General features: G+C 61.6%; 53 protein-coding genes and 2 pseudogenes (1 of these 55 only partly in view). 31 read left to right on the forward strand and 24 right to left on the reverse strand.

Features of this window, described 5'->3' with window-relative positions:
- Positions 1-197: 197 nt before the first annotated feature.
- From G9X64_RS30365 to G9X64_RS30375, 3 genes are all read left to right on the forward strand, one after another.
- Positions 198-608 carry a hypothetical protein gene (locus tag G9X64_RS30365; RefSeq protein ID WP_168307840.1) on the forward strand — a complete coding sequence of 137 codons (411 nt, stop codon included), beginning with the start codon at positions 198-200 and terminating at the stop codon, positions 606-608.
- Positions 609-864: 256 nt separating this feature from the next.
- The gene (locus G9X64_RS30370; RefSeq protein ID WP_171378038.1) at positions 865-2,355 is read left to right on the forward strand and encodes an MDR family MFS transporter; all 1,491 of its coding nucleotides are present in this window, start codon (positions 865-867) and stop codon (positions 2,353-2,355) included.
- A 22-nt stretch (positions 2,356-2,377) separates the two neighbouring features.
- A complete protein-coding gene (locus G9X64_RS30375; RefSeq protein ID WP_168307842.1) occupies positions 2,378-2,920 on the forward strand; it encodes an AAA family ATPase in 543 nt (180 codons plus the stop codon).
- On the opposite strand, the gene G9X64_RS30380 is transcribed toward G9X64_RS30375, so the two are convergent.
- Positions 2,917-3,138, reverse strand: coding sequence for a hypothetical protein (locus G9X64_RS30380; protein WP_240604132.1), 222 nt, complete (start codon positions 3,136-3,138; stop codon positions 2,917-2,919). The two genes, G9X64_RS30375 and G9X64_RS30380, sit on opposite strands and share 4 nt — an antisense overlap.
- 124 nt (positions 3,139-3,262) lie before the next feature.
- The gene (locus G9X64_RS30385) at positions 3,263-3,640 is read right to left on the reverse strand and encodes a nuclear transport factor 2 family protein (protein WP_168307844.1); all 378 of its coding nucleotides are present in this window, start codon (positions 3,638-3,640) and stop codon (positions 3,263-3,265) included.
- A 129-nt stretch (positions 3,641-3,769) separates the two neighbouring features.
- Between G9X64_RS30385 and G9X64_RS30390 the strand changes: the two genes are divergently transcribed.
- Complete coding sequence (locus tag G9X64_RS30390; RefSeq protein ID WP_168307845.1) at positions 3,770-4,228, forward strand: MarR family winged helix-turn-helix transcriptional regulator; 459 nt, start codon at positions 3,770-3,772, stop codon at positions 4,226-4,228.
- Positions 4,229-4,254: 26 nt separating this feature from the next.
- On the opposite strand, the gene G9X64_RS30395 is transcribed toward G9X64_RS30390, so the two are convergent.
- Entirely contained in the window at positions 4,255-6,252 is a 1,998-nt protein-coding gene (locus G9X64_RS30395; protein WP_171378039.1) for an ABC transporter ATP-binding protein/permease, read from the reverse strand.
- Between the two features lie 361 nt (positions 6,253-6,613).
- On the opposite strand from G9X64_RS30395, the gene G9X64_RS30400 reads away from it, so the two are divergent.
- Positions 6,614-7,090: a nucleoside deaminase gene (locus G9X64_RS30400; protein WP_168307847.1), complete on the forward strand. Its 477-nt coding sequence runs from the start codon at positions 6,614-6,616 to the stop codon at positions 7,088-7,090.
- Between the two features lie 61 nt (positions 7,091-7,151).
- On the opposite strand, the gene G9X64_RS30405 is transcribed toward G9X64_RS30400, so the two are convergent.
- Positions 7,152-8,051 carry a GntR family transcriptional regulator gene (locus G9X64_RS30405; RefSeq protein ID WP_168307848.1) on the reverse strand — a complete coding sequence of 300 codons (900 nt, stop codon included), beginning with the start codon at positions 8,049-8,051 and terminating at the stop codon, positions 7,152-7,154.
- 226 nt (positions 8,052-8,277) lie between these two features.
- On the opposite strand from G9X64_RS30405, the gene G9X64_RS30410 reads away from it, so the two are divergent.
- From G9X64_RS30410 to G9X64_RS30440, 7 genes are all read left to right on the forward strand, one after another.
- Positions 8,278-9,780: a UxaA family hydrolase gene (locus G9X64_RS30410; protein WP_168307849.1), complete on the forward strand. Its 1,503-nt coding sequence runs from the start codon at positions 8,278-8,280 to the stop codon at positions 9,778-9,780.
- Positions 9,781-9,828: 48 nt separating this feature from the next.
- A complete protein-coding gene (locus G9X64_RS30415; protein ID WP_168307850.1) occupies positions 9,829-10,848 on the forward strand; it encodes an aldo/keto reductase in 1,020 nt (339 codons plus the stop codon).
- 9 nt (positions 10,849-10,857) lie between these two features.
- Positions 10,858-11,304, forward strand: a complete 447-nt coding sequence (locus G9X64_RS30420; protein WP_168307851.1) for an RbsD/FucU family protein — start codon at positions 10,858-10,860, stop codon at positions 11,302-11,304.
- Positions 11,305-11,512: 208 nt separating this feature from the next.
- Positions 11,513-12,502: an ABC transporter substrate-binding protein gene (locus tag G9X64_RS30425; RefSeq protein ID WP_168307852.1), complete on the forward strand. Its 990-nt coding sequence runs from the start codon at positions 11,513-11,515 to the stop codon at positions 12,500-12,502.
- A gap of 104 nt (positions 12,503-12,606) precedes the next feature.
- The gene (locus G9X64_RS30430) at positions 12,607-14,160 is read left to right on the forward strand and encodes a sugar ABC transporter ATP-binding protein (RefSeq protein WP_168307853.1); all 1,554 of its coding nucleotides are present in this window, start codon (positions 12,607-12,609) and stop codon (positions 14,158-14,160) included.
- A gap of 121 nt (positions 14,161-14,281) precedes the next feature.
- The gene (locus tag G9X64_RS30435; protein ID WP_003545129.1) at positions 14,282-15,256 is read left to right on the forward strand and encodes an ABC transporter permease; all 975 of its coding nucleotides are present in this window, start codon (positions 14,282-14,284) and stop codon (positions 15,254-15,256) included.
- A gap of 63 nt (positions 15,257-15,319) precedes the next feature.
- Positions 15,320-16,339 (forward strand): zinc-binding alcohol dehydrogenase family protein, encoded by a 1,020-nt coding sequence (locus G9X64_RS30440; RefSeq protein WP_168307854.1) that lies wholly within the window; start codon positions 15,320-15,322, stop codon positions 16,337-16,339.
- Here the strand turns inward: G9X64_RS30440 and G9X64_RS30445 are convergent.
- Together G9X64_RS30445 and G9X64_RS30450 are read right to left on the reverse strand one after the other, a co-directional pair.
- A complete protein-coding gene (locus G9X64_RS30445; protein WP_171378040.1) occupies positions 16,336-17,061 on the reverse strand; it encodes a copper homeostasis protein CutC in 726 nt (241 codons plus the stop codon). The two genes, G9X64_RS30440 and G9X64_RS30445, sit on opposite strands and share 4 nt — an antisense overlap.
- Positions 17,058-18,305, reverse strand: coding sequence for a LysR family transcriptional regulator (locus G9X64_RS30450; protein ID WP_171378041.1), 1,248 nt, complete (start codon positions 18,303-18,305; stop codon positions 17,058-17,060). The genes G9X64_RS30445 and G9X64_RS30450 overlap by 4 nt, the downstream gene beginning before the upstream one ends.
- Before the next feature lie 521 nt (positions 18,306-18,826).
- Here G9X64_RS30450 and osmF point away from each other — a divergent pair.
- The 6 genes from osmF to G9X64_RS30480 all read left to right on the forward strand — a co-directional run bounded on the left by osmF (position 18,827) and on the right by G9X64_RS30480 (position 25,654).
- Positions 18,827-19,735: a glycine betaine ABC transporter substrate-binding protein OsmF gene (gene osmF / locus G9X64_RS30455; protein ID WP_168307857.1), complete on the forward strand. Its 909-nt coding sequence runs from the start codon at positions 18,827-18,829 to the stop codon at positions 19,733-19,735.
- Between the two features lie 85 nt (positions 19,736-19,820).
- Entirely contained in the window at positions 19,821-20,987 is a 1,167-nt protein-coding gene (locus G9X64_RS30460; RefSeq protein ID WP_171378042.1) for an ABC transporter permease, read from the forward strand.
- Entirely contained in the window at positions 20,984-21,928 is a 945-nt protein-coding gene (locus G9X64_RS30465) for an ABC transporter ATP-binding protein (protein WP_171378043.1), read from the forward strand. The genes G9X64_RS30460 and G9X64_RS30465 overlap by 4 nt, the downstream gene beginning before the upstream one ends.
- Positions 21,925-22,674 (forward strand): ABC transporter permease, encoded by a 750-nt coding sequence (locus tag G9X64_RS30470; RefSeq protein WP_171378044.1) that lies wholly within the window; start codon positions 21,925-21,927, stop codon positions 22,672-22,674. Before G9X64_RS30465 ends, G9X64_RS30470 begins: the two co-directional genes overlap by 4 nt.
- A gap of 49 nt (positions 22,675-22,723) precedes the next feature.
- Positions 22,724-23,119, forward strand: coding sequence for a VOC family protein (locus tag G9X64_RS30475; protein ID WP_168307861.1), 396 nt, complete (start codon positions 22,724-22,726; stop codon positions 23,117-23,119).
- A gap of 81 nt (positions 23,120-23,200) precedes the next feature.
- Positions 23,201-25,654, forward strand: coding sequence for a glycoside hydrolase family 2 protein (locus G9X64_RS30480; protein ID WP_171378045.1), 2,454 nt, complete (start codon positions 23,201-23,203; stop codon positions 25,652-25,654).
- Between the two features lie 50 nt (positions 25,655-25,704).
- Here the strand turns inward: G9X64_RS30480 and G9X64_RS30485 are convergent, their stop codons facing one another.
- Positions 25,705-26,097, reverse strand: a complete 393-nt coding sequence (locus G9X64_RS30485; protein ID WP_003545104.1) for a PRC-barrel domain-containing protein — start codon at positions 26,095-26,097, stop codon at positions 25,705-25,707.
- A 247-nt stretch (positions 26,098-26,344) separates the two neighbouring features.
- On the opposite strand from G9X64_RS30485, the gene G9X64_RS30490 reads away from it, so the two are divergent.
- The 3 genes from G9X64_RS30490 (at position 26,345) to otsA (ending at position 31,730) form a co-directional block, all read left to right on the forward strand.
- A complete protein-coding gene (locus G9X64_RS30490) occupies positions 26,345-28,045 on the forward strand; it encodes a long-chain fatty acid--CoA ligase (RefSeq protein WP_168307863.1) in 1,701 nt (566 codons plus the stop codon).
- A 137-nt stretch (positions 28,046-28,182) separates the two neighbouring features.
- The gene (pgi, locus tag G9X64_RS30495) at positions 28,183-29,808 is read left to right on the forward strand and encodes a glucose-6-phosphate isomerase (protein WP_168307864.1); all 1,626 of its coding nucleotides are present in this window, start codon (positions 28,183-28,185) and stop codon (positions 29,806-29,808) included.
- A 506-nt stretch (positions 29,809-30,314) separates the two neighbouring features.
- Positions 30,315-31,730: an alpha,alpha-trehalose-phosphate synthase (UDP-forming) gene (otsA, locus tag G9X64_RS30500; protein ID WP_168307865.1), complete on the forward strand. Its 1,416-nt coding sequence runs from the start codon at positions 30,315-30,317 to the stop codon at positions 31,728-31,730.
- Between the two features lie 104 nt (positions 31,731-31,834).
- Here the strand turns inward: otsA and G9X64_RS30505 are convergent, their stop codons facing one another.
- The 3 genes from G9X64_RS30505 to G9X64_RS30515 form a co-directional block, all read right to left on the reverse strand.
- The gene (locus G9X64_RS30505) at positions 31,835-32,761 is read right to left on the reverse strand and encodes a carbohydrate kinase family protein (RefSeq protein ID WP_168307866.1); all 927 of its coding nucleotides are present in this window, start codon (positions 32,759-32,761) and stop codon (positions 31,835-31,837) included.
- 62 nt (positions 32,762-32,823) lie between these two features.
- Complete coding sequence (locus G9X64_RS30510) at positions 32,824-33,513, reverse strand: orotate phosphoribosyltransferase (RefSeq protein ID WP_168307867.1); 690 nt, start codon at positions 33,511-33,513, stop codon at positions 32,824-32,826.
- A 71-nt stretch (positions 33,514-33,584) separates the two neighbouring features.
- Complete coding sequence (locus tag G9X64_RS30515) at positions 33,585-34,241, reverse strand: TetR/AcrR family transcriptional regulator (RefSeq protein ID WP_168307868.1); 657 nt, start codon at positions 34,239-34,241, stop codon at positions 33,585-33,587.
- Positions 34,242-34,342: 101 nt separating this feature from the next.
- Between G9X64_RS30515 and G9X64_RS30520 the strand changes: the two are divergent.
- From G9X64_RS30520 to G9X64_RS30530, 3 genes and pseudogenes are all read left to right on the forward strand, one after another.
- Positions 34,343-35,135: pseudogene (locus G9X64_RS30520) on the forward strand (NmrA family NAD(P)-binding protein).
- 2 nt (positions 35,136-35,137) lie between these two features.
- Positions 35,138-35,620 carry an anthrone oxygenase family protein gene (locus tag G9X64_RS30525; RefSeq protein ID WP_246271082.1) on the forward strand — a complete coding sequence of 161 codons (483 nt, stop codon included), beginning with the start codon at positions 35,138-35,140 and terminating at the stop codon, positions 35,618-35,620.
- A gap of 537 nt (positions 35,621-36,157) precedes the next feature.
- Positions 36,158-36,715 (forward strand): hypothetical protein, encoded by a 558-nt coding sequence (locus G9X64_RS30530; protein WP_168308103.1) that lies wholly within the window; start codon positions 36,158-36,160, stop codon positions 36,713-36,715.
- A 35-nt stretch (positions 36,716-36,750) separates the two neighbouring features.
- Here G9X64_RS30530 and G9X64_RS30535 read toward each other — a convergent pair.
- The 8 genes and pseudogenes from G9X64_RS30535 to G9X64_RS30570 form a co-directional block, all read right to left on the reverse strand.
- A pseudogene (locus G9X64_RS30535) lies at positions 36,751-36,906 on the reverse strand (diguanylate cyclase domain-containing protein); the annotation flags it as partial.
- 29 nt (positions 36,907-36,935) lie between these two features.
- Positions 36,936-37,472 carry a glyoxalase superfamily protein gene (locus G9X64_RS30540; protein ID WP_168307871.1) on the reverse strand — a complete coding sequence of 179 codons (537 nt, stop codon included), beginning with the start codon at positions 37,470-37,472 and terminating at the stop codon, positions 36,936-36,938.
- Between the two features lie 204 nt (positions 37,473-37,676).
- Positions 37,677-38,855 carry a GGDEF domain-containing protein gene (locus G9X64_RS30545; RefSeq protein WP_168307872.1) on the reverse strand — a complete coding sequence of 393 codons (1,179 nt, stop codon included), beginning with the start codon at positions 38,853-38,855 and terminating at the stop codon, positions 37,677-37,679.
- 180 nt (positions 38,856-39,035) lie between these two features.
- On the reverse strand, positions 39,036-40,082 hold the full coding sequence (gene pyrC, locus G9X64_RS30550) for a dihydroorotase (protein WP_168307873.1): 1,047 nt from the start codon (positions 40,080-40,082) through the stop codon (positions 39,036-39,038).
- A gap of 175 nt (positions 40,083-40,257) precedes the next feature.
- The gene (locus tag G9X64_RS30555; protein ID WP_168307874.1) at positions 40,258-40,890 is read right to left on the reverse strand and encodes a nucleoside triphosphate hydrolase; all 633 of its coding nucleotides are present in this window, start codon (positions 40,888-40,890) and stop codon (positions 40,258-40,260) included.
- Positions 40,887-41,669: an ATP-binding cassette domain-containing protein gene (locus tag G9X64_RS30560; RefSeq protein WP_131619478.1), complete on the reverse strand. Its 783-nt coding sequence runs from the start codon at positions 41,667-41,669 to the stop codon at positions 40,887-40,889. The genes G9X64_RS30555 and G9X64_RS30560 overlap by 4 nt, the downstream gene beginning before the upstream one ends.
- 2 nt (positions 41,670-41,671) lie before the next feature.
- Positions 41,672-42,736 (reverse strand): ABC transporter permease, encoded by a 1,065-nt coding sequence (locus G9X64_RS30565; protein WP_168307875.1) that lies wholly within the window; start codon positions 42,734-42,736, stop codon positions 41,672-41,674.
- 155 nt (positions 42,737-42,891) lie between these two features.
- Positions 42,892-43,911: a sugar ABC transporter substrate-binding protein gene (locus tag G9X64_RS30570; RefSeq protein ID WP_168307876.1), complete on the reverse strand. Its 1,020-nt coding sequence runs from the start codon at positions 43,909-43,911 to the stop codon at positions 42,892-42,894.
- A gap of 225 nt (positions 43,912-44,136) precedes the next feature.
- On the opposite strand from G9X64_RS30570, the gene G9X64_RS30575 reads away from it, so the two are divergent.
- Positions 44,137-45,384 (forward strand): ROK family transcriptional regulator, encoded by a 1,248-nt coding sequence (locus G9X64_RS30575; protein WP_168307877.1) that lies wholly within the window; start codon positions 44,137-44,139, stop codon positions 45,382-45,384.
- Entirely contained in the window at positions 45,368-45,844 is a 477-nt protein-coding gene (locus G9X64_RS30580; RefSeq protein WP_168307878.1) for an RbsD/FucU family protein, read from the forward strand. The genes G9X64_RS30575 and G9X64_RS30580 overlap by 17 nt, the downstream gene beginning before the upstream one ends.
- Positions 45,845-45,848: 4 nt before the next feature.
- Here the strand turns inward: G9X64_RS30580 and G9X64_RS30585 are convergent, their stop codons facing one another.
- Together G9X64_RS30585 and G9X64_RS30590 are read right to left on the reverse strand one after the other, a co-directional pair.
- Positions 45,849-46,331: a RidA family protein gene (locus tag G9X64_RS30585; protein WP_168307879.1), complete on the reverse strand. Its 483-nt coding sequence runs from the start codon at positions 46,329-46,331 to the stop codon at positions 45,849-45,851.
- Positions 46,332-46,351: 20 nt separating this feature from the next.
- Complete coding sequence (locus tag G9X64_RS30590) at positions 46,352-46,786, reverse strand: cupin domain-containing protein (RefSeq protein ID WP_168307880.1); 435 nt, start codon at positions 46,784-46,786, stop codon at positions 46,352-46,354.
- A 118-nt stretch (positions 46,787-46,904) separates the two neighbouring features.
- Here G9X64_RS30590 and G9X64_RS30595 point away from each other — a divergent pair, with 118 nt between their 5' ends.
- The 3 genes from G9X64_RS30595 (at position 46,905) to G9X64_RS30605 (ending at position 51,289) form a co-directional block, all read left to right on the forward strand.
- Entirely contained in the window at positions 46,905-48,437 is a 1,533-nt protein-coding gene (locus tag G9X64_RS30595; protein WP_168307881.1) for a winged helix-turn-helix domain-containing protein, read from the forward strand.
- 95 nt (positions 48,438-48,532) lie between these two features.
- Positions 48,533-49,195: a hypothetical protein gene (locus tag G9X64_RS30600; RefSeq protein ID WP_168307882.1), complete on the forward strand. Its 663-nt coding sequence runs from the start codon at positions 48,533-48,535 to the stop codon at positions 49,193-49,195.
- Positions 49,196-49,744: 549 nt separating this feature from the next.
- Entirely contained in the window at positions 49,745-51,289 is a 1,545-nt protein-coding gene (locus G9X64_RS30605; RefSeq protein ID WP_168307883.1) for a putative bifunctional diguanylate cyclase/phosphodiesterase, read from the forward strand.
- Positions 51,290-51,342: 53 nt separating this feature from the next.
- On the opposite strand, the gene G9X64_RS30610 is transcribed toward G9X64_RS30605, so the two are convergent.
- Entirely contained in the window at positions 51,343-52,308 is a 966-nt protein-coding gene (locus G9X64_RS30610) for an SDR family NAD(P)-dependent oxidoreductase (protein WP_168307884.1), read from the reverse strand.
- A gap of 50 nt (positions 52,309-52,358) precedes the next feature.
- Positions 52,359-53,117, reverse strand: a complete 759-nt coding sequence (locus G9X64_RS30615; protein ID WP_171378047.1) for an SDR family NAD(P)-dependent oxidoreductase — start codon at positions 53,115-53,117, stop codon at positions 52,359-52,361.
- A gap of 158 nt (positions 53,118-53,275) precedes the next feature.
- Here G9X64_RS30615 and G9X64_RS30620 point away from each other — a divergent pair, with 158 nt between their 5' ends.
- On the forward strand, positions 53,276-53,887 hold the full coding sequence (locus G9X64_RS30620; RefSeq protein WP_168307886.1) for a TetR/AcrR family transcriptional regulator: 612 nt from the start codon (positions 53,276-53,278) through the stop codon (positions 53,885-53,887).
- Positions 53,888-53,989: 102 nt separating this feature from the next.
- On the opposite strand, the gene G9X64_RS30625 is transcribed toward G9X64_RS30620, so the two are convergent.
- Positions 53,990-54,730, reverse strand: coding sequence for an SDR family NAD(P)-dependent oxidoreductase (locus tag G9X64_RS30625; protein WP_168307887.1), 741 nt, complete (start codon positions 54,728-54,730; stop codon positions 53,990-53,992).
- Positions 54,731-54,811: 81 nt separating this feature from the next.
- On the opposite strand from G9X64_RS30625, the gene G9X64_RS30630 reads away from it, so the two are divergent.
- Complete coding sequence (locus tag G9X64_RS30630) at positions 54,812-55,480, forward strand: TetR/AcrR family transcriptional regulator (protein ID WP_168307888.1); 669 nt, start codon at positions 54,812-54,814, stop codon at positions 55,478-55,480.
- Positions 55,481-55,527: 47 nt separating this feature from the next.
- Here the strand turns inward: G9X64_RS30630 and G9X64_RS30635 are convergent, their stop codons facing one another.
- Positions 55,528-56,382, reverse strand: partial view of a 4-hydroxyproline epimerase gene (locus tag G9X64_RS30635; RefSeq protein WP_171378048.1) — the 3' portion only. It continues 183 nt past the right edge of the window; only the last 855 of its 1,038 coding nucleotides appear in the window; its start codon lies beyond the right edge, outside the window — the gene reads right to left on this strand; the stop codon is at positions 55,528-55,530.

Genomic DNA, 56,382 nt, shown 5'->3' on the forward strand with positions numbered 1-56,382 from the left:
CTGATGCCCGCGTTGCAAGGCTTGATCTGACAAGCGGATTAATGAGTTCACGCTCTAGCAAACCACTGTGGTGTCAGATGGAGTTTGCTCGGCCCCGACTTCGACCAATCAAACCACCGTGAAAACCACACCCACCACAGGAACAATGCCCCCGCCGTGCAGGTTTTCTCCCTGAGACAACAAGCATGGAGAAAATCATGTCCTGCAAGTTCATCGCGATATCACTGCTTTCGATCGGTCTGGTCGGCCCAGCGCTGGCGCAGACGGCCGGGGGTGCGGATGCCAATGGGCGGCTTTCGGTGGCGCCGGTTATCGGCGGATCGGGGAGTTCGGGCGCCGGTTCCGCAGGCGCCGGGTCGGCTGGCACTGGTTCAGTCGGCGGCGGCGCAACGGGCACCGGGTCTATTGGCACCGGCTCGACGGGCACCGGGTCTGTCGGCACCGATTCCGGCACCACTGGCAGCACGACCGGCAATGGCGGCGTCAATCTCAACAGCGGTCGCAGCACGATCAATCCCGGCGGGGTCAATCCCAATCTGCAGCAGACGCCGGGTTGCACCAGCGGAAATGCGGACACCGGCTCGCTCGGCGAGGCATGCCCGCAATAGCATGAGGTGATCGTTCGCGTTTCCTTCTGACAAAACGAAGGCCCGGAGCGGAATGGTGCCGGGCTTTCTCTTTCGCCCGCCACTTCGCCGAAATGCGAGAAAACAATGGTTCCGTCAGAAAGCGGACGCGGCCTGCTTTACCGGCCGGGCTTGAGGTCGTAAAAGGACGGCATCACTCCGCAAGCGGCGCATCGCCCCACATCTCGCCAGCCTGCCGATATTTCCGGCATCTGCGGAGCACCCGAAGAGGATCGTCATGTCGAATGTAGCGCAACGCTCGAACCGCGTGCTTATCGTCGCCACCATCATGCTCGCGACCTTCATGGTGGCGATCGAGGCGACGATCGTGGCGACTGCGATGCCGCGCATCGTCGGGGAGCTCGGCGGCTTTTCCTATTACAGCTGGGTGTTTTCGGCATTCCTGCTGGCGCAGTCGACGACGACGGTCATCTACGGCAAGCTCTCCGACATCTTCGGGCGCAAGCCGGTGCTGATCGGCGGCATCCTGATCTTCCTCGTCGGCTCTTTGCTCTGCGGGCTTGCCTGGTCGATGATGTCGCTGGTGCTGTTCCGGCTGCTGCAGGGGCTGGGCGCCGGCGCCATCCAGCCGGTGACGATGACGATCATCGGCGATCTCTTCAAGCTGGAGGAACGCGGCCGCGTGCAGGGCGCGATGGCGACCGTCTGGGCGACCTCGGCCGTCGTCGGGCCGCTCGCCGGCGGCATCATCGTCGACAATATCTCCTGGGCCTGGATCTTCTGGATCAACCTGCCGATCGGCGTCATCTCGATCATCGCCTTCATGGTCTTCCTCAAGGAGGATGTGGCGCACAAGCAGGCAAAGATCGATTACCTCGGGTCGGTGCTGTTTTCGATCTCGATCGTGGCACTGCTCGTCATGCTGACGGAAACCGGTGCGAGCGCCTGGGTACTGCTTTCGCTTTTCGCCGTCTTCGTGGTCACGGGCCTGCTCTTTCTCGCCCAGGAAAAGCGGGCGCCGGAGCCGATCATCTCGATCCCGCTCTGGAGCCGAAGGCTGATTGCGACCAGCAATGCAGCGACGCTGCTGGCCGGCATGGCGCTCATCGGGCTTTCGACAATCCTGCCGCTCTATGTGCAGGGCGTCCTTGGCCGCTCACCTCTTGTCGCGGGGTTCACGCTCACCATGCTCGTCGTCGGCTGGCCCTTGGCGGTGATGCTCTCCAGCCGCTTCTACAAGGCCTTCGGCATCCGCCGCACGCTGCGCGTCGGCAGCCTGATGTTTCCTTTCGGCGCCTGTTTCCTGTTGTTCCTGACGCCGGAAAGCTCGCCGGTCGTTGCCGGCGCCGGCTCGTTCTTCATGGGCTTCGGCATGGGCCTCATCAGCCTCACCAGCATCGTGCTGGTGCAGGACAGCGTCGAATGGTCGATGCGCGGCAGCGCCACCGCCTCGATCATCTTTGCCCGCAGCCTCGGCAATACGCTCGGCGCCACCGTGCTCGGCGCCATCCTCAATGCCGGCATCAACCACTATGCGAGCGGCGCGGCGGCGGCAGGCCTGCACGCGGCGCTGAACCAGCCGACCGGGCTTTCAACACTCGCCGCCGATCCGGCGATCCGCGCCGTCTTCAATGCGGCCCTGCACTGGAGCTTCTGGGGCGTGGTCGTCGTCGCGGTGCTGACCTTCTTCACCACCTGGCTAATCCCGGTCGGGCCGAGCCAGAAGCGCGAAGGGGCGGCTGTCGCAAGCGAGGCGGCCTCGCATTAAGCGACCGAAAAGCAGAGCGAAAATGGGCGTCAAAAACTATTTGATCGAAGGCGTTTCCGGCACCGGTAAAACCACGGTGGCGGAGGAACTGCAGCGGCGCGGCTACCACGTCATCCACGGGGACCGGGAGTTGTCTTATATCGGCGACGCCGAGACTGGTGAACCGCTCGATGGGCTTGCCCATGAGAGCGTGACGGACAGTGTCACATGGGTGCATGAGCATCACATTTGGGATGTCGGCAAAGTCAAATCCGTCATCGCCGATCACCGCAACGCGATCTCCTTCTTCTGCGGCGGCTCTCGAAATCTCTCCCGCTTTATCGATTTATTTGACGGGGTTTTCGTTCTCGACGTCGATCTCGACACGTTGAACCGGCGGCTTGCCTTAAGACCGGAAGACGAGTTTGGCGGAAGACCTGCGGAACGGGAGCTGATTGTGCGATTGCATGCAACGAAAGAGGATATCCCGAAGGGCGGTGTCGTCATCGACGCCACTCTCCCGCTCGCCGTCGTTGTCGATGAGATTGTCTCGAAATGCAGCGGTTCAGGCTCGAAAGGCGTTTAAATCAGCCCTGCCAGCACTTCCAAAAGAATCGACGGCGAGCTGAGGAAGCCTCCGGCGACAAGGCCGACAAAACCCAGACCCAACGCTCCGGCAACGCCGTGACTTTGCCAGCCGATATGGGCACCCACGGCTGCAGCCGTTATGACAATCGAAACGGTCCACATAATTTTGACCAATGAGATCAAGCGGTGAACAATTGTTGGTTTTTCTTCCGTCACGGCGCAAAGCAACCTTCCGAAGCACCTCGATGTTCTGAATATAATGTTGAATTTCTTCCCACCAAGAATGCTTGCCTTGGCCGTTATCGCGAGGAAATTACCCCCAGCTTAGTGAGGTGCAAGCTTAGTGGGCATCCCGGATATCAAAACGGACGATCTTGTCGCCTTGCATGCGGAAGATATGCGTCACCGTCTTGTCCTTCAGGCCATGGGCCTGCCCTTCCAGCGGCCGGCCATCGAGGTCGAATACCGACTGGATCACCTCGACAGCGATAGCGCCATCTGGCGTTTCTTCAAATGCGACCGGCTCGACATGGGGACTGATGACGGCCCACTGCCGTGTCCAATAGTCGCGTACGGCCTGACGGCCATGAACGTGGCCGCCATCCATGCCGTTGGCCCAGGCGACATCATCGGACAGGACGGCAAGGACAGCGTCGATGTCTCTGGCGTTGAAGCTGGCATAGATGCGCTTGATCATTTCGACGTCATTTTGAGACATGTCATTTCCTCTCGATGGGATTGAAACATTCGCTGCGCGGCATCGAAACGGCCTTGCCTCACGCCGCACGTCAATATACATACGTACATATATATCTTGCGGTCAAGCGCAGACAAGGGGTCAAGCGGAATGGATGAAGACGTGCTTTCTACGCCGGGGCATCTCATCAGTCTTGCGGCGCGGGGGTTCGCCCGTCTCAGCGAGTCACGCCTTAAACCGCTCGGCTTCGGTGTCGGCCAGTTGCCTGTGCTGGTGGCGCTGCAAAATGGCAAGGCCAGCACGCAACGCGACCTCGCCCGCTTTGCCAGGGTCGAGCAACCGCCGATGGCGCAGATGCTCGCTCGCATGGAGAGGGATGGATTGATTGAGCGGACACCCGACCCGGCTGACGGTCGCAGCAGCCGCATCGTGCTGACGAAGGTTGCACGGGAGGGCATGCCTGAGGCCATTGCGGCGTTGTTCCAAGGGAATCGTGAGGCATTGACCGGGTTCACGGATGCGGAAGCGGGACAACTGGTCGATTTGCTCAAGCGGCTGATCGAAAACCTGGATCAGATTGCGAACGCAGAGGCTTCGTCAGGCGATTGATGGTTCCGTGGCCAAGCGGACAATTTCTATTCTGGAACTGTGCCGCCTTCATTCGAGGTCGTGCTGCCTTTCGGCAGTGAGGGGTTCTTCAAAACGCGTGACAGCAAGTTCCGTTTTCTCTTGCGCGGGGCAAGATCAATGTCGCTGACAAGCTTTGCGCCGCCCTCGCGCCGCTCCAGCGTGATCTTGCGGCTATGGAAGGCTTCGAGCTCAGCCCGATGCGCGACGCTGATGATGGTCACGTCAGGCAATTCATCGATCACCATCTGCATCATCTTATCCTGGCTCTTCTCATCGAGTGCTGAGGTTGCTTCATCCAGCACGATGATATCGGGATGGTGGAGCAGCAGACGCGCGAAGGCGAGCCGCTGCTTTTCACCGCCAGACAAGGTCTGGTCCCAGGGCGCATCTTCCTCGATCTTGTCGTTCAGATAATCCAGCCCCACCTTGTCGAGCGCCGCCTTGATCTTATCCAGTGTCCAGCTATCGGCGGCGCCGGGATAGGCGACGGCACGGCGAAGCGTGCCCGAAGGGATATAGGGCCGTTGCGGCAACATGAACAATCGTCTGTCGGCGTGGAAATTGACGCTGCCCTCACCCCACGGCCAAAGACCTGCGATGGCCCGCACCAGCGTGCTCTTGCCGGACCCGGATTCGCCGGCGACGAGCACCCGCTCGCCCGCTTCGATCACGACCTGGGTTTCCTTGACCACGGCGGTGCCATCGTCAAGCGATACGGAGAGATCGTTCAGGCTGAGCATCGCATCGCCTTCGGTTTCACCATGCTTGATGCGCCCCAGAGAGTCGCTCTGTTCGGCGCGCTCGAGCCCATCGAGCGACATCATCAGCGAAGCGATGCGCCGTGCACAGGCGTTCCAATCGGCAAGACGGGGGTAGTTGTCGACCAGCCATCCGAACGCGCTCTGAACGATGGCGAAGGCAGAGGCAGCCTGCATGACCTGCCCAAGCGTCATGCTGCCTTCGAGATACTTGGGAGCGCACAGCAAAACCGGGACGACTGGCGCAAACAGGCTCGATCCCTGCGACACAAGCGCTGTGCGCATGTGCTGGCGTGCAAGCAACGCCCATTGCCTAAGCACATTGGCGAAGGTCTTGCCGAGGTCGTTCCGCTCCTCCTCTTCACCGCCGAGCAATGCGATGCTCTCGCCGTTTTCCCGCACATGCGTCAGCGTATAGCGAAATTCGGCTTCCGCTTGGTTTTTAGCCTCGGAGACGCGGACGAAATGGCGGCCGATGACCGTCATCGAACTTGATGTGATCGCGGCATAGAGGACCGCAGTGATCACGAGAAAGCCGGGAACAGTGACGGTCGAACCTGCGATCGTCAGAGTGAGTGCTCCGCCGATCGTCCAGAGCACTAGGATGAAGGTCGAGGCCGACAGAAAGGCGGCAATGACACCGGAGATGAAATCGACAGGTGCTTCGGTGGCAATCCGCAAATCCTCCGCGATGCGCGCTTCGGGGTTCTTATGGTCGCCGCCGATGAGGTTCAGCTGATAGTAACGACCGCTTGCGAGCCAGCGCGCGATGACGGCGGTCGTCAGCCAGGAACGCCAACGGCGTTGAATCATCATGCGAAGGGCGACTTGTGTCGTAACAAGGGCTGCAGTTCCGAGCGCCAGTGGCAGGAATACGACGCTCAAGACATAGACGGTGCGGGCGTTATGTTGCTCAAGGGCGTCAAAAATCGCGCGGTTCCAGAGATTGATTCCATACTGGAAACCGACATTCATGCAGATCAGGGTCAATAGGCCGATGGTGCACGGCCAGGCGAGTTTGTCACCACCACGGCCCCAATAGCGGCGCGCGCTGATCCAGAAACGCCTCAGCAAATACCGTTTGCGCGCCTGCTCGGCCTCCTCAGGCGTCAACTCCGGATCGGGTGGGATGGCATCTGGCGGCAGCATGACTTCGGCAGTCGACGCCTTCTCCTGGCGCGACTTCTCGGCACCGTGCGGTTCGGTGCCATCGACCGATTTCGGATTGAGTTTGGCGGCCGTCATGAGCACGATAACGGCTTACAAATCAAAAGGTTTCATGATGGCTGCCATCCGCCGTATCGAAAACATCTGCCCCTCACCCTAACCCTCTCCCCGTAAAAACGGGGAGAGTGCGGCATATCCCCTTCGCCCCGTTTACGGGGTCAGAAGGACAGGTCGAGGCATGCATCGAAGAGGTTATTTCAACCGCTTTGATGCAGCACCCGGATCAGCCCCGAGGATTTGCCGACATATCGTGACGGATTTACCCGTCCATGCTGGCCGCCTTTCCCCCAGCCAGCATCTTAAATCTGATTTGCACCCTCTTGGAAAACCCTTCGATTCCAGACAAGATCAGCCCGCTCTAGTGTCTGGGGAAATCCTGATGGAAAACCACGAGCCGTTTTTGCGCGAGGCGATTGCGCTCTCGAAATCTGCGGTGGAAAACGGCGACGAACCGTTTGGGTCGGTGCTGGTGAAGGACGGCGAAGTCATTCTCCGCGCCGAAAACAGCGTCTTCACCGGCCACGATATGACGAACCACGCCGAGATGAATCTGGTTAAACTGGCGGCACAACACTACGACACCGCTTTTCTCGCGGGCTGCACGCTCTACACCAGCACCGAGCCGTGCGCGATGTGCTCCGGGGCGATTTACTGGTCGGGCATCGGGCGTATGGTGTTTGCATGCTCCGAAACGCGGCTTGGCGAGATCGCCGGGATCGGGTTGAACGTGCCGAGCCGGGCGGTGTTGCAAACCGGCGCACGCATCGTCACTGTGGTTGGCCCGGACCCGAATCTCGAAGACGAAGCCGCCGAGGTCCATCAGGAATTCTGGCCGAAGCATCTGGGCAAGGCATAGCCTCATTCCTCCCGAATGCCGCTGGCGAGCACATCGAAGCGGTGTCTGGAGTTGCTCGCCCTCAGGCGGTTTCGGTGGCGATCTGCGGCAAGGATTGCAGCAGGGTCTGGCGGGCGGAGTGCAGATGCGCGCGGCAGGCGGTTTCGATCGCCGCCTGGTCGCCGGATTCCAGCGCTGCGATATAATCCAGATGTTCGTGGATGGCGCGCTCGTTGCGCTGGCGCGCGGCGGTCTTGTTCCACTGGTAATGATAGTGGAAGACGATGGCGATAGCGTCGTAGAAATCGGCGATGAAGCGGTTCTTCGAGGCTCGGTGGATCAGCAGGTGGAAGCGCTCGTCGAGGACGGAGAAATCCTTGAAGCGGTGGTTGATGTCGGCAAGCATGGCGTGATGTTCGTCGCGGATGGCGGCAAGATCGGCCCAGCTCTGATTATCCCTTGGAAGCCGGCCGAATTCGGCGGCGGAATGCAGCTCGAACATTTCGCGCACATCGGCAAGTTCGAGGGCGAATTCGCGGGTGAAGCCTTTGAGCGTCCAGTGGCTGTTCGGGCGTTTCTCGATGAGGCCGAAGCGGGAGAAGCGGATCAGGAACTCGCGCACGCTGGTCGTGCCGGTGCCGATCTCGCGGGCAAGCTCCAATTCGTTGATCTGCATGCCGGGTGCTGCATCATCGGCAAGGATGCGCTGCATGAAGCTGCGCTCGATGATATCATGCAGGGAGTCGGTTTCTTCGGAGGGAAAGAGGTCGTGGTCGGTCGGCTGGCGCAGCACGATCTTCTGGCGTTTGTTCCAGCGGATGATGCCCTCTTCGCTGAGCCGCGTCAGGATGGCGCGCGCCGTCGAACGGCTGACGCCGAGCTGGGCGGCGATCTCCGGTTCCGAGGGCAGCGCCGTATCCGTGCGCAGGGCTGCGGCATACCTGTTGTACGCTTCCTTGAAGACCGTATTCTGCCTTGCCACCAGACCCCGCTTTCCGCCCTCGTGACCGTCGCCCTGCTTCAAAGCAGGACGGAGCGGACCGGGGCTTGTTCAAACGACCTTTAGCTTATTTCCGGTCGCCTGCGGCTCATTGCCTCCCTCGTCCACAGGATCAATATTCCCGTTGACTTGAAAATGTTTATTGTAGATAAAAAACAAAATCAATGCGCTTTCGCCGATGCAGCGAGCGTTTCCCAGGGAGACGACATTGGATAAATTGCCTTGGATCATCCTTTCGGCCGGCGACAATGTCGCTGTCGCAACGGCGGCAATCGCCCCGGGTTCGACGGTTGCCGGCATTCAGACCCGTGAGAAGATCGACCCCGGCCACAAGGTGGCGATAGCGGATATTCCGCTCGGGTCACCGGTGGTCAAATACGGACAGGCGATCGGCCGCACGACCGCCGAGGTCAAGGCCGGCGACCATGTGCACAGCCACAACCTGCATTTCGAAAACGACCGGCTGGCAGCGACCGCCAATTCGGCGCCGGAAGCGGCGACAGCCGACGACGTCGGGCGCACCTTCATGGGCTATCGCCGCGCCGACGGGCGGGCGGCAACCCGCAACTATATCGGCATCATCGCCAGCGTGAACTGTTCCACCACGGTCTGCCGGGCAATCGCCGACGAGGCGAACCGGACGATCCTGCCGCATTACGAGGGCATCGACGGTTTCGTGCCGATCGTGCATGACCAGGGCTGCGGCATGAGCTCGACCGGCGACGGCATGAACGTGCTGCACCGGACGCTCGCCGGCTATACACGACATGTGAATTTCGGCGGCGTGCTGATGATCGGCCTCGGCTGCGAGGTCAATCAGCTGACGCTGTATGGCCAGAGTGGTGCGGGCGCCTCGAAGCGGCATTTCAACATTCAGGATGCCGGCGGCTCGCGCCGCGCGGTGGAACGCGCCATGGGCATGCTGCGCGAAATCGCCGCCGATGTAGGCAAAGAAAAGCGCGTGCCGATGTCAATCGGCGAGATCATCATCGGCCTGCAATGCGGCGGCTCGGACGGCTTTTCCGGCATCACCGCCAATCCGGCACTGGGGGTCGCGGCCGATCTGCTGGCGGCGGCCGGCGGCACGGCGATCCTGTCGGAGACCTCGGAAATCTATGGTGCGGAACATCTGCTGCGCAGCCGCGCCGTCAGCGACGAGGTGGCAAAGAAGCTCGACGATAAAATCGCCTGGTGGGAAGATTATGTCGCCCTGCACGGCGCCTCGCTCGACAACAACCCCTCGCCCGGCAACAAGCGCGGCGGTCTCACCACTATTCTCGAAAAGTCGCTCGGCGCCGTCGCCAAGGGCGGGCGTTCGCCGCTGACGGCGGTCTATGGTTATGCCGAACGGGTCACGGCCCCCGGCCTCGTCTTCATGGACACGCCCGGCTACGACCCCGTCTCGGCAACCGGCCAGGTGGCGGGCGGGGCAAACATGATCGCCTTTACCACAGGCCGCGGCAGCTGCTTCGGCTGTCGGCCGGCGCCGTCGCTGAAGCTTTCCAGCAATTCGGCGCTCTATGCCTCGATGGAAGAGGATATGGACATCGATTGCGGCACCATCGCCACCGGCGATGCGACAATCAGCGGCAAGGGCCGCGAGATCTTCGACCTCATCATCGATACGGCCTCGGGCAAGAAGACCAAGAGCGAGATCTTCGGCTACGGCGACAATGAATTCGTGCCGTGGCATCTCGGTGCGACGCTCTGAAATCTGCGCGCGACGCTTTAAATAGACAGTTCTTCGCGAGGAGGCGTGATGAAGACGAGAAAGATCGGCAAGACCAAGCTGGAGGTGACCGAAATCAGTTTCGGCGCGGCCGCTCTCGGCGGCCTCTACCGCGCCTGCCCGCGCGAGCAGGCGATGGACACGCTGCAGGCAGCCTGGGACGGCGGCATCCGCTATTTCGACGTGGCGCCCTGGTATGGGCTCGGCCTTGCCGAGCGGCGGGTCGGCGATTTCCTGCGCGACCAGCCGGACGGCTCTTACGTGCTGTCTACCAAGGTCGGCCGGCTGCTTCGGCCGGTGCCGACCGGCACCGTGCCTGATTACAGCTATGTTGATCCGCTCTCCTTCGATGCCGATTACGACTATTCCTATGACGGCATCATGCGCTCGGTCGAGTTCAGCTATGCGCGGCTCGGCCTCAACCGCATCGATATCCTCTATGTGCACGACCTCGGCGTCTACACCCATGGCGCGGCGAAGAATGCGGTCCACCAGAAGCAGTTTCTCGATTCCGGCGTGAAGGCGCTGGAGGAGCTGAAGTCATCTGGCGCGATCTCCGCCTTCGGCCTCGGCGTCAACGAAGTGCCCGTCTGCCTCGACGTCATGCGTCATTCCGATCTCGACTGCATCCTGCTCGCCGGCCGCTACACGCTGCTCGACCGCTCTGCGGTTGCCGAACTGCTGCCGCTTTGCCGAGAGAAGGGCACCTCGCTCGTCGTCGGCGGCGTCTTCAACTCCGGCATCCTCGCCACCGGCCCGGTGCCGGGTTCGCATTTCGACTATATGCCGGCTGATGACGAGGTGCTTGCCAAGGTCGGCGCCATGGAGGCGATCGCCAAGAGCCACGGCGTGCCGCTGGCGGCGCCCGCCCTGCAGTTTCCGCTGCGCGAGGCGATCGTCGCATCGGTGCTGATCGGCACGGCCAAGCCCTCGAGCCTGACGCGCAATATGGAGATCGTCGAGCCGCGGCTTGCCGACGAGATCTATGCCGAATTCGAACCCTATACGCTGGTTGCGCCGCCGCTCGGCGCCGAAGCCGTCCGAGTCTGAGGAGAGACTATGCTCAAGGGTATTCATCCGCTGCTTGGCCCCGACCTGCTCCATGCATTGAAGACCATGGGACATGGCGACGACATCGTCATATCGGACGCCAATTTTCCCTCGGGCTCGATGGGCCCGCCGGTCATTCGCGCCGACGGCGTCAGCGCCACTGACATGGCCGAGGCCATCCTGACGCATATGCCGCTCGACACCTTCGTGCCGGAAGCGGCGTGGCGGATGGAGGTGGTCGGCGATCCCGATGCAATGCCGGAGGTCTGCACCGAATTCCAGCAGATCGTTTCCAAGCACGCCGGCGATTTCCGCATCGTGCCGGTGGAGCGTTTTGCGTTTTACGCGATGGCTCGCAAGGCCACCTACATCGTCGCGACGACGGAATTCCGGCTGTACGGCAACCTGATTTTGAAAAAGGGCGTCGTGCATCCGCACGAGGTCAACATGGCCTGATCCCTATTTTAGGGCATCGTGGTATTGGAATAAAATCAGTTGCTTGGCGGGAGTTTAGTGGAGAAAAAAAGCCTGTTTGGCGCTCTTGCAATTTGATTGCGCCTCGGCTAGCTTCACCTGGCAAATGTTTTTTATCGATAAAAATCGTCCGCCCGCGTTCAGCGGTCGATTTATTCGGAGGAGAACGCACCCTGAGAGGAGAACCCTTATGAGTTTCGTGAAATCCCTTCTGTCCCGCCGCGCCTTTACCGCGCTTGCGGGCGCCGCAGTTATCGCCACGGCGATGCCGGCACCGTCGTTTGCAGCCGACGTGACGATCCCGATCATCGTCAAGGACACGACGTCCTTCTACTGGCAGATCGTTCTGGCCGGCGCCCGCAAGGCCGGCAAGGATCTCGGCGTCAATGTGCCAGAGCTCGGCGCCCAGGCAGAATCCGACATCAACGGCCAGATCAGCATTCTCGAGAATGCCGTAGCCGGCAAGCCGGCCGCCATCGTCATCTCGCCGACCGAATTCAAGGCGCTCGGCAAGCCGATCGACGAAGCCGCCAAGTCGGTTCCGATCATCGGCATCGACTCGGGTGCTGACTCCAAGGCATTCAAGTCGTTCCTGACGACCGACAACGTCCAGGGCGGCCGCATCGCCGCCGACGGTCTTGCCGCCGCCATCAAGGAGATGACGGGCAAGGAAGAAGGCGAAATCGTCATCCTCACCAACCTTCCGGGCGTCGGCTCGCTGGAGCAGCGCCGCGAAGGCTTCCTGGATCAGGTGAAGACCAAATATCCGGGTCTGAAGGTGATCGCCGACAAGTACGGTGACGGCCAGGCGACGACCGGCCTCAACATGATGACTGACCTGATCACGGCCAACCCGAACCTCGTCGGTGTCTTCGCCTCGAACCTGATCCTGGCGCAGGGCGTCGGCCAGGCGATCGCTGAAAACAAGCTGGGCGACAAGATCAAAGTCATCGGCTTCGACAGCGACGACAAGACGGTCGGCTTCCTCAAGGACGGCGCGATTGCCGGCCTCGTTGTTCAGGACCCCTACCGCATGGGCTATGACGGCATCAAGACCGCGCTTGCCGTCTCCAAGGGCGAGAAGGTTCCGGAGAATGTCGATACCGGCGCCAACCTCGTGACCAAGGCGAATATGGCCGATCCGAAGATCGACGCGCTCCTGAACCCGAAGATCAAGTAAGACGAGAGAGGCCGCGCTGGCTCAAAAACCGGCGCGGCCTTTTCCATCCGTGCTATGTTTTGCAGGGGATGGAGAGCAGACGCGACACAAGGAGGAGAGGTCCCATGATCGGACTGGAAGAGGTCAGTCATCGCCATGATGACAGCGCGACGCTGAAAGAAGCCAATCGAATTCCCGCCGGATCGCCTATCCTCGAACTCAAGGGCCTGCAGAAGAATTACGGTCATGTGCAGGCGCTGAAGCCCGCGACGCTGACCTTTCTTGCCGGCGAAATCCACGCGATCGTCGGCGAAAACGGCGCCGGCAAATCCACCCTCATCAAATTGCTGACCGGCGTCATTACCCGCACCGCCGGCGAAGTGCTGTGGTGCGGCCAACCAGTGGCACTGGCGACGCCGAACGAGACAATTGCGCGCGGCATCAACGCCGTGCACCAGGAGGTCGTGCTCTGCCGGCACCTGACGGTCGCCGCCAATCTCTTCCTCGGAGACGAGGTCAACCGCTTCGGCCTGATGCGCAAGAAGCAGATGGAGAAGATGGCACAGGCCGTGCTCGACGATCTCGGCTTCGGCCTGCCGGCGGGTGCACTGCTAAGCGAGCTGACCATCGGCCAGCAGCAGCTGGTGGCAACCGCGCGCGCGGCGATGCGCGGCACGCAATTCCTGATCTTCGATGAACCCACCGCCTATCTCACCCGCCAGGAATCGGCGCAGCTCTTCAAGCTGATCCGACGCTTGCAGGGGGAAGGCGTCACCATCGTCTATATCAGCCACCGCATGGAGGAAGTCTTCGAGCTTGCCGACCGTGTCTCGGTGCTGCGCGACGGCACGCATGTCGGCACGCGCCTGATCGGCGAGACCAACGATGCCGAACTGATCTCGCTGATGATCAACCGCTCGATTGAACAGATCTACCACAAGGAAGAAATCGCGATCGGCGAGACGATCCTCACGGTCAACGGCCTCTCCGGCCCGGGCTTCGAAGATGTGTCGCTGAGCGTCAAGGCAGGACAGATCGTCGGCCTTTACGGCCTGATCGGCGCCGGGCGCAGCGAATTCGCGCTCGGGCTCTACGGCCGCCAGCCGACGACATCCGGCGATGTCGAATGGATGGGCAAGCATGTCGACATCCGCAACGAACGCACCGCCATGGAGCTCGGCATTGCACTGGCGCCGGAAAGCCGGCGCGACCAGGGGCTTTGCCTCAACCTGCCGATCGGCCTCAACATCAACCTGCCGGTGTTCGGGCGGCTGAGCCACGGGCCGGTGATCAACCACGCGCGCGAATCGGCCAATGCCGACCAGCAGATCCGCAATCTCAGCATCAAGACACCGAGCCGGCGCGTTCCGGCCTCCAGCATGTCGGGCGGCAACCAGCAGAAGATCGTCATCGGCAAGTGGCTGAGCCATGGCGCCCGACTTTTCATCTTCGACGAGCCGACCGTCGGCGTCGACGTCGGCACCAAGGCGGAAATCTACCGGCTGTTCGCCCAGCTTCTGAAGGACGGCGCCGGTATCATCCTGATCTCCTCCTACCTGCCGGAGGTCTACGAACTGGCCGACCGGCTGCACGTCTTCCGCGCCGGCAAAATCGTCGCGAGCCATGATTATCACGCGGCGACGCATGAAGAAGTGCTCAGCGAAGCGATCGGCGTCTGAGCACAAGCAATTCCAGCAAAAGTGCGCTGCGGTTTTGCGTCCGGAAATTGCGTAAAACAAATAGATGGAGAATTCCCGCGCTTCGGAGAAAAGCGGAAATTCTCTAAGAGGGAGAAAATTCATGACTGCCACCCCCACCGAAATCGTCGCGCCGCCGCCGCGCCGGAAAATGAACATCCTGTTCGGCCTGACGCTGATCGGCCTGCTGATCTTCCTCTGGATCGTGCTTGGCGTTGTCACCCCGAGCTTCTGGACGCCGCTCAATATCTCGAACCTGCTGCGTCAGGGCGCGATGACGGCAATCCTGGCGCTCGGTCAGACCTTTGTCATCATCACCGCCGGCATCGACCTTTCGGTCGGCGCCATCGTCGGCTTCTGCACCGTGATCATCGCCTGGCTGCTGCAGGCGGGCGTGCCGGTCTGGGGTGCGATAGCGCTGACGCTGCTGATGGGTGTGGCGATCGGCGCCTTTCATGGCTTCGGCATCGTGCATATGGGCCTGCCGCCGTTCATCATCACGCTGGCAACCCTGACATCCCTGCGCGGCATCGGTCTGCTGATCACCAACGGCTCGACGATCAACATCACCAATGAAGGTTTCAGCAATTTCGCCCGCGCCGATTTGCTCAGTATTCCGAGCCTGTTCTGGATGGTCATCCTGGTGGCGGTCCCATCCTTCATCTTCCTGCATCTGAGCCGCTGGGGCCGCTATCTCTTCGCGGTCGGTTCGAACGCCGAGGCGGCGCGCCTTTCCGGCGTCAATGTCAAGGGCATGATCTACCTCGCCTATATCCTGTCTGCCTCCTTCGCCGCCTTCGTCGGCGTGCTGCTTGCCTCGCGCATCGCCATCGGCAATGCGACACAGGCGGACGGCTGGGAACTGCAGGCGATCGCCTCCTCCGTCATCGGCGGCACCAGCCTGTTTGGCGCGGTCGGCTCGGTGCATGGCCCGCTGATCGGCGCCTTCATTCTCGCCACCATCAACAACGGCGCGAACCTTCTGAACGTCAACTCCTTCTGGCAGCGCATCATCACCGGTCTGCTGATCATCGTGATCGTGTTCTTCGACCAGCTGCGCCGCCGCCGGAGCAATTGAGCGACAAAAGACAGCCGGCCTGAACAAGCCGGCTTCTTCCATTCCAGGAATGCGAGATCCGTCATGAAAGCAGTTCTTTGCCGGGAGCCCGGCGTGCTCGAGATCGTCGAGCGTCCTTCGCCTGCGGCTCCCGCCGCCGGCTGGGTGCGGCTTGCCGTCAGCCATGTCGGCATTTGCGGCACCGACTACCACATCTTCGAGGGCAAACATCCCTTCCTCGAATATCCGCGGGTGATGGGGCATGAGATCTCGGCGACGGTGCTGGAAGCGGGCGACGGCGTTGTCATGGCGGTCGGCACGCCGGTCATCGTCAATCCCTATCTCTCCTGCGGGCAATGTATCGCCTGCCGACAGGGCAAGCCGAATTGCTGCACCAACATCAAGGTGCTCGGCGTCCATACGGATGGCGCCTTCTGCGAGGAGATTTCAGTCCCGGCCGAGAACCTTTATGCCGCCAAAGGTGTAAGCCTCGAAGCGGCGGCGACGACCGAGTTCCTGGCGATCGGCGCCCATGCGGTGCGCCGTTCGATGACCGGCGCCGGCGCGCGGGCGCTGGTCATCGGCGCCGGGCCGATCGGGCTCGGGGCGGCGATCTTCTCGCGCATTGCAGGACATGAGGTGACGCTGCTCGATACCAGCACCGAGCGGCTGCAGATGGCGTCGGAACGCTTCGGCTTCACTTCCGGCATCGTTGCCAACGAGGCGACAGCGGAGGCCGTACGGGAAAAGACCAATGGCGACGGTTTCGACGTGGTCTTCGACGCGACGGGTTACGGGCCTTCGATGGAAAAGGCCTTCTCCTTCGTCGCCCATGGCGGCGCGCTGGTGCTGGTCAGCGTCGTCAAGGACAATATCCGCTTCTCCGACCCCGAATTCCACAAGCGCGAGATGATGGTGATCGGCAGCCGCAATGCCACTCGCGTCGATTTCGAACATGTGGCGGATTCAATCGCCAAAGGCCTGGTGCCGGTGGACAAACTCATCACCCACCGCACGACGCTTGCCGATGCGCCGCGCGACCTCGCGCGCTGGGCGCACGAAAAGAATGGCCTGATCAAAGCGGTAATCACTATCGGGAATTAAATCGCGGCCTTGATTGTCCGATGCATCTCCCTGACCACCGTAACATCGGTCCGGTTCATTCTCCTCGCCTCGAAACCGAAAGCCACGGCGCGCGGATCGCGGCTTTCAACCGGTGAGCTGCAGGAACCGTGGACCTCGCGGGCGCCGGTCGCCCGTAATATTTCGCCGACATTGGCGGGGCGGATGCCGCTGCCAGGCATGATCGAAATGCGCCCGGCCGCCTTTGCCGAGAGGCGCTTCAGCGTTTCGAGACCGTCGGTAGCCTTCAGCGAGCAGCCGGAGGTCAAAATGCGTTCGCAGCCGAGCTCGACCGCCTGTTCCAGCGCCTGGTCGGCATCCGGCACCAGATCGAAAGCGCGATGCAGCGTCGAGCCGAGGCCAGCGGCATGCGCCTTCAAACGGTGGATCAACGGCATGTCGAGAGTGCCATCCGGCCGGTTGGCGCCGATGACCACACCGGCAAGGCCAGCGGCCCGCACGGCATCGATGTCGATCATCATCGCCTCCTCATCTGCCCCGTCGAAGATGAAGGGGCCGGCATGCGGGCGGATCATCGCGTAGACCGGAATGGGTGCCCGGGCGGCGATCCGCATCAGGCTCGGCAGCGGCGTCAGGCCGCCGAGTTCCAGCGCCGAGCAGAGCTCGATGCGCCCGGCGCCACCCTCGATCGCGGCGGCAAGGCCTTCGGCGCTGTCGACGCACACTTCCAGCAAGATCGTCACGCTGCAGTCTCCCTGGCTCCGGCGTCCGTCAGCGTTATGGTGCGCGCGACGGTTTCTGACGTAATCCTCGCCGCCGCCTCGATGATCATTGCGCAGGCATCGGCGGCGGCTTTGCGATGGTTGAAGGCGACGTGATAGGACATCGGCAGATGCTCGTCGAGATCGACGATGCGCACCTTGTCGGCAATCGGCATGGCGCTGACGCGGCCGAGGAAGGAGACGTAACCGTGATTGGCGACAAGGTCGACGATGACAGGCAGTGAATCCGCCGCGGTAATATCCTGGCCGCGCAGGCGCCGGTTGGGCGCGCGTTCATAGCTGAAGGCCATGGCAGCATGGCCGAGGCCGGTACGCGGGCTCGGCATGCAGATCGGGTGGCCGGCGACGAGATCGGCGACACTGGTCTCGGTACTGTCAGGCGGGGCGATCACCACCATGTCGGTCTGCAGCAATTCGCGATGGCGGAAGCTTTCCAGCCCGAAGACCGAATCCAGGATCGCGACATCGATGCGGCCGCTCTTCAGCGCCTCGCGCAGATCGTCGGCGGTCATCGAGACCAGCGAGATCGCATTGTTATTGCGGCGGAGATTCCATTCCGAGACTAGCGTGCCCAGGCAGCGCGCCACCCAGCTTTCCGATCCGGTCGGGATGATCGAGCCGATGCGCAGCGACCGGGCGGTGCGCCGATAACGCTCGTCGGCCGACGATTTCAGGTCGTTCCACGCCTGGCTGATCGCCATGAAGATCTGGTAGGCGCGCCTGCCCTCCTCCGTCAGCACCGAGCCCTGCGCCTGGCGCTCGAACAGGCGGTGCTTAAGAAATTTCTCAAGATTGGCAAGCTGAAGCGAAAGCTGCGGCTGACCGAGGCGAAGGCGGCGGGCGGCCCGGTTGATGCTGCCCTGGTCGGCAACTTCGAGAAAACGCTCCATCGTGACGATTTTGACGGGAATGCGCGATGCCCAGGCCTCGTCGATCTCGGCGGCGGCGCCGTCGTGACCGGCCCATTGGCCGAGCTCAGCGATCGCAGCCATGATCGGCTCCAGGCCTTCCAGCACCCTGCCGCTCGCAATCAACGTCGCGAGCTCGCCTGAGGCGCGTTCCGTCAGCGTCATCGCCAGTTCGGTCTCGAGATTATGGATTGCCGTCGAGACGGTGGAGGGCGACAGCTGGAAGCGCCGCGCGGTCTCGCGGACCGAACCGGAGGTCAGGACATGGCTGGCAATGAACAAGGCACCAAGATGCAAACGGCCACCTCCGGAAAGCGCTGGAAAAACCGGACGATATGATGTGTTCACGAAAAAAGATATCCCTGCCTCCGGAGAGGCGGGCTATCGTTCCCGTCATAAAAAGTCCCGGCGGCGGGAAACCGCGAAAGAGCCGGGGAATATCGTGGAAACACGCAAGGGGACAAAAACAAATCGCGCCGGCCTTGGAAAAGGGAATGCGTTTCCGCGCGCGGAGGTGCATTCGCCGCCATAATCGTGCCGCGGCCGCAAATACTGGAGGGGGCTTGCATCGATTTTTCGGGCATGCACGCTATTTCCATCACGCACGCAATTCCGGCATGATGGCGGCGTCGTCGCCCTCGCCGGCGGATTTTCCTGCGCGCAAGCCTCCCGCCAAGGGCTTGGGCCACTGCATAATTCCTGAAATCGGAACTGATTTCAGGAGAAATTATGCAGAAATTCAAAGTGCTACAGCGTCCTTGCACGTCTGAAAGACGTGCGGCGCTGTAGGTCAACGGTGTTTAACAAGGGGATATTCCATGCTGAAGAAACTCGCACTTGCCGTTTCGCTCTCCGCCTTCGCGGTGGGCGCGGCCCAGGCCGCGGACGTCGTCGTCTCGTCGAAGATCGACACCGAAGGCACGCTGCTCGGCAACGTCATCGCGCTCGCTCTCGAAGCGAACGGCATCAAGACGCAGGACCGCATCGCGCTTGGCGCAACACCCGTCGTGCGCAAGGCGATCACCGCCGGCGAAATCGACATCTATCCGGAATATACCGGCAATGCCGGCTTCTTCTTCAACAAGGCCGATGACGCCGCCTGGAAGAACATCGACCAGGGCTATGAGCTGGCGAAGAAGCTCGATTACGACGCCAATAAGATCGTCTGGCTGACGCCGTCGCCTGCTAATAACACCTGGGCGCTCGCCGTGCGCAGCGACGTCGCCGGGCCGAACAACTTGAAGAGCCTCACGGACTTCGGCAAATGGGTTGCCGGAGGCGGCGCTGCCAAGCTTGCCGCCTCCGCCGAATTCGTCAATTCGGCCGGCGCGCTTCCCGCCTTCCAGACGACCTACGGCTTCCAGCTGAAGCCCGACCAGATGGTCGTTCTTTCCGGCGGCGATACCGCGGCAACGATCAAGGCGGCCGCCGACCAGACGAACGGCGTCAATACCGCCATGGTCTACGGCACTGACGGCGCGATCGAGGCGGCCGAACTCACCGTTCTCGAAGACGACAAGAATGTGCAGCAGGTCTATGCCCCGACGCCGATCATCCGCGAAGAGGTGCTGAAGGCCAATCCGAAGATCGAGGAAGTGCTCTCGCCGATCTTCAAGAGCTTGACCGCCGACGAGTTGCGCAAGCTCAACGCCAAGATCCAGGTCGACGGCGAGCCGGCCAAGTCGGTTGCCGAAGCCTATCTCAAGGAAAAAGGCTTCCTGAAGTAGTCATAGCCCGCTCCGCCCATCAAGGGCGGAGCCTCCTTTGCTGACAGGGTTGGGCTGACAGGGTTGGCCAGACAGGGTTGATTTGATGGAAGAAACCTTAGCGGTCCGCAAACTGGACCGGCTCGGCGTGGTTCTGGTGGCCGGCGGTATCGCGGCGACAGCACTGATGCCCTTCATCTACGTGAAGGCGAACCGCATTGCCGCCGGCAAGCCGATGCTGCTGATGCAGCTTCTTCCCCAGCCTTCCGTCATCATCCTGACCGTGCTTCTCCTTCTCACCGCCTTCGCCACGTTGTTCCTCACCAATTCGGTGGCCCGGCTTGTTATCGCCACGCTCTGCCTTGCGGCGCTGATCGTGGCGATCGGCCTCGTCTCGACGGCGGCAACGCCGCCCGGCAGCACGGTGGCGCGCATGACGCCCGGCGGCGGCTTCTGGGTGCTGTTTGCCGTGATCGGCCTCGTCATATCCGATGCGCTGGTGAAGATCCGGTTGGCGCCCTGGATGCGGGTCGCAGCCCTTGCAGCCTACACGGCGCTGCTCTTCATCTCGCTCTCCTCCGGCCTGCTCGACAGCCTTTCGATCATGAAGGAATTCTCAACGCGGGCCCCGCAATTCGAGACCGAAGCGATCTCGCATCTGCTCTTGGCCTTCGGCTCGCTTGCCATCGCCATTATTCTCGGCCTGCCGCTCGGCATTCTCTGCTTCTGGGTGCCGAAGCTGCGGGCCATTGTGCTGCAGGGGCTCAGCCTCATTCAGACGATCCCGAGTCTGGCGCTCTTCGGCCTGCTGATGCTGCCGCTCGGCTATCTCGCCACCCATGTGCCGCTCGCCGCCGCAATCGGCATCCGCGGCATCGGCACGGCGCCTGCCTTGATTGCGCTGGTGCTCTATTCGCTGCTGCCGATCGTCGCCAACACCGTCGTCGGCCTTCAAGGGGTCGACCCCTCGGTGCGCGATGCTGCGGCCGGCATGGGGCTGACACGCTGGCAGATCCTGACCGGCATCGACATGCCGCTCGCCTTCCCGGTCATCCTCACCGGCATCCGCATCGTGCTGGTGCAGGCGATCGGCATGGTGACGATCGCGGCGCTGATCGGCGGCGGCGGCTTCGGCATCTTCATCTTCCAGGGGCTCGGCCAGACGGCTATGGACCTCGTCCTGCTCGGCGCCGTGCCGACCGTCTTCTTTGCCTTCTCATCGGCCGTCATCCTCGATGCGGCCATCGACAGCATCCGGGGATCCGCCGCATGACCATGATCGAGATCAGGAACGTCACCAAGCGCTATGGCGCCGCCACTGTCGTCGACGACGTCTCGATGAGCGTCGAGAAGGGCGAGATCACCGTCATCGTCGGCACATCGGGCTCCGGCAAATCGACGCTGATGCGGATGATCAACCGGCTGGTGCCGATTACCGAAGGCGAGATCTTCGTCGGCGGGCAAAATGTGATGGACGTGCCGGTGACCGAGCTTCGCCGCAAGATCGGCTATGCCATCCAGGGGCACGGCCTCTTTCCGCACCGGACCGTGGCGCAGAATATCGCCACCGTCCCGCAGCTCCTCGATTGGGATTTCGCCCGTATCGCCAAACGGGTCGAGGAACTGCTCGGGCTTTTCAACCTCGATCCGGCAACATTTGCCGACAAATATCCGCATCAGCTCTCCGGCGGCCAGCAGCAGCGCGTCGGTGTCGCCCGGGCGCTGGCGGCCGAACCAGAACTGCTGTTGATGGACGAACCGTTCGGGGCGCTCGATCCCGTCATCCGCGGCAAGGCGCAGGACGATCTGTTGGCGATTCAGAAACAGTTCGGTACGACGGTTATTCTCGTCACTCATGACATGGACGAGGCCTTCCATCTCGGCAACCAGATCGCGGTGATGAGCCAGGGCAGATTGCTGCAATGCTCGACGCCGGAAAAGATCCTCACCGAACCGGCCGATCCCTTCGTGCAGCAATTGACCGGCACCTCCGACCGGGCGCTGAAGCTGATGTCGCTGTTGCCGCTGAAGGAAAGCATGGAGCCGGCAAAGAACGGTCTCGCCTATGCCCTGCCGCAGTCGCTCAGCCTGCGTGATGCGCTGGCCGAAATGATCTGGCAGGGGGTCGACGAGGCGGCCGTGCAGGACGGCGAGAAGGCGCCGGTTGGATCGATCTCGATGACCCGGCTTCTCGAACTGGGCCGCAAGGCATGAAGCTCGTCGTCGCCAATCTCTTCCGCCTGGCGGCGTTTGCCCTGCTCCTGATCCTGCTGTTCAGGACGGAGTGGCTTTCCTTCCTGCTCACGCCGCTGACCAGCAACAATGCGCCTGCCGTCTATACGCAGAACAGCCTTGCCTCGCTTGCCGCCGGCCACCTGCAGCTGGTGATCGGATCGATCGTCTGCAGCGCCGTGCTTGCCGTTGTAGGCGGCATCTTCGTGACGCGGGAAAGCGGGGCTGACTTCCTGCCGCTGTCGCGCGCCATCGCCAATGCCGGGCAGACCTTTCCGCCGGTCGCGGTGCTGGCGCTCGCGGTTCCCGCCACCGGCTTCGGCGCCATGCCGACGCTGATTGCGCTCTTTCTCTACGGCCTGTTGCCGATCTTTGAAAACACCGTCGCCGGCTTGAAGCAGGTTTCGCCGCAAGTGCTCGATGCCGCCGACGGCATGGGCATGAACGGCACGCAGCGGCTGTTTCGCGTCGAGCTGCCCCTTGCCCTGCCGCTGATCCTCGAGGGGCTGAAGGTCGCCACCGTGATCAATATCGGCACGGCGACGATCGGCTCGACGGTGGCGGCCAAGGGCCTCGGCGAGGTGATCATCGCCGGGCTGATTTCCGACAACACCGCCTTCATCCTGCAGGGCGGCCTGATCGTCGGCCTGATGGCGGTGCTGATCTATGATGCCATGGGCTTGGTCGAAGGAGCGATTACGCGAAGAATCGGCTTGCGCGCGGCGTAAGAGGACGGGTACCAAGACTGCGGCGCTGGTAGGGCAATGGGAGGCAGACTTGGCGAAGATGATCCACTCCATGATCCGCGTTCTCGATGAGGCGCGCTCCGTCGAATTCTACGAGAAGGCATTCGGCCTTTCGGTCGCCGACCGCGTCGATTTCGAAACTTTCACGCTGACTTACATGAGCAATGCCGAGACCGGCTTCGAGCTGGAACTGACCGTCAACAAGGGCCGGACCGCGCCCTACGATCAGGGCAATGCCTATGGCCATCTCGCCGTTTCTGTCGAAGAGGTGGCGGTCGAGCGGGAGCGGCTGTCGAAGCTTGGGCTCAAGCCCGGTGAACTGGTGGAGCTCAACCGCGACGGCAAGCTCTTCGGCCTGTTCTTCTTCATCAGCGATCCCGATGGCTACAAGATCGAAGTGCTGCAGCGCCACGGCCGTTTTCTCTAAGGCATCCGACGCCGAACCACCGATACGTTCCAAGCCACAGATAATCCCACAGCTTCAAGCGGCATGCATGAGGAGCCCGCCATGATCGAAAAGACTGCGCTCAATTCCGGCTGGACGCTGTCCTGTAACGATACATGCAGGCCGGGCCTGCCGGCTGGAATACCGGCGACGGTGCCGGGCTGCGTGCATCTCGACCTTCTCGCCAACCGGCTGATCCCCGATCCCTATATCGACGTCAACGAGATCACCAATGACTGGATCGGCAAGACCGACTGGACCTATCGCTGCAGCTTCGAGGCGATGCCTGGTGATGGCAGGGTGCAGGAACTGGTCTTCGACGGGCTCGATACGGTCGCAGTGATATCCCTGAACGGCGAAGAGATCGGCCGTACCTTCAACATGCACCGCACCTATCGTTTCGATGTTTCGGCACTGCTGAAGGCCGGCGCCAACGAACTCACGGTCACCTTCCGCTCCGCCTACGCCTATGGCGCGGAGATGGAGAAACATTACGGCTACCGTCCCAACAACTATCCGGGGCCGGGCAATCTGATGCGCAAGATGGCCTGCAATTTCGGCTGGGACTGGGGGCCGACGCTGGTAACAGTGGGCCTCTGGAAGCCGGTCCGGCTGGAAAGCTGGCACCGGGCGCGGCTTGCCGAAACCAGGGTGTCGGCAACACTTGCCGGCGGCGACGGGCTGGCGAAGGTGCATGCCCGATCAGCACGGCATGGCGACAAGACGCCGTTGAGGCTCGTCGCCGCAATCGGCGGCGTGACCAAGACGGTGGCGGTTGGGCCCGACGAAGACGAGGTTTCCTTCGAGCTACGCCTGCCCTCGCCGCAGCTCTGGTGGCCGCACCATCTCGGCGCGCAGCCGCTCTACCCGATGACGCTGAAGTTGGTCGACGAAACCGGCGACGATGTACTTGACGCTCTCGAGCGAGAACTGGGTTTCCGCTCGCTGCGGCTCGACACCTCGGCCGACGAACATGGCTCGGCCTTCACCTTCGTCATCAACGATGTGCCGCTCTTCATCTGCGGGGCAAACTGGATACCGGATGATTGTTTTCCGCCGCGGGTTACGGCTGAGCGTTATACCGCGCGGATCGAGGAGGCAAAGGCCGCCAATATTCATATGCTGCGCGTCTGGGGCGGCGGCATCGTCGAGGCCGAAGAGTTCTATGAGGCCTGCGACCGCGCCGGCATGCTGGTCTGGCAGGATTTCCTCTTTGCCTGCGCCGCCTATCCGGAGGAAGAACCGCTCAGAAGCGAGGTCGAGGCGGAGGTGCGCGACAATGTCGTGCGGCTGATGGCGCATGCCTCGCTGGTGCTTTGGAACGGCAATAACGAGAACATCTGGGGCTTCGACGAATGGGGCTGGCGGCCGATCATCAAGGCGGGCGAAAGCTGGGGCCTCGGTTATTATCTCGGCCTGCTGCCGAAACTCTGCGCCGAACTTGATCCGGACCGGCCCTATTATCCCGGCAGTCCCTATTCCGGCTCGATGGAGATCGAACCCAATGCCGACGCACATGGCTGCAAACATATCTGGGACGTGTGGAACGATGTCGGCTACGAGGTCTACCGCAATTACATTCCGCGCTTCTGCTCCGAATTCGGCTGGCAGGCGCCGGCGGCCTGGGCGACCATCGAAGAAAGTGTGCACGACCAGCCGCTGACGCCGCAATCGAACGGCGTCTTCCACCATCAGAAGGCAACTGAGGGCAATGACAAGCTGATCCGCGGCCTCTCTGGCCATCTGCCGGAGCCACGGACAATGGACGACTGGCACTTCGCCACCCAGCTCAACCAGGCGCGCGCCATCCGCTTCGGCGTGGAGCACATGCGCTCGCATCGGGATATCTGCAAGGGCGCAGTGGTCTGGCAGTTCAACGATTGCTGGCCGGTGACCTCGTGGGCAGCGCTTGATTCAGCCGGGCGCCGCAAGCCGCTCTGGTATGCGCTGAAGGCGGCCTATGATCCGCGCCTGCTGACGATCCAGCCGCGCGGCGGCGGACTTGCGGCGATCGCCGTCAATGAACGGACACTGTTCTGGCGGGCGAAGATCAGCGGCAAACGCATGAAGCTCGACGGCACCGTGCTTGCCGAATTCGAATTCTGGCGCCTGCTCTGCGACCGTTTCGAGGCAAAGGAATTTCCCCTGCCCGAGGATATCGTCACCCCCGACTTACCGAAGGACGAGATCGTTGTCGTGCAGATGCTCGACAGGCGGGCTTTTCATTATTTCGTCGAGGATATCGAACTCGGCTTGTCAGTGCCGCGGCTGGCTATCGATGTTGCCAGTATCGAGGGCGGGTATGCCGTGAAGGTGACGGCGCAAAATTTCCTCAAGGATCTTTGCCTGATGGCGGACCGGCTGGATCCAGATGCCGTCGTCGACACGATGCTGGTGACGCTGCTGCCAGGCGAGAGCCATGTGTTTGTGGTCAAGACGGCAAAGGCGATCGGGGCAGACGACATTGGCGTCGGCACCGTATTGCGCTCGGCCAACGATCTCGTCGCCAAACACTAAAAAGGCCCCGCATCACGCGGAGCCCTTCCAGTTCAGCCTATCGGACGACGTTACATCCAGTAGGGCGGCACGCCGTAGTAATCATAGACCCGGCGACCATTATCGTTGTACCAGGTGTCGTCATCGTCCGAATAGCTCGGGGCGCCTTCGATCTGCTCCTTGGTCAGGTCGATGCGATAGCCATCCAGCTGGGTGTCGTAGTTCAGCTTTTCCCAGGGAAGCGGATAGTGATCGTGACCGATGCCCAGGAAGCCGCCGAAGCTCAGCACGGCATAGGCAACGCGGCCGTCGCGCTTTCCGATGATCAGGCGTTCGATCGAGCCGATATGCCTGCCATCCGCACCATACACGCGGGTGCCTTCGACACGGTCGCTGGCGATCAGCGAATGCGTGTCCTTGACATTCGGGTCACGGCGGGTGGCGTCGGTATCCTGGTTCAACATTGTGCACCTCCTTTGTTGCTTCTGATGATGAGTGTGCAAGATCAACGTCATGGCGGACTCAAAGTTCCCCATCCTTCCAACGATCGTGCAGCGCCCGAATGTTGACGTTTACGTCAAGGTTAGTATAGCTTCATTCGGCTTGAACCGTTCAAGCAATGGCATAAGCTGCCGGACTGGAAGATGGAGGATCCTTCTAGTCGATTGCCGGCTCGGCGCCGGCGGCGGCAGCAAGGGAGAGAGGACAAAGATGAACAGCATTTCCGTCCATCCGAACGGAGCCAAGCCCGACAAACCCTGGCTTGCCGCCTATCCCGATATCGTTCCGGCAGAGATTCCGCCGCTGGAATATGCTTCGCTTACCGAACTGCTCGAAAAATCCTGCGCCCGTTACGCCGACCGGACCGCCTTTTCCAGCATGGGCAAGGCGATGCGCTACCGCGAGCTGGAGAGCCAGACGCGCAAACTCGCAGCCTGGCTGCAAAGCACCGGCCTTCAGAAGGGCGACCGCGTCGCCGTGATGATGCCGAACGTGCTGCAGAATCCGATCGCGACCTACGCCATTCTGCGCGCCGGCCTGGTGGTGGTGAATGTCAACCCGCTCTATACGCCGCGCGAGCTCGAACACCAGTTGCGGGATTCCGGCGCCAAGGCGATCTTCGTGCTGGAGAATTTTGCCCGCACGGTGGAGCAGGTCCTCAACAAGACCGATTTGCGCCATGTCGTCGTCACCTCGCTCGGGGAAATGCTGGGGCCGAAGGGGCTGATCGTCAATTTCGTCGTGCGCAAGGTGAAGAAGCTCGTTCCCTCCTGGTCGATCCCTCAGTGCAAGAGCTTCGGTCAGGTGCTGCGCGAAGGTGCGGGAAAAGAGCTCCGGCCGGTCACCCTAACAGGCGGCGATATCGCCTTCCTGCAATATACCGGCGGCACGACGGGCGTCGCCAAGGGAGCGGTGCTGACGCATGAAAACCTGCTCGCCAACAAGCTGCAGCTATCCCTCTGGCTGCGATCGGCCTTCGAGCGCAAGAAAGAGCCGGAGGTGCTGAATTTCCTCTGCGCCCTGCCGCTCTACCACATCTTCGCGCTGACGGTGAATTCGCTGATGGGCATGTCGCTTGGCGCCCACAATATCCTGATCGCCAATCCGCGTGACATTCCCGGTCTCGTCAAGGAATTCGAAAAATCGAAGGTGCATATCTTCCCCGGCCTCAACACGCTGTTCAATGCGCTGATGAACAATGCCGATTTCGCCAAGCTCGATTTCTCCTCGCTGATCATGTCGCTCGGCGGCGGCATGGCCGTCCAGCGCCCGGTCGCCGAACGCTGGCTGAAGATGACGGGCACGGCGGTGACAGAAGGCTACGGCCTTTCCGAGACATCGCCTGTTGCCACTGCCAACCGCTTCGATTCGCCCGAGTTCACCGGCACGATCGGCCTGCCGCTTCCCTCCACCGACCTCGATATCCGCGACGACGAGGGCAATTCGCTGCCGCTCGGCCAAGTCGGTGAAATCTGCATCCGCGGGCCGCAGGTGATGGCCGGCTACTGGCAGAAGCCGGAAGAGACGGCGCGGGTGATGACCGACGACGGCTACCTCCGCTCGGGCGACATGGGCTTCATGGACGAACGCGGCTATACCAAGATCGTCGACCGCAAGAAGGACATGATCCTGGTCTCGGGCTTCAACGTCTATCCGAACGAGATCGAGGAAGTCGCCGCCATGCATGCCGGCATCCTCGAGGCCGCGGCCATCGGCGTCCCGGACGGACATTCGGGCGAGGCGGTAAAACTCTTCGTGGTCAGGAAGGATCCGAACCTGACGGAAGCGGAGGTAAAAGCCCACTGCATCGCCAACCTCACCAATTACAAACGCCCGCGCTTCATCGAATTCCGCACCGAGCTGCCGAAGTCGCCGGTCGGCAAGATCCTGCGCAAGGACCTGCGTGGCTGAAATTGACAGTGTGATGAAATTAGAGCCATCCGCTCGCCGCGGGTGGCTTTTTTCTATTTCGGCAGGTGGCTGAACTTGATTTGCGGGTGAGAAAGCGAATAGTTTCCGCAACCTTTCCGCCTCCAAAGGAGCCTCCCATGAACGCCATCGTCGAACAGCTGAAAAGCACCGCGGCCGCCACCAAGGCAACCGACATCCGTGCCGCCTTCGCCGCCGATCAGCAGCGCTTTTCGCGCTTTTCCGTCGAGCTTGACGACCTGCTGATGGATTTTTCCAAGACGGCGGTGAATGACGACATCCTCAAACTGCTGGTGAAGCTTGCCGAAGAAGGCGGCGTCGAAAAGAAGCGCGAGGAGATGTTCTCCGGCAAGGCGATCAACTTCACCGAGGATCGCGCCGTTCTGCACACCGCGCTGCGCAACCGCTCCAACACGCCGGTTCTGGTCGACGGCAAGGATGTCATGCCCGACGTCAATGCGGTGCTTGCCGGCATGGGCAAATTTGCCGACGACGTCCGCTCCGGCACCTTGAAGGGCGCCACCGGCAAGGCGATCACCGATGTCGTCAATATCGGCATCGGCGGCTCGGATCTCGGGCCGGTGATGGCGACGCTGGCGCTGGCGCCCTTCCATGACGGCCCGCGCGCGCATTTCGTCTCCAATATCGACGGCGCCCATATCGCCGATATCCTGAAGCTGGTGCAGCCGGAAACGACACTGTTCATCGTCGCCTCGAAGACCTTCACCACCGTGGAGACGATGACCAATGCGCAGACGGCGCGCAATTTCATCGCCAAGGCGCTCGGCGAAGCGGCCGTGCAGCACCACTTCGCCGCCGTGTCGACGGCGCTCGACAAGGTCGCCGCCTTCGGCATCGACAGCGCCCGCGTCTTCGGCTTCTGGGACTGGGTCGGCGGTCGTTACTCGATTTGGTCGGCGATCGGCCTGCCGCTGATGATCGCCGTCGGGCCTGACAATTTCGGCAAGTTCCTCGACGGCGCCCATGCCATCGACAATCATTTCCGTAAGACGCCGATTACCGAGAACCTGCCGATGCTGCTCGGCCTGATCGGCTTCTACCACCGCAATGTGCTCGGCTACCCCACCCGCGCCATCCTGCCCTATGACCAGCGCCTGTCGCGCTTCCCGGCCTATCTACAACAGCTCGACATGGAATCGAACGGCAAGGGCGTCACCATCGACGGCACGCCGGTCGAAGGCAATTCCGGCCCTGTCGTCTGGGGCGAGCCCGGCACCAACGGCCAGCATGCCTTCTATCAGCTGATCCATCAGGGCACGAGCATCATCCCGGCCGAGTTCATGATCGCTGCCAACGCCTTCGAGCCGGAACTGCGCCACCAGCACCAGCTGCTGATCTCCAATGTTCTCGCCCAGTCGGAAGCACTGATGAAGGGCCGCACCTTTGCAGAAGCCAAGAAGCAGCTGACCGACAAGGGCATGGACGACAAGAAGGCCGATTTCATCGCGCCGCACCGCGTCTTTACCGGCAACCGGCCGTCGATCACATTTGTCTACGACAAGCTGACGCCCTATGCGCTCGGCCGTCTGATCGCGCTCTACGAACACCGCGTCTTTGTCGAAGGCGTCCTCTTCCGGATCAACTCCTTCGACCAGTGGGGCGTCGAGCTCGGCAAGGAACTGGCGACGGGCCTGCTACCGGTCGTCGAAGGCAAGGAAAGTGCAGCATCGCACGACTCCTCGACGCAGGGCCTGGTTGCGGCGCTGGCGAAGCTTGCGAAGTAGGCACTTGGGCATGATGCCGAAAAGTGTGAGCGGTTTCGGACCAAATCGTGCTTAGCTCTGGAACGTAAAACAGGATTCAGATTTTGGGCGGACCCCGCCTAAAATCATCCTGTTCTTGAGGATTAGGGCGCCGCCTTACCCCCCAACCCGTACGGATGTGCAACCATCCGTGCCCGTCCTGCGACGCCCCATCCGCGGCCGCAAATGGTGAACTGATCAGGCGCCCCAGTGCATCCGCACGATTGGCTTCGTCATGCGGAGTCGGATTGAACGTTCTTCTAGTCAAAAATTGTAGAATGAATTCTTTCAATTCGGGGGAAACCCCCTAGATTCAAGCAAAATCTGTGCAGAAAATGCTCCGTTCGTTGTTCCGCTTGGGCCGCTCGCGGCGGGCCGGCTGTGGCGATGTCGGCGCCTTTACTGCATGGTCCCCGCCAAGTTCAGGAGATGTCTCAAGACGCTCGTCACGCAGCGTTTTCATGTCCCATCTTCTTTAAAGGAAGCTCATGAGCCGTCTTATCGTCGTTTCCAATCGTGTTCCCATGCCCGCCAAAGATGGGAGCGCCGCTGCCGGCGGTCTGGCCGTTGCGCTGCAGGCAGCCCTGCAGGAGCGTGGCGGCATCTGGATGGGATGGTCGGGAGACTCGAGCGGGGACAGGGAACCTGGCCCGCTGTCGCAACTGCAGAAGGGCAACATCACCTATGCGCTGACCGATCTCACCGACACCGACGTCGAGGAATATTATCGCGGCTTTGCAAACCGTGTTCTCTGGCCCATCTGCCATTATCGACTGGACCTCGCCGAATATGGCCGGAAGGAAATGGCCGGCTATTTCCGCGTCAACCGCTTCTTAGCTCACCGGCTGGCGCCGATGATCGAGGCGGACGACACCATCTGGGTTCATGATTACCACCTCATACCGCTGGCGGCTGAACTGCGCCAGATGGGGCTGAAGAACCGGATCGGCTTCTTCCTGCACATTCCATGGCCGCCGGCCGACATTCTGGTCACGATGCCCGTTCATGAAGAAATCATGCGTGGCCTCTCGCATTATGATCTCGTCGGCTTCCAGACCGATTACGACCTCCAGAATTTTGCCGGTTATCTCAGGAGGGAGGGAATTGGCGACGACCTTGGAAATGGATTGTTTGATTCCCATGGGCGGATATTCAAGGCCGGTGCCTATCCGATCGGGATCGAAACCGCGGGCTTCGCCGAGTTCGCCGAGAGGGCCGCAAACAATATCATGGTACAGAAGACCCGGCGCAGCATTGAAGGCCGGGACATGATCATCGGGGTCGACCGCCTCGATTATTCAAAGGGCATCATTCAGCGGCTGGAAGCGTTCGAACGCTTCCTCACCAGCAATCCTGGCTACCAGAACAAGGTCACCTATCTGCAGGTCACGCCGAAGTCGCGATCGGAAGTTCCCGAATACGAACATATGCAGAAGATGGTCGCCGAACAGGCAGGCCGTGTGAACGGTGCCATCGGAACGGTCGACTGGGTGCCGATCCGCTATGTCAACCGATCGATCAGCCGCAACGTGCTTGCCGGCCTCTACCGGCTGGCGACGATCGGGCTGGTCACGCCGTTGCGCGACGGCATGAACCTCGTCGCCAAGGAATATGTCGCCGCTCAGGATCCCGATCGCCCGGGCGTATTGTTGCTATCGCGCTTCGCCGGCGCGGCCAGAGAGTTGAAGGGCGCGCTGCTGGTCAATCCTTACGATGTCGAAGGCACTGCCAATGCCCTCGCCAGGGGTCTTGCCATGTCGCTGGAGGAGCGCCGCGACCGCTGGAGCATGATGATGGAGCATCTGCTAACCCACGACGTCTCACTTTGGTGCGAGAACTTTTTGCGGGACCTGGTGCTTCCTCCCGAGCTTCGACCGGAGCGTGACTCCCGGATAGCCTCCTGATCGATCGGCATCGACCCGTCCTCGCGCATCCGACCCTTCGGGCCGACCCGTCCTTCGGATCCCCCGAGGGGAGAAGAGAGAATCGAGAGGTCGGGGCTTAAGCCTTAAAGTCCGATCTCGCGCGCCCAGGGCGGATTGGCGCCGGCGCGGGAGACGGTGACGGCGGCGGCTTTGGCGCCGAGGGTCAGGGCGTTGCGCAGCGCCTGCTCATCCAGCGAAGCGACTTGGCGTTTGGTCAGCAGATTATCCATCTTCAGCGACGCCAGGATGCCGGCATCGAAGGTATCGCCGGCGCCGACCGTGTCGACGACGGTGACCCGCTCACTCGGCACCGTTACCTTGCGATCCCTTGTATAACCGGAAGCGCCTTCCGCGCCCTTGGTGATGACGACGAGCTTGGCGCCGTGGTCCAGCCAGTGGGCGGCGAGCGCATCATGGTCGCCCTGCAGGCCGAACCAGTCGAGATCCTCGTCGGAGAATTTGACGATGTCGGATTTCGCAGCCATCCGCTTGATGCGGGCCATATGCGACGGCTTGTCCTTGATGAAACCGGGACGGATATTCGGATCGAGCGAGATGACGCGGCTTGCCGCTTCGCGGTCGAGCAGGGCTTCGTAAGTTTCACCGCAGGGGCTCGGGATCAGGCTGATCGCGCCGAAATGTAAGGCTTCGCAATCGTCGCCGAGAACAGGCAGGTCGGCGGTGGTGATCATCCGGCCCGCCGTGCCCTCGTCATAGAAGGCATAGGTCGCCTGGCCGTTCACCAGTTTGACGAAGGCGATGGTCGAGGGACGCGAGGTGATGGCGCAGGGGCTGTAATCGACGTTGCTCGCCTTCAGCGTTTCGAGCAGGATTTCGCCCATCATGTCATCGGCAATGCCGGTGAAGAAGGCGGTGGGGATGCCGAGGCGGCCGAGCGCGATGGCGGTGTTGAAGATCGCGCCGCCGGCATAGGGCGCAAAGCCCTTTTCACCGAGGGTCGTGTCCCTTGGCAGCATGTCGATCAAGGCTTCGCCGCAGCACAAAATCATCGTATTCCTCCCAACAGCACTGATACGTTCATCAACCGATTAAGCGAGCTTTTGTCAACCGGCTAGAGCGAAAGCTCACTAACGCCACCATTTCTTCCCGACCAGGCCAGCGGCGCATCGAGGAAGGCCTCGACCTCCGACAGCGTCTTGTCGTCGAAGAGTTTCTGCTCCTTGGCAACGGCCAGAACATTCCGCCAGGTGGCGATGTGATGCAGCCTGACCTTGCCGTCGCCAAAGCGCTGTTCGCCGAAAATGCCGTAGAAGAACAGCGCAATGCCGTGATCGACGATACCGCCGGCGGCACGGATGGCATCGATGAACTTGAACATGCTGCCGCCTGCCGTCGTCAGGTCTTCGATGACCAGCACCCGCGACCCTTCCGGCATGTTGCCTTCGATCTGGGCATTGCGGCCATGGCCCTTCGGCTGCTTGCGAACATAGATCATCGGCAGGCCGAGACGATCGGCCAGCAGGGCGGCGAAGGGAATGCCGGCGGTCTCGCCGCCGGCGATGCAATCGAACTGCTCGAAACCGGCGTCGCGCAGCAGGGTGCTGGCGGCAAAATCCATCACCGTCGAGCGGATGCGCGGGAAGGAGAGCAGCTTGCGGCAATCGATATAAACCGGGCTCGCCATGCCGGAGGAAAGTTTATAGGGCTGATCGGCATTGAAATGGACCGCCTTGATTTCCCAGAGCATCTTGGCCAGCAATTCGGCCATCACGGCACGGTCGGGAAATGTGGTCTGGATCATGCGGCTCTCCTTCGGCTTGGATCCCTGCGGGAATAGCAGCAAGAGCCCGCCGTTTCCAGACGAAAGGCGGGCTATTGCTGCAGCAGGCGGCCGATATCAACGATCTGCATCTTCTTGAACAGGGCGACTGCCTGAGCGCCCTCCTCCGCATCCAGCGAAACGGCATAACGCACGCCGGCGGCAAGCAGCTGCATCGTCAGTCGGGCGATCGCGAGCAGCTCCTTCCGGTCGCGATCTGGCCATAGGCGGATAAGCACCGCGAGAAATGCCTGGGCATGGAATTCCATGTCCTCGGCATCGACCTGTTGCAGCAGCTTGTCGGTATGGGTCGCATGCCAGATGTCGCGCATGACAGGCTCGCGGCGGAAGAAGGCGTAATATTCGTCGACGATATTGGCGAGCGCGCCCTGCAGGGCTGCAGCGTCGGTCACCTTCGCCAGTTCCTCCTCGACGCATCGCCTGCCCTCTTCGTTGAAGCGCTCGGCCAATGTGCGGATGATTGAGGTCTTGTCGGGGAAATATTGGTAGAGGGCGCCGAAGGAGAGACCAGCCTTTTCGACGATCTCGCTCATCTTCAAGCCGTCGCTGCCATGGCTTTCGATCAGCTCGGCGGCCACAGTGAGGATCTTTTCGAAGCGCTCGCGGCCGCGCTGCTGGCTGGGAATGCGGCGCAGCTGGCCGGTAGACGCCTGCTGGCGTCTGCGCGTTGCGACCGGCTGTTCCGACATGCTCTCTCCTTTTCCACGTTGACAAACAAAATAAGAGAGATTATCTCTTTTTGCAAATGAGAGAGTTTCTCTTGTTTGCAATGTTTGGGAGGAGTTTTGACATGCAAACTTCCGAAATCGTTCTCGTCGGTGGATCGGGAAAGACCGGCGGCCGCATCATCAAGCGCCTGGAAGAGCGCGGGCACAGCGTTCGCGCCGCATCGCGCTCCAGCGCCCGTCCCTTCGACTGGGAGGACAGGTCGACCTGGCGCGGCGCGCTTGACGGCGCATCGAGCGCCTATGTCGCCTTCCAGCCGGATCGAAGCGCTCGCCAAGGTCGCCAGGGAATGCGGCCTTGAGCATATCGTGCTGCTCTCCGGCCGGGGCGAAGAGGGCGCGCAGCGCAGCGAGGCGGCACTCAAGGCCTCCGGCATAAACACCACCATCCTGCGCGCCTCCTGGTTCTGCCAGAATTTCAGCGAGGGCGCCTTTGTCGAGCAGATCCTGGGCGGCCGCCTGCAATTGCCGGCGGGCGAGATCAGCGAACCTTTCATCGATGCCGACGACATTGCCGATGCCGCCGTCGCCGCCTTGACCGATCCGCACCACCGCAACAAGACTTACGAACTGACCGGCCCGCGAGCGCTGACATTCCGCCAGGCGGTCGCCGAGATCGCCGCGGCCACTGGCAGGCCGATCGAATATGAGCAGGTGTCGATGGCGGATTTCACCGGCGGGCTTGCGGATGCCGGCCTGCCGCAGGACCTGATCGATCTTCTGAAGGAACTCTTCGGCCAGGTGCTCGATGGGCGCAACTCCGGCACCATGGGCGGTGTGGCCGAAATTCTCGGCCGTCCCGCCACCGATTTCAGCGAATATGCCCGCCGGACCGCGGCAACCGGACTATGGAGTTGACCATGCAGATCATTCTCATCATCTCCCTCGTCGCCGCGGCGATCGGCAGCGGCCTCGTCGCCGGCATCTTCTTCGCCTTCTCGGCCTTCATCATGGCCGCCTTCTCGCGCATTCCGGCGGAACAAGGCATCGCGGCGATGAACTCGATCAACGTGACGATCGTCCGCTCGCCCTTCATGGGCCTCTTCGTGCCGACGGCGATCCTCTGCCTCGTAGTCGCCGCGCTCGCCCTGATCAACTGGCGCGGCGGGGCATCCGCACTGATGCTGGCGGGTGCAGCCCTCTATGTCTTCGCCTCCTTCGTCTCGACCATCATCTTCAACGTGCCGATGAACGATGCGCTGGCAAAGGTCGGCGGCAACGGGACGGAAGCGGTTCAGCTCTGGACCACCTATGTCAGGGACTGGACCTGGTGGAACCATGTGAGAACGATCGCGTCGCTGCTTGCCTCGGTGGCCTTCGTGCGGGCGTTGATGATCGTTTGAGAAGCAAGCGGGAGAGTTGGCCGCTCCAGCTTATTTGCCAGCATCCCGGCTTCGGAAAGAGCGCCAGGCTGAGATCACAGCGAGCAACAAGAACAGCCCTGCCAAACCAGCCCACAGAGAGCCGCCTTGCGTTAGATTGTCACCGTCGGGAGTGAGGCAACTGGATAGGGCCTGCGATATGCAATCTCGGAACTTCCAGTACCTTTCATAGAATAACCATCCGAAGACAATCGACAGAAGCGCTAAAATCAGCACCGAAACATATTTCATCTGGTTCCCCATCCTACCGACCAGGACTCATTTCCATTGAAACAACATCGATTGTGTGACTGTAGGTTCCAAGGACGGAGATGCAAGCGCCGACATCCAAGGAGCGCCATCCTTGTAGTTTGTCGTTGGTGTATAAAGTGGTTCCGCGACCACTTAGACGTAACCAAAATGGCTTTTACTGCCCTGATCGTGCCCCCTTGAAGCCGCCAGCCGAAATGTGTCACAGAGTGATTGACAGGTTGCGATGTAAAGAGCGGTACGTTGTCCATGGGGTCGAAGGAGAGTGTCAAGTGGCCGCTCGGTAAACTGGGCCGGATCCTTCTGACCATGTTACTCTTGCCGGCTGTACTTGCCATTTTCGTCCAGATACCCGGCTTTAACTTTCTGCCGTCAAACGAGTGGATCTCCAAGGCGGCCCTTCCTGCTCTCGCCGTCGGCGTGGTCTCTGCGGCATTGCCGTTTTGGCTCATTTTGAAGAGCAGGCGCGAGATCGACGGCGTGAGGAGAGGTTTCGGCCTGCTAATCGCTCCGATCGCCGGTTATTTCTGCGGAAAGCACCTCGTCATCATCGCGGTGCCGATGCTATTCGCCTTTATCGCTGGCCATCGGGTGGAGCTTTCTTTCACCGTCGTCGACGCCCATGAATGGGGTAGCAAAAAATGCCGGTCACCGGTTCAGGTCGAAGGGGTTCCGATGCTATTCGACGAAATTTGCCGTGTCCCTGAGAACATCAGGCGGGAACTTGGACCGGGACAGCGGATCGCCGTTTCGGGGCGAGGCACCAGTCGGGGTGTCTTTGTGGAAAGTCTGCGCCGGGTAGATTGAAGAAACGCCGCGCCTCGAAGGCTTTCCGGATGAGTTCGGCGGGGCATGATCTCCGTCGGCACCAGCGCAAACTCTTCGCCGCCGAGCCGGGCCGCGGTATCGCCGGGGCGGCAACGTGCCGTCAGTTCATCGGCGAAGACCTGGAGCACGCGGTCGCCGGCGGCCTGGCGATAGCGGTCGTTGACCGATTTGTCACCTATAAGCCAAGCTGCGCTGACAACTACGTCTGCTGGCAAAAGGCGATACGGTTGCTGAAGGGGTCGATGACGGTCATCTCCAGCCCCCACGGTGCTTCCTCGACGCCGGGCTTCATGTAGCGGTAGTCCTTGCCTGAGAGTTCGGCGTGATAGGCCCGCACATTGGCGACGCGGGCGAAGGCCTTGGCGCCGGGGCTGGCGTCGCCGGAATGTTCGCTGAGATGCAGCGCCATGCCGTCGCGCGAGACCTGACAATAGAGCGGGAAGTTTTCGCCGAAACGGTGCTCCCAATCGAGATGGAAGCCGAGGAAGCCGCAATAGAACTCCATGGCCTTTTCGACCGAGAAGATGCGGAAAATCGGCATCGGCGGCTCGATGCCGATGGCGGAGGGGTTAGCCCCTGCCGCATCGATCTTTGCCGAGAGGATATTCCATTGATCGAGCCCGAACTGGCGGGCGACGATTTCGAGGGTCTCGCTGTGGGTCAGCGAAATGTCGCGGTCGGCGAGAGCCTGCCGCAATGTTTTTGCCATGAGCTTGGCATCGCGAAAATCGCGCATGATGTCATCCTTCCGTTGGCGGCAAACAGGAAGATCAGTGCCCGCGTCTGCTGACCCGTTCGCCATCGATCGCCAAACGGCAAGGGATGTGAAGGATGGTATCTGGATGCATTCACCATAACGCCAAAGTGTCAAACGTCGGGCGTCGCGGGGCGGCTGGCCGCATCCGGCCGAGGGCGATATTATGAGAGGGCCGCTCAGGAATCAAGACGCGGTGCGCGATGCCTCGAGCGGAACCGCCTGCAGGTGGCTGGCAAGTTCGACCCGGTTGCGGCCGGCCCGCTTGGCGACGTAGAGCGCCTTGTCGGCGGCACTCAGCATGGCGTCGAAATCTAGGCTCTTCGAGCGACCGGGCGCGACGCCGACGCTGACCGTACATTTCAGCACTTCGTTGTCGATCTGGATCTCGCGCGCCTCGAACGCCCGGCGGATGCGCTCGGCCGCGAGTTCAGCCCGGCCGGGCATGATCTCCTTCAGCACCAGCGCGAATTCCTCGCCGCCGAGCCGGGCGGCGATGTCGCCGGTGCGGCAATGGGCGGCGAGCTCGCCGGCGAAGGCCTTGATCACGCTGTCGCCGGCGGCATGGCCGAAGCGGTCGTTGACGGATTTGAAATGGTCGATATCGAAGACGATGACGGCGGTGGTGTTGCCCATCGGGCGCGTGCCGTACTCGTCGAACAGGGCGCGGCGGTTGAGCAGGCCGGTCAGCGGATCGGTGATTGCCTCGAGGCGATGGCGGGCGGCGAGCCGCCATTGATGCAGCGCCAGCGACAGCGCGCCGATCCCGGTCATGCCGGCGATGCAGACGGCCAGACTCAGATCTTCGGCCCAGTTGCTGGGGGCCTTGCCGAGCACCAGCTTGCCGTCTGATATCAGCACGGCGGCGCAAAGCACGAAGGAGATCGCCGTCAACGTATAAAGCGCTGTGATGCCGAGGAGCGGCGCCGGTGCTTCGGCACGGGCAAGCCAATATTGCCGGGCGGTGGCAAAGAGCAAAAGGGCGATGGCGAGATTGTCGACGATGAAAGCCAGACCGTCATACCCCGATAACATCGGCACCACGGAAAAGACCATCGCCGCGAGCGCACGGATCGCGATGGCTCGGATGGACAGGTGACCAGTGAGGAACTGTCTGCCCGCACCCCATATGGTGGCAAAACCGGCATGAAACAGCACGAAGTTGCCGACGCCGAACCACTTCTCAGGTGTCGTCACATAGGCGCTGTAGACAAAAATGCCGCTGACGACGAGGACCAGGCCGACGGTGGCGGTGAGCAGCACGGTTTCCGCCCGGCGGACAAGCCAGCTGCCCATCAGCGTCACGGCAAGGCAGGCCGCGGAAACGGCGAGCGCCAGCAAGAGGGAGTTATAGTCAAGCATCATGCTTCTCAGCCTCCGCGACTGCAGCCGCGCCGGATGATGTCGGCAGCTCATGGGGTCGGTGCTGAGGAATGTCTTATGCATCCGTTAACAAATGATGCACCGCACAATACAAATGTTACGCGTTTAACGTTAGGCCGGGATTTAGGATAAAAAATCCATTTAAAATTGAATTCTGCGAGCTTACGCCTGCTGGATCACCTGCCAGTGCAGGGGAAACATCGGATCGAACACCGTCACCGGGCCTGCGCCGGTTTCTATCTTGGCGGGAAAGATGATCGGGTCGGCCTGCCGTGACAGGGTGATGCGATCTTCGTTCGGCTGAAGCCCGTACCAAGCCGGTCCGTTCAACGACACGAAGGCTTCGAGCCGCTCCAGGGCGCTCTCCTGTTCGAAGACATGGGCGAGGCAGCTCATCGTATTGACCGAGGTATAGATGCCGGCGCAGCCGCAGGCGCATTCCTTCAGCGGGTCGATATGCGGGGCCGAATCCGTGCCGAGGAAGAAGCGCGGATCGCCGCTGGTGGCGGCGGCGCGCAAGGCCAGCCGATGGTTTTCGCGCTTGGCGACGGGCAGGCAGTAATAATGCGGGCGGATGCCGCCGACGAGGATGGCGTTGCGGTTGATGATCAGATGGTGGGTGGTGATCGAGCCGGCAAGATTGCCCTTGGCCGCCTTGATGTAATCGACGCCATCTGATGTCGTCACATGCTCCATCGTCACCTTCAGCTCCGGCAGGCGCTGCCGCAGCGGATCGAGCACGGTCTCGATGAAGACAGCCTCGCGGTCGAAGATATCGACCTCCGGCGTCGTCACCTCGCCATGGACGCAGAGCGGCAGGCCGATCTTTGCCATGCGCTCCAGCACCGGCATCGCCTTTTCCATGTCGCGGACGCCGCCATGCGAATTGGTTGTGGCGCCGGCGGGATAAAGCTTGACGGCGGTGATGAGGCCACTGTTCTTCCCCTCCTCCACGTCATCGGGGCTTGTATGCTCGGTCAGATAAAGCGTCATCAGCGGCTGGAAACGATGACCCTCCGGCAAGGCCTTGAGGATACGCTCGCGATAGGCCTTGGCGTCAGCAGTGGTGACGACCGGCGGCACGAGATTGGGCATGATGATGGCGCGGGCGAAGGTGCGGCTCGTATCGGCGATCACGCCTTCCAGCATGGCGCCATCGCGCAGATGCAGATGCCAGTCATCAGGACGGCGGATGGTGATCGATTGCATGGCAGACCTCCGAAGCGATGCGTCTGCGGCCTCGATAGCACTAAAGCGCGGCGCATTGAAATCGATTCATGCGACGCGCTTTAGCTCTTTGTTTCATGCATGTCGTCATCCCGGAAGCGCTGCACACTTCCGGGCGACATGCATTGGCTTTTACATGAAAACAATCGCCGCGGCATCACGCCAGCGCGATCTCCAGCGTCACATCGGCCGGGCGGCGGTTTTCGAGGATCAGCCGGCCGTTCGGCAGGTCGTTGCCGTAGACCTTGGCGTTGGCGGCCTCTTCGGTCAGGTTGTAACCGCGCCAGCGATCCCAAAGGCGCTCTTCCAGCACCTCGATTGGTGGGGCGAGCATGATCGTGTAGTCGAAGATGCCGTCGAGTTCAGCCCATTTGCCCTGCGTGAAGAGCAGATAATTGCCTTCGATGATAATGAAACGATCCTCGGGAGAGATCGGCCGGGCAGAGGCAATCGCAAGCTCGCGCGAGCGGTCGAAGACGGGGACGAGAACTTCCTGATCTGCGGGGCGAACCGCGCGGACGATATCCAGGAAGCCACGCACATCGAAGGTTTCCGGAATGCCCTTGCGGGCCAGCAGGCCGCGTTCGATGAGAATGGCATTGTCCATGTGGAAACCATCCATGGGCAGCACCGCGACACTCTCGCCTTTCGCCTTCAGGGCGTTGGCCAGATTGTCGGCCATGGTCGATTTGCCGGCACCCGGCGGCCCGGCGATGGCGACGAGGAAACGCCTGGAGTTGCCGGCGCGGTTCAGAACCTCGCCGGCAATTTCGTCTACGCTCGCCGTCATGCCGCGACGGGCTCCGTCGGCACAGCCTTGGCGCCGGTCATGAAGGCGACGGCGTCGGACATGGTGTATTCCTTCGGATCGATCACCGTCAGCCGCCGGCCGAGACGGTGGATATGGATCCGGTCGGCCACTTCGAAGACATGCGGCATGTTGTGGGAGATCAGCACGATCGGCAGGCCTCGGGCGCGCACGTCGAGGATCAGTTCCAGCACGCGGCGGCTTTCCTTGACGCCGAGCGCTGCCGTCGGTTCGTCCATGATGATGACCTTCGAGCCGAAGGCTGCGGCACGGGCGACCGCGACACCCTGGCGCTGACCGCCGGAGAGCGTTTCCACTGCCTGGTTGATGTTCTGGATGGTCATCAGGCCGAGTTCGGTGAGCTTGTTGCGCGCCAGCTTTTCCATCGCCGGCCGGTCGAGCATTCGAAACATCGAACCGAGCACGCCGGGTTTGCGGATCTCGCGGCCGAGGAACATGTTGTCGGCGATCGACAGCGCCGGCGAAAGAGCGAGATTCTGATAGACGGTCTCGATGCCGGCCTCGCGCGCTTCCATCGGCGAGCGGAACTGCACCTGCCGGCCTTCCAGCGTGATCACCCCCTCGTCCGGGGTGACGGCGCCCGATATCGCCTTGATGAGCGAGGATTTGCCGGCGCCGTTATCGCCGATGACGGCGAGGATTTCACCCGGATAGAGGTCGAAATCGGCATTGTCGAGCGCGGTCACGCGTCCATAACGCTTGACGAGACCGCGGGCGGTGAGAAGGGGTTCGCGAGCCATGATTACACCGAAACCTTTCTGATCCACTGATCGATGGCGACAGCGGCGATGATCAGCACGCCTGTCAAAAGGACTTTCCATTGCGGGTCTGCGCCGAGCATGTTGAGGCCCATCGAGACGACGCCGACGATCATGGCACCGAAGAGCGTGCCGAGAATGGAGCCGCGGCCGCCGAACAGCGAGATGCCGCCGATCACGGTCGCAGTGATCGCCTGGAGGTTAAAATCGGTGACGGCCGAGGACGGCGAGATCGAGCCATTGCGGCCGATCGAGACCCAGGCGGCCAATCCGGCAATGACGCCTGAAATGGCGTAAACGGTCAGCAGCACCTTCTTGGTCTGAATACCCGAGAGCTTGGCCGCCTCCGGATCGTCGCCGACCGCATAGACATGCCGGCCCCAGGCGGTGTGATTGAGGACATACCAGAGCACCAGGACGAGCAGCACCATGGCGATGACGCCGAGGGTCAGCACGGCGCTGCCGAGCTTGAAGCTCACGGCGAAAAGATGCAGCAGCGGCGCCTTTTCGTCGACGTCGGTGTCGCGGATCGTCTCATTGGCGGAATAGATGAAATTCGTCGCCATGACGATATTCCAGGTGCCGAGCGTGACGATGAAGGGCGGCAGCTTCATGTAGGCGACGAGGAAGCCGTTCAGCAATCCGCAAAGGCCGCCGACGACAAGCCCGGCGACCACTGCAATCGGCGTCGGTATGCCATAAGTGATGGCGACATTGCCCATGATAACCGCCGAAATCACCATGATGACGCCGATCGAAAGATCGATGCCGGCGGTCAGGATGACCAGCGTCTGGGCGGCGCCGAGAATACCGACGATGGCGATCTGCTGCAGGATCAGCGTCAGCGTATAGGACGAGAAGAACCGTCCGCCGATCGTCATCCCGAAAATGATGATCGCCAGCACCAGCACGATCAGCGGCACGGCGGCCGGCGTCGAGTGGAGAAAATGCTGCGCGCGCTTGATCAGCGAGACATTCTCGGGCTCGAAGGAGGCAACGCTCTTGTCGCTGCCGTCGAGGACACGTTCGAATTCCTGTGTTCCGGTCATGGTTCCTCCTCCGCATCCGCGCGCCGAACTCGCGCGGGGGCCGTCACCGATATCCATCCGGTCTTTGATTAGCCGGTTCGTGAGGCGACGGAACATCGTCCGTCGAAAACGGCCGGGGATCAAGCCCCGGCCGATCTGCTTTCAACAATCAGGGCTCAGCCCCAGCACTTGTCCGTGCCTTCCTTGGTGTCGATCGACTTGACGCCGGAAACCGGCTTGTCGGTGACGAGCGAGACGCCGGTGTCGTAGAAGGACTTGCCTTCGGTCGGCTTCGGCTTTTCGCCGCTGTCGGCGAACTTCTTGATCGCCTCGACGCCAAGGGCTGCCATCATCAGCGGATATTGCTGCGAGGTGGCGCCGATGACGCCTTCCTTGACCGACTTCACGCCCGGGCAACCGCCGTCGACCGAGACGATCAGCACGTTCTTTTCCATGCCGACGGCCTTCAGCGCCTGATAGGCGCCGACCGCGGCCGGCTCGTTGATCGTGTGGATGACGTTGATGCTCGGATCTTTCTGCAGAAGGTTTTCCATGGCCTTGCGGCCGCCTTCTTCATTGCCGTTGGTCACATCATGACCGACGATACGAGCATCGTCCTCGTCGCCGATCTTGTTCGGGTCCTTCGGATCGATGCCGAAGCCCATCATGAAGCCCTGGTCGCGCAGAACGTCGACCGTCGGCTGCGACGGGGTCAGGTCGAGGAAGCCGACCTTGGCATCCTTGGCCTTGTCGCCCATCGTTTCCTTGGCCCACTGGCCGATCAGCTTGCCGGCGAGCAGGTTGTCGGTGGCGAAGGTGGCGTCGGCGGCATCGGCCGGCTCGAGCGGCGTGTCGAGAGCGATGACCAGCAGGCCGGCTTCACGCGCCTTCTTGACCGAAGAGACGATGCCCTTGGTGTCGGAAGCAGCAATCAGGATGCCCTTTGCGCCATCGGCAATGCAGCTTTCGATCGCGGCCACCTGGCTTTCGCTGTCACCGTCGACCTTGCCGGCATAGGACTTCAGCGAAACGCCGAGTTCCTTGGCCTTGGCCGTCGCACCTTCCTTCATCTTGACGAAGAAGGGGTTGGTGTCGGTCTTGGTGATAAGGCAGGCAGCAACGTCAGCCGCCATGACAGGAGCGGAAAAGGTGACACTAAGCGCGAGCGCGCCGAAAGCGAGAACAGATTTCTTCATGGAACTCCTCCCAGAGTTTGCCGGCGCCGCCCCTGCGGGGCCGGAATTTACAGAACGACACGTCGCCGTGGATGGCAATGCCTCCACCGGTCCCGTGCCCTTGACGACGGCAATTAAGAGCGAAAAGAAATCGCCTTGTCAATAAATAAATCCAATTGAATTATTAATCCGATGTGGCATGCTCGATCGAATTAGGGCATAGGCCAACAATCGGGAGGAGCGGCCATGTCGTCCTTGGATGGACCGGCAAACATACCGGTCCCGCCACCAATTCTGAATCCGGCCGGCGGTGCGAACCAGGTCAGGGTGCGAGCCTATAACGAACGGCTCGTGCTGTCGTTGGTGCGTCTCTACGGCGCGCTGTCGAAGGCCGATATCGCGCGCCGCAGCGGACTGTCGGCGCAGACCGTCTCCGTCATCATGCGGGTGCTGGAGAAGGAAGGGCTGCTGTCGCGCGGGGATCCGGTGCGCGGCCGTGTCGGCCAGCCGTCGATCCCGATGCATCTCAATCCCGACGCCGTCTATTCTTTCGGCCTGAAGATGGGCCGGCGCAGCGCCGATCTAGTGCTGATGGATTTCGTCGGCCGCATCCGCATGCAGCTGCACCGGACCTATTCCTATCCGCTGCCGGATGAGATCCTTGCCTTCGTCACCTCAGGCATCCGCGAACTCGAAGAGCGGCTCGACGACAAGCAGCGCGGCCGCATTGCCGGCCTCGGCATCGCCGCCCCCTTCGAGCTCTGGAACTGGGCCGAAGAGGTGGGCGCGCCGGCCGGCGCCATGGAGGTCTGGCGCGAGATCGACCTGCAAGCCGACATCGCCGCGCGCGTCTCGCATCCGGTCTTTCTGCAGAATGATGCGACCAGCGCCTGCGGCGCCGAACTGGTCTTCGGCGTCGGACCGTCCTATCCGGATTTCGTATATTTCTTCATCGGTTCCTTCATCGGGGGCGGCATCGTGCTCAATTCGGCGATCTTTTCCGGCCGCACCGGCACGGCGGGCGCGATCGGGCCGCTGCCAGTGCGCGGCAAGGACGGCGAGACCAAGCAGTTGCTCGAAATCGCCTCGATCTTCGTGCTCGAAAACATGCTGCGCGAGCGCGGCATCGATCCCGAGCCGCTCTGGTATTCGGCCGACGGCTGGGTGGATTTCGGCGAGCCGATGGAAGCCTGGATCCAGGACAGCGCCAAGGCGCTGGCGCAGGCAATCGTCGCCGCCGCCTCGATCGTCGATTTCAGCGCGGCCGTCATCGACGGCGGCTTTCCCGATTGGGTGCGCAGCCGCGTGGTGCAGGCCACCATCGACGAAGCCGCCAAGCTCGACCTGCAAGGCGTCGTCATGCCCGAAATCATCGAGGGCGCGGTCGGCGCCCAGGCGCGCGCCATCGGCGGCGCCAGCCTGCCGATCTTCGCGCGTTACCTCACCGACCAGAACGTACTCTTCAAGGAGGTAGACCATGCTGAAAGGACTTGATCCGCTGTTGAGCCCGGAGCTGCTTTTTACGCTTCGCGCCATGGGCCACGGCGACGAGATCGCCATCGTCGACGGCAATTATCCGGGCGTCGAACATGCCCGCCGGCTGATCCGGCTCGACGGCCACCGCCTCATCCCGGTTCTCAACGCCGTGCTCAGCGTGCTGCCGATCGACGATTTCGTGGCGGAAGCAATCTTCCGCTCGACCGTCAAGGCCGAGCGCGACAAGCTCGACCCCGTGCATGAGGAGATGATCGACTGCTGTGCGCGCCACGAGCCGCACCGGCAGGTGGTGCCGCTGATCGGCCAGGATTTCTACGGAAGGGTGAAGACTGCCCATGCCTTGATCCAGACCGGCGAGCCCAGGCTCTACGCCAACATCATCCTGCGAAAGGGCGTGATCTATCCCAAGGAAGCGGACGCCCATGCGGCGGCCGAGGTGGATCCATTCGTCTATTAGCGGGTCACCCGTCGATTTCGACTTCCGCTTCACAGTTTACGGGCGCATTCAAAGGGATGGCCATGCCGATGGACGAGCGGGCATGGGCGCCAACATTGGGCCCGTACAGCTCCAGTATCAGATCGGAATAGCCGTTTGTGACCAGCGGCGTCTCATCGAAACCCGGAGCAACATTCACCATGGCGAAGACGCGCAACCAAGCCGTGACACGATCAAGGTCTCCGACAGCACGTTTGAGGCTGGCGAGATGGGCCAGGGCAACGAGCCGGGCCGACGCGTAACCCTGCTCTGGCGAGACCTCCCCTCCGACCTTACCAAGCGGGGTTGCCAATGTCCCATCGCGGTTGCACGCGACGTGACCCGAAATGTAGGCGCGGTTGCCGCGCACTCGCACCCAGACAAAGGGCATTCGCAGCCCTTCGCGAACTTTCAAAGGTTCGGGCAATTCCAGACCCATTTCGGCCAGACGTTGTTCGATGACGGCCATGGCGCACCTCCCGGCATGGATCAAGGTACGATGTTGTCGAGCTCCGGCATCAGAACGACGCTCTCGTTGGCTGCCGGGTCATTGCGGGCACCGAGGAACTCGGCGTTTTCGGTGCTGTGATTGACGGCCACATGGGGAACGCCGGCCGGAATGAAGAGATAGTCGCCGGCGTGGACCAATTCGCACTGTTCGAGCTCCGACCCCGACCAGATCTCGATCTCCCGGCCCGCGGTCATGAGAAGGGCGGTCTCGTGTCCCTCATGGCGATGAGCCCTGGTTCTTCTGCCTGCGGGTAGCGAAATCGTCCCGAGCCACAGCATGGTTGATCCGACGCTTTCCGCCGAGACGCCCGAGCGATAGACTGACCCCTGCTCGGCGACATGGCTGCCGCTCCCGCGTACGACTTTCGCGGTTAAAACATGCGGATTTTTCGGTTGCGTTGCTTCGTTCTTCATCGCTCTCACCACTTCAACCGTTGCACTGAAGCAGAATCTGCGCGCTCAGCCGACGCAAGTCCTGAAGCCGAGCCGAAAAATTCCGAAAAGCTGCGAAATCGGGGTATCATTCCCGGCCATGAACACCCAGCACCTTGCCTTCGGCCACTTCGAGTTCATTGCCGAGAACGGATGCCTGTTTCGCGACAATAGGCCTGTCGCTATCGGCGCCCGAGGTGCTTCGCTGCTTGCCGTTCTGCTTTCGGCACAGGGGGGTGTCGTCTCCAAGTCGGCCCTGATGGATGCCGTTTGGCCGGGATTGGCCGTCGAGGAAAGCAATCTTTCCGTTCAGATTGCTGCCCTTCGTAAGCTGCTCGGCCCTGCATCAGACGGCAGCGAATGGATCGTCACCGTTCCGCGGGTCGGGTACAGATTCTCCGGCCCAGTGGAGAGCCGGACCGACGCAGCCGATAGCGGATGGCATGCGCAGACCGGTTCGATCCCGGCGATTGCGGTACTGCCGCTCGAAAATCTCGGCGGCGATGCTGAAAGACAGTATCTGGCCGACGGCATCACCGACGACCTGATCATGGCGCTCGTTCGGTTCAGATGGTTCCGCGTCACGCCACGTGGGGCGAGTTTCACAAGGAGGAATGGCTTGAGGGATCCGCAATCTATCGCGCGCGAACTTGGCGTCGATTTTCTAGTGGATGGAGCTATCCGGTATACCCGCGATCAAATCCGGATATCGGTGCACCTCGCCGACACAGCGAAAGGCGCCACCGTCTGGTCCGAACATTACGATCTTCAGGTGGCCGAGATATTTGCGGTGCAAGACGCCATCGCCGAGCGGATTGCCGCGGCGGTCGAGCCCGAGCTGCTGTTGCGCCATGGGCTTCAGGTCGCTCCGCACACCGGCAACATCACTGCCTGGGATCTTGTACGGCAAGGCACATTCAATTTCCATAAGGTCACGCAGTCCACCCACCTTGTCGCACGTCGATTTTTCCGTGAGGCCACGGAGCTTGATCCCATGCTGCCAGAGGCACAGATCTGGCGGGCGCGGGTCAATGCGGGCCTCATTGCCTACGGCTGGACAGATAACCCCGCCGCGGACGGGAAGGAAGGATTGGATGCGGCCCTGCGGGCGATCTATCTCGACGCGCGAAACCCGTACTCGCACTATGCGCTGGCGATTGTGTCGGCCTATACAGGCAGGGCTGACCAGGCGATCCTCGCAGCAGAACGGTCCATCGAACTCGGTTCGAGTTTCGCCTTGGGCTATCTCGTCCTCGGCATGGCCCGTCTTTTTTGGGGTGATGCGGCCGGCGCGCGCAAGCCCCTGGCTCGCGGCCTCGAACTCAACCCCCATGATCCGCAGAATGCGGTTTGGTTCAGCCTCTTGATGCTTGCACTGTTGTTTTCGGGCGACGTCGAGAGCGCGCTCGAAACGGGGCGTACGGCGTTAAAGGCGCGGCCTGACTGGCCGGCGCTTCTGCGCATTCAGGCGTGCTGCCATACGGCCGTGGGACATCGTGAGCAGGCTCGCCGCTTTGCTGCGGCGGCCGGCGACCTTCCCGAAGCTGCCGGCGATGCGCTTGGTCCGTTCAGAGATGGCAACAAGGAATGGGCCACCCGCCTGGACGAGCTGCTGCGAGAGGCGGAACTTTAAAACGACCGGCAGGAGCCGACGTCAAGCGGTTGCATAGACACGCGCGGGATCAGGCCGGTGAAACGATGAGGACACGGATCTCACATGGCACTGACATGAGCACGACCCCTCGTCGCAGCACCACTGGTCTGCGCAAGTTTCTGGATCCTGAGCAGCAGCGCGATTGGATAGAAGGCGAGGCGGACTTGATCGACGCCGAAGAGCGCCTGGAGTCCCTGGAACAGCGGTTCAAGTACGTCGCCCGGTTCGAGAAGCTGCTTCATCGCCCGCAGGCGCAAGACGTTCTGGAAATTCTCGGGGTTTACGGGCAGGCCTGCATCCCCATCCCACGCAAGACCGAGCGTCACTACTGGTCAGTTTCATGTCTGCCCTCGACCTCCGACAAGCCGCTCATCCGCGTTAATGCGAGCTGGATGGAGCTTTTCACGCTCTACGCCGACGGCGAGGGCCTGCGTGCACGATTCCTGGTGCATCTCTCGCATTTCACCACGGATCATTCACCCGCGCAGGGCGATGTGGACAAGCCTTTTCTCGAGAACTGCGTCGCGACGCCCGGAGACGTCGGTTACTTTTTTCCGCGGGGCGAGGACATTTTCGGCATCACTGTGCGGGGCTCGGCCTCGATCCGTAAATTCCTCGCGGAGCGCCGCATCCTGCGCGCCATTCGGACTTTCAATGTGACGCACATGAACCGAGGTCGGAACGCCTATCAGGCGAGCCACTGCTATAGCCTGGCGGATACGATGCTGGCAGGTTGATCGGCTCCGGGATGCGCCCTGCACCCATCTGGCGGCCGGGGTCAATCCCTTCGTGTACTAGCCAGGGAGTTTCTTCCCTCTCTCCTGCCTACTCAAAGTGCGGCAGCGTCCCCTGCGAAAGGACGCGCAGGGCTGTAAACGCGTTGGCATTGTTCTCTGGATTGGGTCTAGCAGCGGTCGACCCTCCGGCGGATTCTTCAGCCGATCGAAAGAATGGCTGTTTGCGGCGACCGATGGACAGGAACCGAATCCTCATCCGATTTACGGCAAAGATATCCATTGTGCGCAGCGAAACTCCCGTGCGTTCGTAAAGGCAACCCACCATTAACCTACCAAGCGCACGATCTTTGGGATGTGTCGGTGCCGCGCGGCTTCATCAGCCACTGCGATATCGGCCATCTTAATTCCGCCCGAATGAATTGAGGCGGTCTTCGATCACGGCCTGGGACCACCGATGCCGTGACGTTGCGCCATCCGTCATCGGCATTCGGTGATGCGCGCGTACCAAACTGGCCATGACGGCTCTTCACACAACAGGAGCCTGTACATATGCCTCGCATCCAACCAACAAGACCGCAGATGGAGATTGTTGCCTGGCTCGCGATCTTCCAGCTTCTCTTCTGCCTATCTTGGCTGCTCCAATGGCACGAAGAGCTGGATGGGTTCATCGAGAAGCATCATGACTATCCGCTGGATCACGCGCTCCTCGCCCTGAATATTTCCGGGTTTCTCGGGCTCATTTATTCCGCGCTGAGAATCCGGGATCTTTCGAGGGAGGTTCATCGCAGGCTGCAGGCCGAAAAGAACGTGGACTGGATTGCCTGTCACGACACGCTGACCGAGCTGCCCAACCGCAGATTTCTGGATTCCGTATGCGCGCAGGCGATGACCGATCAAAGGGAAGAAACCTACGCCGTGTTCAGCATCGATCTCGACGGCTTCAAGAAGATCAATGATCTCCTGGGGCACGATCACGGTGATGCGGTGCTGAAGACTGTCGCTCAGCGGCTCTCTTCCCTCTTTCCGCGTGGACACGTTTTCCGCCTTGGGGGAGACGAATTTGTTGTTCTGGCACGGCGCACCGGAAATCCCGATCTTGTCGCGTTGGGGAACCGCATAGTGACCGTGATCGGCAAGCCGTTCACGTTCAATGGTGTCGCCGTCGACCTCGGCGCCAGTGTCGGCTTCGCGCTTTTCCCGGAAAACGGCGATGACCTCAGTCAAGTCATTCGACATTCCGACTGTGCGATGTATGTGGCGAAAAAGCAGGGGCGCAATCTGGTGAAGCCCTTCGTGTCTTCGATGCAGGACGAGTTGGCGAAGCGGGTTCGGGTGGAAGCGGATCTGAGAGCAGCCATCAAGAAGGCTGAGATCGTTCCCTACTATCAACCTCTCGTAGACCTGAAGACGAATAGGATTATCGGCTTCGAGGCCCTGGCACGCTGGAAGACGGCCTCCGGCGAATTCATCCCACCGAACGAGTTCATTCCTGTGGCAGAGGAAGCCGGCCTGATCGTCGAATTGACCGACCAACTGCTTCGCCACGCCTGCACCGATGCGCTATCGTGGTCAAGTGAGCTTGTCCTGTCATTCAACCTTTCTCCGATCCAACTGAGCGACCGACTACTGGGGCTGCGAATTCTCAAGATATTGGGCGATGTCGGTCTGCCCGCGCATCGGATCGAGCTTGAGGTGACGGAGAGCGCCATCATCCAAGATGCCGTCACGGCACGAATCGTGCTCGACGATCTGGTGAACGCAGGCGTCAGGATTGCTCTCGACGACTTTGGAACAGGTTATTCCAGCCTCTCACAATTATCCAACTACCGGTTCGACAAGATCAAGATCGACAGGAGTTTCGTCTCCTCATTCGAGACGAATGACAAGCAAGACAAGGTGATCAAGGCGATCATCGCTCTCGGTGTGGGACTTGGCGTGACGATAACCGCCGAGGGTATCGAAGAGGAGAGCCAGCTTCAGCGGCTTCAGGACCTGGGTTGCGACATCGGCCAAGGGTATCTGCTTGGCAGGCCGGCGCCGGCCGAGAAGCTTACCACAGGCCAGGTCAGCGCCAGAATTTTGCAACGCGGTTGATGGGGGCCGCGGTATGTCGGCTCTGAATCAGAGCCGATACGAGCTTACCGACTTCAAGTTACGCTTATCAATGCCTCACTTCTCGCCCAAAGCTGCTTGGCTTTGTCGGCGTCGAGCGCATAGGACCTGACGCCGTCGGCAAAGGGGTTGGGCGTGTCATTGATCGGAGCGACCGCGCAATCTTCGAGATAGTGTCCGCCGATTTCGTCCTTGTCAGCCACGACTGCGGCCCAGACCGAGGTTGCCGCTACCTGCGGGATGTCTTTCAGCTCTGCCGGCGGAAGACCGGCTTCGGCGCGGGCCTTGCCAACGGTCTCGAACAAGCCCTGCAAGTCTTCCTGCGACAGATGGCGGGGCAGATCGGTGAGGCTATTGCCGGGCATCACCGAGGCGGCTCGAATGCCGCGATCGCGATGCCGCGTGTCGAACTCCGCGGCGAAGAGCGACGTTGCCGTCTTCGATCGGCCATAGGCGAGCCATGGATCATAGGCCTGTCGCTCAAAATTCGGATCGTCCAGATCGACATCGGCGACGCGATGCGCCTGGGACGACAGCACCACCAGGCGGCCGTTATCGGCAAGCAGCGGCTCGATCCGAGTGACCAAAGCGAAATGACCGAGATGGTTGGTCCCGAACTGGAGTTCGAAGCCGTCGGCCGTCCGGCCGAGCGGCGTGGCCATGACGCCGGCGTTGGCAATAATGGAATCGAACCGCCGGCCGTCAGCCAACAGCCTGTCGGCACAGGCGCGAACGCTTTGCAGGGATGCCTGATCGAGCTCGATCAGCTCCAGGCTGCCACCGCCTTGCGACGCGGCGTCACGCACCGATGCCGTGACCCGCTCGGCTTTGGCGAGGTCCCTGACCGCGCCGACGACGCTTGCGCCGTGAGCCGCCAATGCGCGGGCGGTCTCAAGCCCAATGCCTGACGATACGCCGGTAATGAGAAACCGCTTTCCCTTGAGATCGACGCCGGCAAGCACCTCGTCGGCGGTCGACTTTGCACCAAATTTCTCGGTCATTTCTTTTCCTTCAATTGCGCGGGTAAGAGTTTCGTCTTGGTTTTCGACGTTCAGATTGCCAAGCCACCGGCCACGTCGATCACGCCGCCGGTGATGTAGCCGCCGTTCGGCCCTGCCAGATGACAGATGAGGGCAGACACCTCCTCAAGCGTCGCAATCCGGCGAATGGCGTGCAGGTTCATGAGCGCCTCGGGGACACCCTCGCCCAGCACCTCTGCCGCCATGTCGGTCGACATGACGCCCGGCTGGATGACGTTGACGGTGATATTGCGTCCACCGAGATCGCGGGCGACGCCCTTGGCATACCCGACGATCGCCGCCTTGGTTCCCGCGTAGTCGGCAGCGCCGGTGAACGGGACGTGGGTGCCGAGCAGCGAGCCGATGAAGATGATCCGGCCGCCATCCGATAGCACCGGCGCTGCCGCGCGCGTGGTCGCCACTGCGCCCATGACGTTGATCTGCCACTGGCGATCGAGATTGACCGTGTCGAGATCGCGGTCATCGACCGTCTTGCCCTGCACGGCAATCGCCGCATTGTTGACGAGGATATCGAGCTTGCCGAAGTAGGCCACCACCTTGTCGACCAAGGGCCTGGCCGCCGCCATGTCGGTCTGGTCGCTCTTGATCGCCAAAGCCCGCACGCCCCTCGCCCTCAGCGTCTCGACCACGGTTTCGGCCTTTTCGGCAGAGGCGACGTAGCTGATTGCAACGTCCGCTCCCTGGTCGGCGAGCGCCTCGGCCGTCGCAGCGCCGAGTCCGCGCGAGCCGCCGGTCACGAGGGCGACTTTGCCCTTCAATATGTTCGACATGAGAATCCTTCCGGGTACTTGATCCTATCGCCGTCTTGTCTTGACGAAAGACAGCGATCTATTTCGTAACGTCTATTACGATAACGATCGGTATGAAATTTGACACATGCTGTCAACGGGTTTAATAACGATCATTACGAAAAAGCTGGATTGACCTGATGGGACGCCATCGCGAATTCGATGTGGAGAAAGCGCTCGACGCCGCTTTATGCGTCTTCTGGCGCAAGGGCTACGAGGGTGCCTCCTATACCGACCTCACCGAGGCTGCCGGCGTCGAGAGACCCGCCCTCTATTCTGCATTCGGCAACAAGGAAGCCCTCTTCCGCCTGGCCCTCGATCGCTATTCCGAGCGATTCCTGCACTACATTCCGGAGGCGCTTCAGCTGCCCACGGCGCGCCAGGTTGCTGCGCACATCCTCTTCAACGCAGCCGATCTCAATACGCGTTACCCCGACCATACGGGATGCCTCGGCATCAATGGCGCCGTGGCGGGATCCGATGAAGCCGAACCTGTGCGGCAGGTGTTGATCGATTTTCGTGCGGCTGGTCAGGCGCAGCTTCGTGAACGCTTCGAACGGGCAAAGGCTGAGGGCGACTTGCCGGAGACGGCCAAAGCCGATGCCCTTGCAGCTTTCGTGATGGCTCTCACGCATGGCATGGCGGTGCAGGCCAAAGCCGGGTTCAGCCGTGAGATGCTGGAGGCCGTTGTCGAACAAGCGCTGTCCACCTGGCCGACCGGCCGTTCCACGCCCTCCGAAACATCATCCTAAAGCTTCAGTAAGAAGCACGAGCGGTCCCTCGGGCCGAAAGAAGGGACCGACCTCCGTCGATCCCCTCATGTCTTTTGCAAGTCGCAGGCAACATATCCCGATTCAGGTGTTCAAGCCGCCATCCACTGTGAGGATGGTTCCCGTGATGTGCTTTGCAGCAGGGCTTGCGAGGAAAGCCACAGCGGCGGCCACATCTTCCGGCTCGCCGTAACGGCCAAGTGGGATCAGGGCACGCTGGAAGTCGGCGAAGTCGCCATTGGCGGGATTCATTTCGGTGTCGGTCGAACCCGGCTGGACCAGGTTTACGGTGATATCGCGAGATCCGAGTTCCCGCGCGAGGCCGCGGGTAAACGAGTGGAGCGCGGATTTTGTCATGAAATAGACCGTACCGGTATCACCGACGATGCGTTCGGCGCCGACCGAGCCGATCGTGATGACGCGGCCTCCCGCCTGCAGATAGGGAATGGCGGCCTGCGAAGCGAGCAAGGGCGACCGCACATTTACGTCGAGGAGCGCATCGATCTGCTCGACGCTGACGTCGGCGATCGCACCGTAAAGCGCGATTGCGGCATTGTTGACGAGAATGTCGAGACCGCCAAGTGCCTGGGCGGCCTCGTCGACCGAGCGCTTCACGGCCGCCGGATCGGCGCTGTCGGCCTGGATGGCAAGCGCTTTGCGGCCCTTGCCCTCGATCGCCCGGACGACTTCGGCGGCGCGATCGGCCGAACGCTCATAGGTGATGGCGACATCAGCGCCCTTGTCGGCAAGCGCCAATGCGATGGCGGCACCAATGCCACGCGAGCCCCCTGTGACGAGGGCACGCTTTCCAGCCAGTTCTGTCATGATCTTCTCTTTCTGTAGTGATCGACACATAAATAGCTAGGCACGTTGCGATGGGGTGTCAATGGGTTTATATAATGATCGATGCAAAAATCGGATGAGATGTCGAACGTCAACGAAACCCCTGCCCGCAGTCGCGGGCGGCCGCGGGCGTTCGACCGGGAAGCAGCCTTGGCTCAAGCGACCCGGCTGTTCTGGATCAAGGGTTTCGAGGCGACCTCGATCGCCGACCTCACCGAGGCGATGGGGATCGGATCGCCGAGTCTCTACGCGGCATTCGGCTCGAAGGAAGCGCTCTATGCCGAGGCGCTGCGCCACTATCGCGACAACAACGAGGCGCTCGTCTGGGCCGGCTTCTTTTCCGCAGGCACGGCCCGTGAGGCGGTGAGGTCGTTTCTGATGGATTCGGCCGCTGCCCTGACCGGCTGTGTCGTGGATATTCCCCGCGGCTGCATGGTGGCGCTCTCTTCGGTCGGCAGCGAGGGCCATGTGGAACTCGGCGAACTCGTGCGCGCCGCCCGCGCCGTCACACTCGAGCGCCTGAAGGCGCGCCTGAACCAGGCGATATCAGCAGGCGAAATTCCAGTCTCGACCGACGTCCACGCGCTTGCTCGCTTCGTGCAGACCGTTCAGAACGGCATGTCGATCCTGGCCCGCGACGAAGCGACCCGCGGCGAACTGGAGGCCGTCGCCGAACTCGCCATGCTGGGTTGGGACACTCGAATCGGGGATGCTGAGCGCAGGCAGGGCTGACCGCGTTTCGAATATCGTTACGCGGATCCTGCGTCACCTCCTCGCAGTCAAATCTCCCCAGCCGACGGCCCCCAGACATCCGTCAGCGCAAAACCACCCGGATGCGGATCGAAGGGGTCGAGCGCTACCTGGGTCAGGCCGAAGGTAAAGCCGCGGCCGGTGATGGTTGGGATGACGGCGGGGCGGCCGGCCACTTCGGTCACCGCCTGGAGGCCGACTTCGAATTCGGAGCCGATGATCGATTTCGAGGTGAAGGTGTCGCCGACCTTGGCCTTGCCGCGGGCATAAAGCGTGGCAAGATTGGCGGAATTGCCGGTGCCGCAGGGCGAGCGGTCGGCCCGGCCCGGCCACATGGTGGTGCAGGTGCGCACCGTGCCATCGGCTTCCGTATCGCGGAACATCACATAGGCGACGCCCGAGATCGCCGGAATCTCGGGATGGACGACCTTGATGTCGCGATTGATCAGCTCCTTGAGGATCATGCCGGCCTGGACGAGGCCGGCGGCATTGGCCTTCTCGATCGTCAGACCGATCTGGCCGACATCGACCAGCGCATAGAAAATGCCGCCATAGCAGATATCGGCCTTGATCCTTCCCCAATGCGGCGTGTCGATCCCGACATCGAGCTCATGCACGAAGGAGGGCACCATGGTGAGCTTCACCTTCTCGCAGCGCCCGTCGCGGCAGGTCGCCGTCGCCTTGACGAGGCCGGCGGCAGTTTCCAGCTTCACGATCGTCTCCGGCTCCTTCATCTCGACGATGCCGGATTCGAGCAAGGCCGTGGTGACGCAGATCGAGTTCGAACCGGAGCTCGCATGCGCCTGGTCGGGCTGCAGGATGATGAAGGCGGCGTCGGCCTCCGGGTGCCGTGCCGGCAGCAGCAGGTTGACCGAGCCGATCGG

It is taken from the genome of Rhizobium sophorae (assembly GCF_013087515.1).
In the GTDB taxonomy this organism is placed as follows: Bacteria; Pseudomonadota; Alphaproteobacteria; order Rhizobiales; family Rhizobiaceae; genus Rhizobium; species Rhizobium sophorae.

Excerpts from the sequence above, each read along its gene's own strand:
- G9X64_RS30365 (WP_168307840.1), top strand. The coding sequence starts at position 198 with ATGTCCTGCAAGTTCATCGCGATATCACTGCTTTCGATCGGTCTGGTC.
- G9X64_RS30370 (WP_171378038.1), top strand. The coding sequence starts at position 865 with ATGTCGAATGTAGCGCAACGCTCGAACCGCGTGCTTATCGTCGCCACC.
- G9X64_RS30375 (WP_168307842.1), top strand. The coding sequence starts at position 2,378 with ATGGGCGTCAAAAACTATTTGATCGAAGGCGTTTCCGGCACCGGTAAA.
- G9X64_RS30385 (WP_168307844.1), bottom strand. The coding sequence starts at position 3,640 with ATGTCTCAAAATGACGTCGAAATGATCAAGCGCATCTATGCCAGCTTC.
- G9X64_RS30390 (WP_168307845.1), top strand. The coding sequence starts at position 3,770 with ATGGATGAAGACGTGCTTTCTACGCCGGGGCATCTCATCAGTCTTGCG.
- G9X64_RS30395 (WP_171378039.1), bottom strand. The coding sequence starts at position 6,252 with ATGACGGCCGCCAAACTCAATCCGAAATCGGTCGATGGCACCGAACCG.
- G9X64_RS30400 (WP_168307847.1), top strand. The coding sequence starts at position 6,614 with ATGGAAAACCACGAGCCGTTTTTGCGCGAGGCGATTGCGCTCTCGAAA.
- G9X64_RS30415 (WP_168307850.1), top strand. The coding sequence starts at position 9,829 with ATGAAGACGAGAAAGATCGGCAAGACCAAGCTGGAGGTGACCGAAATC.
- G9X64_RS30420 (WP_168307851.1), top strand. The coding sequence starts at position 10,858 with ATGCTCAAGGGTATTCATCCGCTGCTTGGCCCCGACCTGCTCCATGCA.
- G9X64_RS30425 (WP_168307852.1), top strand. The coding sequence starts at position 11,513 with ATGAGTTTCGTGAAATCCCTTCTGTCCCGCCGCGCCTTTACCGCGCTT.
- G9X64_RS30430 (WP_168307853.1), top strand. The coding sequence starts at position 12,607 with ATGATCGGACTGGAAGAGGTCAGTCATCGCCATGATGACAGCGCGACG.
- G9X64_RS30435 (WP_003545129.1), top strand. The coding sequence starts at position 14,282 with ATGACTGCCACCCCCACCGAAATCGTCGCGCCGCCGCCGCGCCGGAAA.
- G9X64_RS30440 (WP_168307854.1), top strand. The coding sequence starts at position 15,320 with ATGAAAGCAGTTCTTTGCCGGGAGCCCGGCGTGCTCGAGATCGTCGAG.
- osmF (WP_168307857.1), top strand. The coding sequence starts at position 18,827 with ATGCTGAAGAAACTCGCACTTGCCGTTTCGCTCTCCGCCTTCGCGGTG.
- G9X64_RS30460 (WP_171378042.1), top strand. The coding sequence starts at position 19,821 with ATGGAAGAAACCTTAGCGGTCCGCAAACTGGACCGGCTCGGCGTGGTT.
- G9X64_RS30465 (WP_171378043.1), top strand. The coding sequence starts at position 20,984 with ATGACCATGATCGAGATCAGGAACGTCACCAAGCGCTATGGCGCCGCC.
- G9X64_RS30470 (WP_171378044.1), top strand. The coding sequence starts at position 21,925 with ATGAAGCTCGTCGTCGCCAATCTCTTCCGCCTGGCGGCGTTTGCCCTG.
- G9X64_RS30480 (WP_171378045.1), top strand. The coding sequence starts at position 23,201 with ATGATCGAAAAGACTGCGCTCAATTCCGGCTGGACGCTGTCCTGTAAC.
- G9X64_RS30485 (WP_003545104.1), bottom strand. The coding sequence starts at position 26,097 with ATGTTGAACCAGGATACCGACGCCACCCGCCGTGACCCGAATGTCAAG.
- G9X64_RS30490 (WP_168307863.1), top strand. The coding sequence starts at position 26,345 with ATGAACAGCATTTCCGTCCATCCGAACGGAGCCAAGCCCGACAAACCC.
- pgi (WP_168307864.1), top strand. The coding sequence starts at position 28,183 with ATGAACGCCATCGTCGAACAGCTGAAAAGCACCGCGGCCGCCACCAAG.
- otsA (WP_168307865.1), top strand. The coding sequence starts at position 30,315 with ATGAGCCGTCTTATCGTCGTTTCCAATCGTGTTCCCATGCCCGCCAAA.
- G9X64_RS30505 (WP_168307866.1), bottom strand. The coding sequence starts at position 32,761 with ATGATTTTGTGCTGCGGCGAAGCCTTGATCGACATGCTGCCAAGGGAC.
- G9X64_RS30510 (WP_168307867.1), bottom strand. The coding sequence starts at position 33,513 with ATGATCCAGACCACATTTCCCGACCGTGCCGTGATGGCCGAATTGCTG.
- G9X64_RS30515 (WP_168307868.1), bottom strand. The coding sequence starts at position 34,241 with ATGTCGGAACAGCCGGTCGCAACGCGCAGACGCCAGCAGGCGTCTACC.
- G9X64_RS30525 (WP_246271082.1), top strand. The coding sequence starts at position 35,138 with ATGCAGATCATTCTCATCATCTCCCTCGTCGCCGCGGCGATCGGCAGC.
- G9X64_RS30530 (WP_168308103.1), top strand. The coding sequence starts at position 36,158 with ATGGGGTCGAAGGAGAGTGTCAAGTGGCCGCTCGGTAAACTGGGCCGG.
- G9X64_RS30540 (WP_168307871.1), bottom strand. The coding sequence starts at position 37,472 with ATGCGCGATTTTCGCGATGCCAAGCTCATGGCAAAAACATTGCGGCAG.
- G9X64_RS30545 (WP_168307872.1), bottom strand. The coding sequence starts at position 38,855 with ATGATGCTTGACTATAACTCCCTCTTGCTGGCGCTCGCCGTTTCCGCG.
- pyrC (WP_168307873.1), bottom strand. The coding sequence starts at position 40,082 with ATGCAATCGATCACCATCCGCCGTCCTGATGACTGGCATCTGCATCTG.
- G9X64_RS30555 (WP_168307874.1), bottom strand. The coding sequence starts at position 40,890 with ATGACGGCGAGCGTAGACGAAATTGCCGGCGAGGTTCTGAACCGCGCC.
- G9X64_RS30560 (WP_131619478.1), bottom strand. The coding sequence starts at position 41,669 with ATGGCTCGCGAACCCCTTCTCACCGCCCGCGGTCTCGTCAAGCGTTAT.
- G9X64_RS30565 (WP_168307875.1), bottom strand. The coding sequence starts at position 42,736 with ATGACCGGAACACAGGAATTCGAACGTGTCCTCGACGGCAGCGACAAG.
- G9X64_RS30570 (WP_168307876.1), bottom strand. The coding sequence starts at position 43,911 with ATGAAGAAATCTGTTCTCGCTTTCGGCGCGCTCGCGCTTAGTGTCACC.
- G9X64_RS30575 (WP_168307877.1), top strand. The coding sequence starts at position 44,137 with ATGTCGTCCTTGGATGGACCGGCAAACATACCGGTCCCGCCACCAATT.
- G9X64_RS30580 (WP_168307878.1), top strand. The coding sequence starts at position 45,368 with ATGCTGAAAGGACTTGATCCGCTGTTGAGCCCGGAGCTGCTTTTTACG.
- G9X64_RS30585 (WP_168307879.1), bottom strand. The coding sequence starts at position 46,331 with ATGGCCGTCATCGAACAACGTCTGGCCGAAATGGGTCTGGAATTGCCC.
- G9X64_RS30590 (WP_168307880.1), bottom strand. The coding sequence starts at position 46,786 with ATGAAGAACGAAGCAACGCAACCGAAAAATCCGCATGTTTTAACCGCG.
- G9X64_RS30595 (WP_168307881.1), top strand. The coding sequence starts at position 46,905 with ATGAACACCCAGCACCTTGCCTTCGGCCACTTCGAGTTCATTGCCGAG.
- G9X64_RS30600 (WP_168307882.1), top strand. The coding sequence starts at position 48,533 with ATGAGCACGACCCCTCGTCGCAGCACCACTGGTCTGCGCAAGTTTCTG.
- G9X64_RS30605 (WP_168307883.1), top strand. The coding sequence starts at position 49,745 with ATGCCTCGCATCCAACCAACAAGACCGCAGATGGAGATTGTTGCCTGG.
- G9X64_RS30610 (WP_168307884.1), bottom strand. The coding sequence starts at position 52,308 with ATGACCGAGAAATTTGGTGCAAAGTCGACCGCCGACGAGGTGCTTGCC.
- G9X64_RS30615 (WP_171378047.1), bottom strand. The coding sequence starts at position 53,117 with ATGTCGAACATATTGAAGGGCAAAGTCGCCCTCGTGACCGGCGGCTCG.
- G9X64_RS30620 (WP_168307886.1), top strand. The coding sequence starts at position 53,276 with ATGGGACGCCATCGCGAATTCGATGTGGAGAAAGCGCTCGACGCCGCT.
- G9X64_RS30625 (WP_168307887.1), bottom strand. The coding sequence starts at position 54,730 with ATGACAGAACTGGCTGGAAAGCGTGCCCTCGTCACAGGGGGCTCGCGT.
- G9X64_RS30630 (WP_168307888.1), top strand. The coding sequence starts at position 54,812 with ATGCAAAAATCGGATGAGATGTCGAACGTCAACGAAACCCCTGCCCGC.